Annotated in this window: 55 protein-coding genes and 2 tRNA genes (2 of these 57 only partly in view); 35 read left to right on the top strand and 22 right to left on the bottom strand. The window is 63.5% G+C overall.

Going from position 1 to position 55,661, the window contains the following annotated elements; all coding sequences use genetic code 11:
* Nucleotides 1-600: the 3' portion of a DUF1570 domain-containing protein gene (locus tag L1K66_RS07260; protein ID WP_252260263.1), read on the top strand. The gene continues 1,026 nt to the left of window position 1, outside the view; only the last 600 of its 1,626 coding nucleotides appear in the window; its start codon lies beyond the left edge, outside the window; its stop codon occupies nt 598-600.
* 26 nt (nt 601-626) lie between these two features.
* Here the strand turns inward: L1K66_RS07260 and L1K66_RS07255 are convergent, their stop codons facing one another.
* Together L1K66_RS07255 and L1K66_RS07250 are read right to left on the bottom strand one after the other, a co-directional pair.
* The gene (locus L1K66_RS07255; RefSeq protein WP_252260262.1) at nt 627-983 is read right to left on the bottom strand and encodes a hypothetical protein; all 357 of its coding nucleotides are present in this window, start codon (nt 981-983) and stop codon (nt 627-629) included.
* 110 nt (nt 984-1,093) lie between these two features.
* Nucleotides 1,094-2,701, bottom strand: a complete 1,608-nt coding sequence (locus tag L1K66_RS07250; protein WP_252260261.1) for a phosphoenolpyruvate carboxykinase — start codon at nt 2,699-2,701, stop codon at nt 1,094-1,096.
* Nucleotides 2,702-3,056: 355 nt separating this feature from the next.
* Here L1K66_RS07250 and L1K66_RS07245 point away from each other — a divergent pair, with 355 nt between their 5' ends.
* The 7 genes from L1K66_RS07245 (at nt 3,057) to L1K66_RS07215 (ending at nt 8,428) form a co-directional block, all read left to right on the top strand.
* Nucleotides 3,057-3,794 carry a response regulator transcription factor gene (locus L1K66_RS07245; RefSeq protein ID WP_252260453.1) on the top strand — a complete coding sequence of 246 codons (738 nt, stop codon included), beginning with the start codon at nt 3,057-3,059 and terminating at the stop codon, nt 3,792-3,794.
* Nucleotides 3,787-5,373 carry a sensor histidine kinase gene (locus L1K66_RS07240; protein WP_252260260.1) on the top strand — a complete coding sequence of 529 codons (1,587 nt, stop codon included), beginning with the start codon at nt 3,787-3,789 and terminating at the stop codon, nt 5,371-5,373. The genes L1K66_RS07245 and L1K66_RS07240 overlap by 8 nt, the downstream gene beginning before the upstream one ends.
* A complete protein-coding gene (locus L1K66_RS07235) occupies nt 5,370-5,807 on the top strand; it encodes an HPr kinase/phosphorylase (RefSeq protein ID WP_252260258.1) in 438 nt (145 codons plus the stop codon). Before L1K66_RS07240 ends, L1K66_RS07235 begins: the two co-directional genes overlap by 4 nt.
* 64 nt (nt 5,808-5,871) lie before the next feature.
* Nucleotides 5,872-6,792, top strand: coding sequence for an RNase adapter RapZ (gene rapZ / locus L1K66_RS07230; RefSeq protein ID WP_252260257.1), 921 nt, complete (start codon nt 5,872-5,874; stop codon nt 6,790-6,792).
* A 97-nt stretch (nt 6,793-6,889) separates the two neighbouring features.
* Nucleotides 6,890-7,321 (top strand): PTS sugar transporter subunit IIA, encoded by a 432-nt coding sequence (locus tag L1K66_RS07225; protein WP_252260256.1) that lies wholly within the window; start codon nt 6,890-6,892, stop codon nt 7,319-7,321.
* 11 nt (nt 7,322-7,332) lie between these two features.
* Nucleotides 7,333-7,617, top strand: a complete 285-nt coding sequence (locus L1K66_RS07220) for an HPr family phosphocarrier protein (protein WP_252260255.1) — start codon at nt 7,333-7,335, stop codon at nt 7,615-7,617.
* Nucleotides 7,618-7,627: 10 nt separating this feature from the next.
* Entirely contained in the window at nt 7,628-8,428 is an 801-nt protein-coding gene (locus L1K66_RS07215; RefSeq protein WP_252260452.1) for a TrmH family RNA methyltransferase, read from the top strand.
* Nucleotides 8,429-8,456: 28 nt separating this feature from the next.
* Here L1K66_RS07215 and L1K66_RS07210 read toward each other — a convergent pair whose 3' ends face one another.
* From L1K66_RS07210 to recR, 5 genes are all read right to left on the bottom strand, one after another.
* Entirely contained in the window at nt 8,457-9,107 is a 651-nt protein-coding gene (locus L1K66_RS07210; protein ID WP_252260254.1) for a hypothetical protein, read from the bottom strand.
* Between the two features lie 5 nt (nt 9,108-9,112).
* Nucleotides 9,113-10,582: a DNA recombination protein RmuC gene (gene rmuC, locus L1K66_RS07205; protein ID WP_252260253.1), complete on the bottom strand. Its 1,470-nt coding sequence runs from the start codon at nt 10,580-10,582 to the stop codon at nt 9,113-9,115.
* A gap of 83 nt (nt 10,583-10,665) precedes the next feature.
* Nucleotides 10,666-11,400, bottom strand: a complete 735-nt coding sequence (locus tag L1K66_RS07200) for a hypothetical protein (protein WP_252260252.1) — start codon at nt 11,398-11,400, stop codon at nt 10,666-10,668.
* Nucleotides 11,401-11,431: 31 nt separating this feature from the next.
* A complete protein-coding gene (gene def, locus L1K66_RS07195) occupies nt 11,432-12,016 on the bottom strand; it encodes a peptide deformylase (protein WP_252260251.1) in 585 nt (194 codons plus the stop codon).
* Between the two features lie 56 nt (nt 12,017-12,072).
* A complete protein-coding gene (recR, locus tag L1K66_RS07190; RefSeq protein ID WP_252260250.1) occupies nt 12,073-12,669 on the bottom strand; it encodes a recombination mediator RecR in 597 nt (198 codons plus the stop codon).
* A 64-nt stretch (nt 12,670-12,733) separates the two neighbouring features.
* Between recR and fmt the strand changes: the two genes are divergently transcribed.
* From fmt to L1K66_RS07170, 4 genes are all read left to right on the top strand, one after another.
* Complete coding sequence (gene fmt, locus L1K66_RS07185) at nt 12,734-13,651, top strand: methionyl-tRNA formyltransferase (RefSeq protein ID WP_252260248.1); 918 nt, start codon at nt 12,734-12,736, stop codon at nt 13,649-13,651.
* Complete coding sequence (truA, locus tag L1K66_RS07180) at nt 13,648-14,403, top strand: tRNA pseudouridine(38-40) synthase TruA (protein WP_034952591.1); 756 nt, start codon at nt 13,648-13,650, stop codon at nt 14,401-14,403. The genes fmt and truA overlap by 4 nt, the downstream gene beginning before the upstream one ends.
* 13 nt (nt 14,404-14,416) lie before the next feature.
* Nucleotides 14,417-15,529, top strand: a complete 1,113-nt coding sequence (locus L1K66_RS07175; protein ID WP_252260247.1) for a zinc-binding dehydrogenase — start codon at nt 14,417-14,419, stop codon at nt 15,527-15,529.
* A 113-nt stretch (nt 15,530-15,642) separates the two neighbouring features.
* Nucleotides 15,643-16,164 carry a YbjN domain-containing protein gene (locus L1K66_RS07170; protein WP_252260246.1) on the top strand — a complete coding sequence of 174 codons (522 nt, stop codon included), beginning with the start codon at nt 15,643-15,645 and terminating at the stop codon, nt 16,162-16,164.
* Nucleotides 16,165-16,197: 33 nt separating this feature from the next.
* On the opposite strand, the gene L1K66_RS07165 is transcribed toward L1K66_RS07170, so the two are convergent.
* A complete protein-coding gene (locus L1K66_RS07165; RefSeq protein ID WP_252260245.1) occupies nt 16,198-17,184 on the bottom strand; it encodes an asparaginase in 987 nt (328 codons plus the stop codon).
* 97 nt (nt 17,185-17,281) lie between these two features.
* Here L1K66_RS07165 and L1K66_RS07160 point away from each other — a divergent pair.
* The 5 genes from L1K66_RS07160 (at nt 17,282) to L1K66_RS07140 (ending at nt 22,569) form a co-directional block, all read left to right on the top strand.
* Nucleotides 17,282-17,357: transfer RNA gene (locus L1K66_RS07160), tRNA-Val, on the top strand.
* A 139-nt stretch (nt 17,358-17,496) separates the two neighbouring features.
* Entirely contained in the window at nt 17,497-18,570 is a 1,074-nt protein-coding gene (locus L1K66_RS07155) for a hypothetical protein (protein WP_252260244.1), read from the top strand.
* Nucleotides 18,567-19,580, top strand: a complete 1,014-nt coding sequence (locus tag L1K66_RS07150; RefSeq protein WP_252260243.1) for a tetratricopeptide repeat protein — start codon at nt 18,567-18,569, stop codon at nt 19,578-19,580. The genes L1K66_RS07155 and L1K66_RS07150 overlap by 4 nt, the downstream gene beginning before the upstream one ends.
* Before the next feature lie 348 nt (nt 19,581-19,928).
* A complete protein-coding gene (locus L1K66_RS07145) occupies nt 19,929-21,275 on the top strand; it encodes an APC family permease (protein ID WP_252260242.1) in 1,347 nt (448 codons plus the stop codon).
* Nucleotides 21,276-21,330: 55 nt separating this feature from the next.
* Nucleotides 21,331-22,569 carry an FAD-dependent oxidoreductase gene (locus L1K66_RS07140; protein WP_252260241.1) on the top strand — a complete coding sequence of 413 codons (1,239 nt, stop codon included), beginning with the start codon at nt 21,331-21,333 and terminating at the stop codon, nt 22,567-22,569.
* Here the strand turns inward: L1K66_RS07140 and L1K66_RS07135 are convergent.
* Nucleotides 22,533-23,123 carry a TlpA family protein disulfide reductase gene (locus tag L1K66_RS07135; RefSeq protein WP_252260240.1) on the bottom strand — a complete coding sequence of 197 codons (591 nt, stop codon included), beginning with the start codon at nt 23,121-23,123 and terminating at the stop codon, nt 22,533-22,535. The two genes, L1K66_RS07140 and L1K66_RS07135, sit on opposite strands and share 37 nt — an antisense overlap.
* Here L1K66_RS07135 and argH point away from each other — a divergent pair.
* From argH to L1K66_RS07115, 4 genes are read left to right on the top strand one after another with little or no spacing between them, the layout of a single operon-like run.
* Nucleotides 23,122-24,531, top strand: coding sequence for an argininosuccinate lyase (gene argH, locus L1K66_RS07130; RefSeq protein WP_252260239.1), 1,410 nt, complete (start codon nt 23,122-23,124; stop codon nt 24,529-24,531). The genes L1K66_RS07135 and argH overlap by 2 nt on opposite strands.
* A complete protein-coding gene (locus L1K66_RS07125; RefSeq protein WP_407931990.1) occupies nt 24,531-24,767 on the top strand; it encodes a hypothetical protein in 237 nt (78 codons plus the stop codon). Before argH ends, L1K66_RS07125 begins: the two co-directional genes overlap by 1 nt.
* Before the next feature lie 27 nt (nt 24,768-24,794).
* Nucleotides 24,795-26,054: a diaminopimelate decarboxylase gene (gene lysA / locus L1K66_RS07120; RefSeq protein ID WP_252260237.1), complete on the top strand. Its 1,260-nt coding sequence runs from the start codon at nt 24,795-24,797 to the stop codon at nt 26,052-26,054.
* On the top strand, nt 26,051-26,884 hold the full coding sequence (locus L1K66_RS07115) for a precorrin-2 dehydrogenase/sirohydrochlorin ferrochelatase family protein (protein ID WP_252260236.1): 834 nt from the start codon (nt 26,051-26,053) through the stop codon (nt 26,882-26,884). The genes lysA and L1K66_RS07115 overlap by 4 nt, the downstream gene beginning before the upstream one ends.
* 2 nt (nt 26,885-26,886) lie before the next feature.
* Here L1K66_RS07115 and L1K66_RS07110 read toward each other — a convergent pair whose 3' ends face one another.
* The 4 genes from L1K66_RS07110 to L1K66_RS07095 form a co-directional block, all read right to left on the bottom strand.
* A complete protein-coding gene (locus L1K66_RS07110; RefSeq protein ID WP_252260235.1) occupies nt 26,887-27,885 on the bottom strand; it encodes a MarR family transcriptional regulator in 999 nt (332 codons plus the stop codon).
* A 51-nt stretch (nt 27,886-27,936) separates the two neighbouring features.
* Nucleotides 27,937-28,497, bottom strand: coding sequence for a L,D-transpeptidase family protein (locus L1K66_RS07105; protein ID WP_252260234.1), 561 nt, complete (start codon nt 28,495-28,497; stop codon nt 27,937-27,939).
* 7 nt (nt 28,498-28,504) lie between these two features.
* Nucleotides 28,505-29,794 (bottom strand): adenylosuccinate synthase, encoded by a 1,290-nt coding sequence (locus L1K66_RS07100; protein ID WP_034952548.1) that lies wholly within the window; start codon nt 29,792-29,794, stop codon nt 28,505-28,507.
* Between the two features lie 289 nt (nt 29,795-30,083).
* Nucleotides 30,084-31,727: a hypothetical protein gene (locus tag L1K66_RS07095; RefSeq protein ID WP_252260233.1), complete on the bottom strand. Its 1,644-nt coding sequence runs from the start codon at nt 31,725-31,727 to the stop codon at nt 30,084-30,086.
* A 91-nt stretch (nt 31,728-31,818) separates the two neighbouring features.
* On the opposite strand from L1K66_RS07095, the gene L1K66_RS07090 reads away from it, so the two are divergent.
* Nucleotides 31,819-32,901, top strand: coding sequence for an alpha/beta hydrolase (locus L1K66_RS07090; protein ID WP_252260232.1), 1,083 nt, complete (start codon nt 31,819-31,821; stop codon nt 32,899-32,901).
* Here the strand turns inward: L1K66_RS07090 and L1K66_RS07085 are convergent.
* The 3 genes from L1K66_RS07085 to L1K66_RS07075 all read right to left on the bottom strand — a co-directional run bounded on the left by L1K66_RS07085 (nt 32,898) and on the right by L1K66_RS07075 (nt 36,961).
* Entirely contained in the window at nt 32,898-34,007 is a 1,110-nt protein-coding gene (locus L1K66_RS07085; protein ID WP_252260231.1) for an ATP phosphoribosyltransferase regulatory subunit, read from the bottom strand. The genes L1K66_RS07090 and L1K66_RS07085 overlap by 4 nt on opposite strands.
* Nucleotides 34,008-34,098: 91 nt before the next feature.
* Complete coding sequence (gene serA / locus L1K66_RS07080) at nt 34,099-35,682, bottom strand: phosphoglycerate dehydrogenase (RefSeq protein WP_252260230.1); 1,584 nt, start codon at nt 35,680-35,682, stop codon at nt 34,099-34,101.
* A 100-nt stretch (nt 35,683-35,782) separates the two neighbouring features.
* Complete coding sequence (locus L1K66_RS07075; protein ID WP_034952542.1) at nt 35,783-36,961, bottom strand: phosphoserine transaminase; 1,179 nt, start codon at nt 36,959-36,961, stop codon at nt 35,783-35,785.
* 181 nt (nt 36,962-37,142) lie between these two features.
* On the opposite strand from L1K66_RS07075, the gene L1K66_RS07070 reads away from it, so the two are divergent.
* On the top strand, nt 37,143-38,354 hold the full coding sequence (locus L1K66_RS07070) for a glycosyltransferase family 4 protein (protein WP_252260229.1): 1,212 nt from the start codon (nt 37,143-37,145) through the stop codon (nt 38,352-38,354).
* A gap of 4 nt (nt 38,355-38,358) precedes the next feature.
* On the opposite strand, the gene L1K66_RS07065 is transcribed toward L1K66_RS07070, so the two are convergent.
* Together L1K66_RS07065 and L1K66_RS07060 are read right to left on the bottom strand one after the other, a co-directional pair.
* Nucleotides 38,359-38,820 (bottom strand): hypothetical protein, encoded by a 462-nt coding sequence (locus L1K66_RS07065; RefSeq protein ID WP_252260228.1) that lies wholly within the window; start codon nt 38,818-38,820, stop codon nt 38,359-38,361.
* 65 nt (nt 38,821-38,885) lie between these two features.
* Entirely contained in the window at nt 38,886-39,539 is a 654-nt protein-coding gene (locus L1K66_RS07060; RefSeq protein WP_252260227.1) for a PadR family transcriptional regulator, read from the bottom strand.
* Between the two features lie 103 nt (nt 39,540-39,642).
* Here L1K66_RS07060 and L1K66_RS07055 point away from each other — a divergent pair, with 103 nt between their 5' ends.
* Nucleotides 39,643-40,983 carry a replication-associated recombination protein A gene (locus L1K66_RS07055; RefSeq protein WP_252260226.1) on the top strand — a complete coding sequence of 447 codons (1,341 nt, stop codon included), beginning with the start codon at nt 39,643-39,645 and terminating at the stop codon, nt 40,981-40,983.
* Nucleotides 40,967-41,869: a hypothetical protein gene (locus L1K66_RS07050; RefSeq protein WP_252260225.1), complete on the top strand. Its 903-nt coding sequence runs from the start codon at nt 40,967-40,969 to the stop codon at nt 41,867-41,869. The genes L1K66_RS07055 and L1K66_RS07050 overlap by 17 nt, the downstream gene beginning before the upstream one ends.
* A gap of 45 nt (nt 41,870-41,914) precedes the next feature.
* Here L1K66_RS07050 and L1K66_RS07045 read toward each other — a convergent pair whose 3' ends face one another.
* Nucleotides 41,915-42,331 (bottom strand): TM2 domain-containing protein, encoded by a 417-nt coding sequence (locus L1K66_RS07045; protein ID WP_252260224.1) that lies wholly within the window; start codon nt 42,329-42,331, stop codon nt 41,915-41,917.
* A 183-nt stretch (nt 42,332-42,514) separates the two neighbouring features.
* On the opposite strand from L1K66_RS07045, the gene L1K66_RS07040 reads away from it, so the two are divergent.
* A tRNA-Thr gene (locus tag L1K66_RS07040) sits at nt 42,515-42,590 on the top strand.
* Nucleotides 42,591-42,681: 91 nt separating this feature from the next.
* Here the strand turns inward: L1K66_RS07040 and L1K66_RS07035 are convergent.
* From L1K66_RS07035 to L1K66_RS07025, 3 genes are all read right to left on the bottom strand, one after another.
* Nucleotides 42,682-46,662: a beta strand repeat-containing protein gene (locus tag L1K66_RS07035; protein WP_252260223.1), complete on the bottom strand. Its 3,981-nt coding sequence runs from the start codon at nt 46,660-46,662 to the stop codon at nt 42,682-42,684.
* A gap of 236 nt (nt 46,663-46,898) precedes the next feature.
* A complete protein-coding gene (gene queF / locus L1K66_RS07030; protein WP_034952529.1) occupies nt 46,899-47,372 on the bottom strand; it encodes a preQ(1) synthase in 474 nt (157 codons plus the stop codon).
* Nucleotides 47,373-47,517: 145 nt separating this feature from the next.
* Complete coding sequence (locus L1K66_RS07025) at nt 47,518-47,967, bottom strand: hypothetical protein (RefSeq protein WP_252260601.1); 450 nt, start codon at nt 47,965-47,967, stop codon at nt 47,518-47,520.
* On the opposite strand from L1K66_RS07025, the gene L1K66_RS07020 reads away from it, so the two are divergent.
* The 9 genes from L1K66_RS07020 to L1K66_RS06980 form a co-directional block, all read left to right on the top strand.
* On the top strand, nt 47,954-48,991 hold the full coding sequence (locus L1K66_RS07020; protein WP_252260600.1) for a hypothetical protein: 1,038 nt from the start codon (nt 47,954-47,956) through the stop codon (nt 48,989-48,991). The genes L1K66_RS07025 and L1K66_RS07020 overlap by 14 nt on opposite strands.
* Before the next feature lie 46 nt (nt 48,992-49,037).
* Entirely contained in the window at nt 49,038-49,892 is an 855-nt protein-coding gene (locus L1K66_RS07015; protein ID WP_252260222.1) for a sulfurtransferase, read from the top strand.
* Nucleotides 49,889-51,094: a cystathionine beta-lyase gene (metC, locus tag L1K66_RS07010; RefSeq protein ID WP_252260221.1), complete on the top strand. Its 1,206-nt coding sequence runs from the start codon at nt 49,889-49,891 to the stop codon at nt 51,092-51,094. Before L1K66_RS07015 ends, metC begins: the two co-directional genes overlap by 4 nt.
* Complete coding sequence (locus L1K66_RS07005) at nt 51,094-52,161, top strand: mechanosensitive ion channel family protein (RefSeq protein WP_252260220.1); 1,068 nt, start codon at nt 51,094-51,096, stop codon at nt 52,159-52,161. Before metC ends, L1K66_RS07005 begins: the two co-directional genes overlap by 1 nt.
* 84 nt (nt 52,162-52,245) lie before the next feature.
* On the top strand, nt 52,246-53,001 hold the full coding sequence (gene cobA, locus L1K66_RS07000) for a uroporphyrinogen-III C-methyltransferase (protein WP_252260219.1): 756 nt from the start codon (nt 52,246-52,248) through the stop codon (nt 52,999-53,001).
* Nucleotides 52,998-53,297: a DUF2849 domain-containing protein gene (locus L1K66_RS06995; RefSeq protein WP_252260218.1), complete on the top strand. Its 300-nt coding sequence runs from the start codon at nt 52,998-53,000 to the stop codon at nt 53,295-53,297. Before cobA ends, L1K66_RS06995 begins: the two co-directional genes overlap by 4 nt.
* Nucleotide 53,298: 1 nt before the next feature.
* Nucleotides 53,299-54,927 carry a nitrite/sulfite reductase gene (locus L1K66_RS06990; protein WP_252260217.1) on the top strand — a complete coding sequence of 543 codons (1,629 nt, stop codon included), beginning with the start codon at nt 53,299-53,301 and terminating at the stop codon, nt 54,925-54,927.
* A complete protein-coding gene (locus L1K66_RS06985) occupies nt 54,920-55,381 on the top strand; it encodes a DUF934 domain-containing protein (RefSeq protein ID WP_252260216.1) in 462 nt (153 codons plus the stop codon). The genes L1K66_RS06990 and L1K66_RS06985 overlap by 8 nt, the downstream gene beginning before the upstream one ends.
* Nucleotides 55,378-55,661 carry the 5' portion of a phosphoadenylyl-sulfate reductase gene (locus tag L1K66_RS06980; RefSeq protein ID WP_252260215.1) on the top strand. It continues 475 nt past the right edge of the window, so the window shows 284 of its 759 coding nt (coding positions 1-284); its start codon is at nt 55,378-55,380; its stop codon lies off the right edge, out of view. Before L1K66_RS06985 ends, L1K66_RS06980 begins: the two co-directional genes overlap by 4 nt.

The following is a 55,661-nucleotide window of genomic DNA, read 5'->3' as shown; positions in this document are numbered from 1 at the left end:
TTGATTGCCGGGCGTTACCCTGAGGATGCCGAGGTGCTGGCTGCGCTGGCCGAAGCGGAATACGATGCCGGCAATGACGATGCCGCCATCGCTGCATCCACCCGCGCGATAGCCATCGATCCGACCGTCACCAACGCCTACGTGCAGCAAGGTTACGCGCTGTTCCGCAAGGCGGCAGACGCCGCCGACAAGGAAGCGGCCTATGCCGCCGCGATGGCTCCGTTCGAGGCGCTGAACGCGCTGGAGGCCGATCACACGCAACCGCTGATCTATTACTATCGCAGCTTCACCTACCGCGGGATCGCACCGCCGGAGCAGGCAAGGTTCGCGTTGGAGCGGGCGACCCAGCTCGCGCCTTTCGACAAGGCACTTGCAGTTGAAGTGGCGGCAATGAAAGCAGCTGAAGGCGACGCGGTAATCGCGCGCTATCTGCTCGCGCCGGTCGCAGCCGATCCGCACGGGGGGCGACAAAGTCGCTTTGCACAGGCGGCGATCGACTACCTTGGCAGGCTACCGGAAGGCTCCAGAGCGGATTTCGGCGCGCTGCGCGATCAGTTCGAGGCGGCTGTCGACGGCGATGGGGGCGAGGACGACTCCTGATCGGGTGCCCTGCCCCTCACTCGTGCTTACTTCCGACCGAACAGGCCAGAAGCGATATCGGTGATGTCGTCGAGCGCGTTGCCGTCGCCGTCACGGTCGAGCAGGCCCATCAGCGATGACGGGTCTTTCTGGATCGCGCTGGCAAATTCGGTGAGCGAACCTTCGCCGCCGATCTGTTCGACGATCTGGCTCAGGACGCCCGCGTCGAGCCCGGTCTTGGCCGCAGCCAGCTCCACCGTTTCGCCTTCCATCTGGTGGGTTTGACCGAGCATCGCGATCGCCTTTTCCGCCATTGCCGGATCGATCCCGACCTTTGCAGCGAGATTGACGACATCATCGGGCGCGCCGCCGATGTTCTTGAGGATCGAATCGAGAATGCTCATGGTTGGTCCCTTCCCTGAAATATCAACGACGTTAGCCGGGGTTGGTGACAAGGCAAAGGCCCCGCGCGCCTGAACGCACGGGGCCTTCGATTGTCTCGGTTGCGGACGTGTCAGGCGGCGACCGGAGCAGCCTTGCGTACGCCTTCGTCGACATGCGCCTCGAACTCGGCGAAATTGTCGATGAACAACTGCACCAGCTTCTGCGCGGTCGCGTCATATTCGGCCTTGTCCGCCCAGGTGCTGCGCGGATCGAGGATGGTCTGGTCAATGCCAGCCTCAGCCAGCACCGGCACATGCACCGGCACATCGAAACCGAAGTTGGGATCGGCGCGGAATTCGACGCCATCCAGATCACCGTCAAGCGCGGCGTTCAGCAGAGCGCGTGTCGCCTTGATCGGCATGCGGTGGCCGACGCCGTATTTCCCGCCGGTCCAGCCGGTGTTGAGCAGCCAGCACTGCACCCCGCCCTTGGCGATGCGCTCTTTCAGCAGATTGCCGTAAACGCTCGGATGGCGGGGCATGAAGGGTGCACCGAAACAGGTGCTGAAGGTCGCCTCAGGCTCGGTCACGCCGATCTCGGTCCCTGCGACCTTGGCGGTGTAGCCCGACAGGAAGTGATACATCGCCTGTTCCGGGGTCAGCCGCGCGATCGGAGGCAGCACGCCGAATGCATCGGCGGTCAGCATCACGACGTTGGACGGCACCGGGCCAAGGTTGTCCTTGCTCGTGTTCGGGATGAAATCGATCGGATAGGCCCCGCGGGTGTTTTCGGCGAGCGTGTTGTCATCCAGATCAAGCTCGCGCGTGACAGGGTCCATCACCACGTTTTCCAGCACCGTGCCGAAACGGCGGGTGGTGGCGTAGATTTCCGGCTCCGCCTCTTCGGACAGGCGGATCATCTTGGCATAGCAGCCGCCTTCAAAGTTGAAGACCGCCGTGTCCGACCAGCCGTGCTCGTCATCGCCGATGAGCGTGCGCGAGGCATCGGCCGAAAGCGTCGTCTTGCCCGTACCCGACAGGCCGAAGAACACAGCCGTCTTGCCATCGGCGCTGATGTTGGCCGAACAGTGCATCGGCATCACGCCCTTGGTCGGCAGCAGGTAATTGAGAATGCCGAAAACGCTCTTCTTCATCTCGCCCGCGTAACGCGTGCCGCCGATCAGGATCAGCTTTTCCGACAGGTTCACCGCGATCACGGTTTCGCTGTTGGTGCCGTGGCGTGCCGGATCAGCCTTGAAGCTGGGCAGGTCGATGATGGTGTATTCGGGCGCGAAGGAACCCAGTTCCTCGGCCGTCGGACGCACCAGCAGGGTGCGGATGAACAGATTGTGCCATGCCAGCTCGTTGATCACGCGCACGTTGACGCGGTGTTCGGGCTGCGACCCGCCGAACAGATCCGCGACATAAAGCGTGTCCTTTTGCGCCAGCGCGGCCATGAAATCGGCCTTGAGCGCGGCGAAGTGATCCGGCGTCATCGAAACGTTGACCTTGCCCCACCACACGGTGTTCTCGGTTTCGGCATCGCGGACAATGAACTTGTCCTTGGCGCTGCGGCCGGTCTTTGCGCCGGTTTGCACCACAAGCGCACCGTGCTTTGAAAGCGAACCTTCGTTCGAAGCGAGAGCAGCTTCGATCAGCGCCGACGTGCCGAGATTGGGGTGAACGTCAGCCCGGGTTTCGATGCCCTGGGCTGCAAGCGAATGGGCGAGGGGGATCAAGGTGTCTTCTCCTGAAAAGGGCCCGCGAGAGGAAACATGGCCGCATTGTCCTGGGGAACGGGAGCATATCGCCGTCGCCCCTTACGACACCGCCGTCCTGCGAGTCGAAAGAGAGCGAAATGACCCCAATCCGCGAAGCGGCATAGTTACGGATGTCGCCCCCGTCAAACCGGGCATTTCGGGCGTTGCGGCGCACAATTTTCACGGCAGCTTTCTTCGCATTTGCAGCACGGATTTCCGGGGTCTGATCACCTCCTTGATTGTTTCGAATGCGCGATCACGCTACCTCCTGTCTCACGCGAGACGAGGAGCACCGGCAAAGATGGAAATCGAAACCAAGCACGGATCGGACGAAATGTCCGGCGGCAGCTCGCGCAACGAAGCAATCGAGATCGCGCTGGTCGATGACGATCGCAACATCCTGACGACAGTTTCGATCGCGCTCCAGGCCGAAGGCTTTGTCACGCGCCTCTATTCCGACGGCGAAACCGCGCTCAAGGCGCTGCTCGAAAACCCGCCCGACCTTGCCGTTTTCGACATCAAGATGCCCAAGATGGACGGCATGGAATTGCTGCGGCGCGTGCGCGAACATTCGCCGCTCCCGGTGATCTTCCTTACCAGCAAGGACGACGAAGCCGACGAGGAAGCCGGGCTGGAACTGGGCGCGGACGACTACATCGCCAAGCCGTTCAGCCTGCGCCTGCTCACCGCGCGCATCCGCGCCATCCTTCGCCGGGCCGAGCCTGATCGCCGGCTCGGCAATGAAACCGCCCTGCCCGAACCGGCCAACCCCAGCATCGATCGCGGCCGCCTGTACATGGACCCGGCCCGCCATCACGTGACATGGAACGGCAAACCGGTAAGCCTGACGGTGACCGAATTCCTCATCCTCGAAGCGCTGGCCGCGCGTCCCGGCGTGATCAAGAGCCGCAACCAGCTGATGGATGCAGCCTATCCCGACGATGTCTTCGTCGATGATCGGACAGTGGACAGCCATATCAAGCGAATGCGGCGGAAATTCCGTGCGGTCGATCCCGAATTCGGCGCGATCGATACGCTGTATGGAGCGGGATACAGTTTCACCGATGGCTGAAATGCAACCCGTTGCCGCAGGCGAGGATTCCCAACCGATTGCGCGCACAAGCGAACGCGGAACGCTGACCGGGCGCTTCTCGCTCACCGCGCGCATCCTGATCGTCAACATCCTGCCGCTGGCGCTGCTTTCGGGCGGACTGTTCTATCTCGACACCTATCGCACGCAGCTCATCAACGAACGCTTCAAGCTCGCCCGGATCGAGGCGCAGATCACCGCCGAGGCCTTGGCTGGCGCAACCCGTGAGCGGCAAGAGGCGCTGCTGGTGCAGATCGGGCGCGAACAACGGATGCGGATGCGCATGTTCGATGCCGAAGGGCGGCTATGGGCAGACAGCTTCGCGCTTGCCGATCCGGCTTTTGAATTGAACGATATCACCGATGACACCTGGGATCAGCAATTCGCCCGCTGGCTCGATCGCACCGTCGACACCATAGTCAGCGCCGAGGCGGTAACCGACTATGTCGAACCGGAAGCACAAACCGCCGATGCTTGGCCGGAACTGGTGCAGGCACGCGAACAAGGGTTGAGCCAGGTCCGGCTCTACGACTGGGTCGACGGAACACCGGTGATTACCGCCGCCGCGCCTGTCGGCCTCAACGGGGCAACGCTGCTGACGGTGCGCAATGCGGTGGACATCACCGAAAGCGTGCGCTCGGCGCGTTCGGCGCTGCTGGTGGCGGTGCTGGTGGTGCTGGGTGCTTCGGCGCTGCTGTCGCTCTATCTTGCCCGCACCATCGTCACCCCGCTGCAATTGCTGGCCCGCGCCGCGCAAAAGGTGCGGCAGGGGCGCGAACGCGACGTCGAGGTGCCGCGCCTGCCCGAACGCAGCGACGAGATCGGCCAGTTGGCGCGATCGGTTTCCGACATGACGCAGGCCCTGCGGCAGCGGATCGACGCGGTTGACAGCTTCGCGGCAGATGTCGCGCATGAAATCAAGAACCCGCTCGCCTCGCTCAGAAGCGCGGTCGAATCCCTCCCCAAGGTTCAAAACGCCGATACCCGGCGCGAGCTGGAACAGATCATCACCCATGACGTGCGCCGGATTGATCGATTGGTGACGGAGATTTCCGATGCCAGCCGGATCGACGCCGAAATGTCCCGCGCAACGCTGGAGCGGATCGATATGGCCGAGCTGATCCGGGCCATCATCGGCAGCCGCGAAGACCGCTCGGAAAATCTCGACCGCAAGATCGTGCTGCAAACGCGCGGATTTGCGGCATTCGTCTTGGGCGTGGGGGCGCGGCTGGAACGGGTGATCGAAAACCTGCTCGACAACGCCGTATCCTTTTCTCCGCCCGATGCGCCGATTGAAGTGCTAGTCGATAATGACGGCGACTGCGTGACGGTGATGGTGTGCGACAGCGGCCCCGGCATCCCCGAGGGATCGCGTGAAAAGGTGTTCAAGCGGTTCCATTCGGTGCGCCCCGACGAAGAGGCCTTTGGCAACCATTCCGGGCTTGGCCTCGCTATCGCCCGCGCCATTGCCGAGGCGCATGACGGTTCACTGATCGCACAGGCGCGGCCTGACGGAGGCACCGGCGCTTGCCTGCGGTTCCGCCTGCCAGCCGCGAAATGACGACGGACGACACTGCCATCATTCAGGCCAGCGTTGTCGCGATTGACGGCCGCGCCCTTGCCATCACCGGCGCTCCGGGCCGGGGCAAAAGCTCGCTTGCGCTGGCGCTGATTGATCGCGGCGCTGCGCTGATCGGGGACGACGGCGTCAGCCTCGCTCGCCACGGCGATCTGATCATCGCCAGCCCACCGCCCAATATCGCGGGCCTGATCGAAGTGCGCGGGGTGGGAATCGTGGAATATCCCGTTTCGGCCCCCGCCCCGCTGGCGCTGATGCTGGATCTGGACAGCCCGCCCGAAAGGCTGCCGGACAATATCCCGTCACGGATGCTGATTGGCGTTGAAATCCCGTGCCTTCCCTTCGATCCGGGCGGCATCGCACCCGCCGTGCGGGCCGAACACGCGCTGGCGCTGCACGGGCTTTCCTGCGGATAGCTTCGGCAAAGCTGACGGAAACCGCTTCCCTTGAGCGCCGCAAAGCGCGAAAAGCGATGAAGTCATGACTGCATCGCCGCCAGCGCCAACCGACCCCCGCCAGCGTCTCCTGCTGGTGACCGGCCTTTCGGGCGCCGGCAAATCGACCGCGCTCGACGTTCTGGAAGACCTAGGCTGGGAAACGATCGACAATTTCCCGATCCGCTTGCTGGAACGGCTGGTGGGGGAGCCCGACGCGCAAGCTCGCGCCCTGCTCGCCATCGGATTTGATTCGCGCACGCGCGGCTTTGTGCCGGGTGAGATCATCGATCTGGTGAAGGCCCTTTCCGCGCGCGACGATCTGGCGATCAGTTTTATGTTCATCGATTGCGCCGGGGGTGAGCTTGAACGGCGGTATAACGAAACCCGCCGCCGCCATCCGCTGGCTCAGGGCCGCTCACTGCTCGACGGGATCGCGGACGAACGCGAATTGCTGGAGCCGCTGCGGCGCTGGGCCGAAATCGTGATCGATACCTCGGCCATGTCGGCCAATGATTTGCAGACCCATGTGCGCAACCTGTTCGCCGAAGATCACGGGGACAGCATGACGCTCACCGTCTCCAGCTTCGGTTTTGCGCGCGGGATGCCGCCGCTGGCCGATCTGGTTTTCGACATGCGCTTCCTCGACAATCCGCACTGGGTGGATGGCTTGCGTGAGCAGACCGGGCTTGACGCGCCCGTAGGCGAGCATATCGAGCGCGACCCCGCCTTTCACACCGCGTTCGGCCAGATCCGCGACCTGCTGCTGACACTGTTGCCGCGTTATGCCGCGCAGGGGAAATCCTATGTCCACATCGCGTTCGGCTGTACCGGAGGGAGACATCGATCGGTCTTTACCGCAGAGCGCATGGCTGAAGGCTTGCGCGAGGCCGGATTTTCGCCCACTGTCCGCCACCGAAATCTGGCATCACGCACCGCAGACGCAATCGAAGGCGAGCGGCGCTGATCGCCGCAGGGGTTGCATCGCATGGTGGTGTTTGAGTTAATAGTGCGCCTTCGCAAAACGATAACGAGCCGCAGGCAATAACGGACTGAATTCGCGCATGATCGGTTTGATCCTAGTAACTCACGGCCGCCTCGCCGACCAATTCGTCGAAGCGATGGAGCATGTCGTCGGCAAACAGACCGACATCGCCACCGTGTGCATCGGCCCCAATGACGACATGGAGCAACGCCGCGCCGAAATCGCCGACAAGATCGAGGCGGTCGAAACCGGCGGCGGCGTAATCGTCCTGACCGACCTGTTCGGCGGGACCCCGTCCAATCTCGCGATTTCGCTGCTGGAGGCGGGCCGGGTAGAGGTGATCGCGGGGATCAACCTGCCGATGCTGATCCGGCTGGCCGGTGCGCGAAAATCGATGGGCGTCGTCGCCGCTGTCGAAGCCGCGCAAACCGCCGGTCGCAACTACATCACCGTCGCCAGCGAGCTGCTGGGTGCAGAGCCCGCGCCTCGCAGCGCCAGCGCCGGGAAATAGGCTGGAGCGGAATGGGCGAAGCACGCAAGACCGTTACCATTGTCAACAAGCGCGGCCTGCACGCGCGCGCCAGTGCCAAATTTGTGGGCGCCGTTGCGGCCCTGCCCGCCGCGGCCAATGTACGGGTGGCAAAGGACGGGAACGAAGCCGCAGGCGGATCGATCCTGGGTCTGATGATGCTGGGCGCGGCAAAGGGCGATACGATTGAACTGATAGTATCGGGCGAAGGCGCAGATGCCGCGCTCGATCAACTGGTGGCGCTGGTCGAAGACGGCTTTGGCGAAGATCGCGGCTGAGGGGCGCGCTGTGCGCAAACACATCACCGGCTTTTCCAATCCCACGGTCAAATACCTGCGGTCCCTGCGCGACAAGAAGCACCGCAAACGCGCCGGGCAATTCCTGGTCGAAGGGCTGCGGCTGCTCGAAGATGCGCGGACTTGCGGCCATGTTCCGTGCCAACTGGTGATGGCAGAAGGGCGCGACGCGCATGATCTGCTCGCCCGGCTCGAATCCGAAGTCGAAGCGGCGGGCGGCGAGGTGATCACCACCACGCCCGACATCCTTTCCAAGATCACGGGCAAGTCGAACACGCAGAGCGTTGTCGGGGTCTTCGACGAATTCGACACCGGCCTTGCACGGCTTGATCGGGATGCGGGCGCGATCTGGATGGTGGCGCAGGACCTGCGCGATCCGGGCAATCTGGGTACCATGCTGCGCACCTGCGACGCGGTGGGGGCCGGCGGGTTGATCCTGATCGATGACTGCGCCGATCCCTTCAGCGCCGAGGCTGTGCGTGCCAGCATGGGCGCGGTGTTCACCGTGGCGCTGGCGCAGGCGCGGTGGGAGGAATTCCTGCCGTGGTTGCGAGGCGGCGCGGGCCAGCTGGTCGCCGCGAGCTTGCGCGATGCCGTGCCCTATCGCGGGGCCGCCTATCAGGCGCCGTGCTTCATTCTGGTCGGCAATGAATCGCAAGGCCTGCCCGAAGCCTATGAGGCGGAATGCGACTTGCGCGTCACCATGCCGATGAAAGGCCGTGCGGATTCTTTGAATGCGGCCGTTGCAGGAGCGGTGCTGGCGTATGAAGTGCTGGCGGGGCTAGAGGCATAGACCTTCGCTGGCGCGGCTTAGGGCGCGATCAGTCCCCGGCGACGAATGTCGTGATCTTCCACCCGCCATCACGCTGTTCCGCGATCAGGCGATAATCAACCAGCGCGCGCAGCCGCGTGCGATCGACAAAGCCGCGCTTGCCGTTGCGTGTCAGCACTTCCCACAGGGGGGCCTCGCGGTCGCCTTCGACCATGTCGAAGAAACCGACCGCTTCGACCGCTTCCCATCTGAGGCGCGCAATCCTGCGTTCGCCCTTGGCAGTGGCGAACATCGGCACATCCGCGCCCAGCACGATGTAGGTGCCATAGGCGTCCATGTCGCCGAAATCCTGCCCCCAGTAATAGGGCATGACGAGGCTGTCCTGATAGGCGCGATCACAGCCGAGGCGGATGACGGTGTCGAGTTCGTCCCACAGGCGGTAATCCGCCGCGTCGAGCCGCGCGCGCATTTCCTGCCAGCCGCTGCCGCCGCCGAAATCGAGCAGGATTTCGGGGTCGACCACAGTGCGAAGCAATTCCGCATCGCGGTTTGCCACCGCCGTTACCAGCGTCATTCGGAAATCATCGGCCCCGGCCATTGCGCTGCAGGCGTTGCGCGGTTCCAGATGTTCGGCAGCGGCAGGAGCCGCCATTGCCATCGCCGCAATTGCGCCTGCAATCATCCGCAAAGCCAACGTCATGTTCCCTACTCCGCTGCGTCCTTGCGGTTTTCGAGCATGAAGCCGTCTTCTTCAACCCCTGCCGCGTCCGCCGCGTTGTAGCGCGGTGCGGCTTCGACCAGCGGCACGTCCTCGATCTCGCTGGCGATTTCGATGCCCTTTTCGGCAAGGCGCTTGCCCGAGGACAGCACGTTGCGTTCAAAGCTGCCGACGAATTTGTTGTAATTGTTGACCGCCGTTTCGAGCCCCCCGCCCACGCGCTTAAGGTGATCGGCTGCGGTCTTCAGGCGGCCATAAAGCTCTGCCCCCATCCGTCCGATTTCCTGCGCTTCCTTGGCGAGGCCGTCCTGTCGCCAAACCTGCGCCACCGTGCGCGCGATGGCGACCAGATTGGTCGGCGTCGCCAGCAGCACGCGGCGTTCAAAGGCGAAGTCCCACAATTCGGGGTCGGCCTCCAGCGCGGCGGTGACGAAGTGTTCGCCGGGGACGAACATGATGACGTAATCGGGCGCTTCCTCGAACTGGCTTTGGTAGCTTTTCGCACCCAACGTCTGCACATGGCCGCGCATCGATTTCGCGTGCAGCGCCAGATGCCGATCACGTTCGGCATCGTCATCGGCTTCGAACGCCGCCTGATAGGCGTTGAGCGATACCTTTGAATCGACCACCAGTTTCTTCTGGCCGGGAACATTGATGATCGCATCGGGCCGCAGCCGTCCGTCATCGGTATCGACCGAATGTTCCATGATGAAATCGGTGTGCTGCGCCAGCCCGCATTGTTCGAGCAGGTTCTGCAAGGCCCGTTCACCCCAGCGCCCGCGCGCCTTGGGGGCGTTCGTAAGCGAATTGCCCAGCCGCTGCGCCTCGCGCCGGACCTGTTCCTGCCCTTCGCGCATCGACTGGATCAGGCCATGCAACTGGCCGAATGCGTCGGTGCGCTTGGCCTCCAGCTCATTCACCTGCTTTTCGTATGAGGCGAGCTTTTCACCCACCGGATTGAGCAGCGCCCTGATCTTGGCCTCGCCCGCTTCCTCCGACTGTTTGAAGCGTTCTTCTGCCCGTTTCAGGAAGGCTTCCTGCGCCTGTTCGAGCACCTTGCTGCCGGCGTTCTCGAATTCCTTGCGCAAGGCTTCCTGCGCCTGGAGCAGGCCCTGTTTCTGTTCGGCAAAGGCTTTCTCACGCTCCGCCGCCGCACTTTCGAGCGCGGCGAGCCGCTGCGCCAGATCCGCCCGTTCCGCCTGCACCGTGTCGAGCCGCGACAGCAGACCGTCCGCCTGACCGGCGCGTTCCTTCAAGCCGGCAACCTCGATCCGGGCTTCACCCAGTTCGGCGATGGCGCGTTTGAACTCGGCCTCCTGTTCGGCCAGCTCACGCTCCCCTTCATCCAGCCGCCTGCGCAGATCGGCCAGCGGCCGTGAGGTGACAAACCATGCGCCCGCCCCACCAATAGCAAGGCCGATGACAAGCGCGACGATGATGAGAATCGGTTGTTCCATACCTCCTTATAGCATGGAACAAATAAAGAACACTAGTCCCGTGTTGGATATCCCCGAAAAGCTCGGCGGACCGCCCGCCCGTTTCAGTCGCGTCGATAAAGCGGTGGCATGTCCATGCCCCGGCACCACAGCCGGATGGCGACATCGAAGTTCTCGATATACCCGTCATGGCGTCCCCGCCGCAGGATATCGCGACAGCCGGCGGCGATTTCGTCAATCATGTCTTGAGCGCGTTCCATCTGTTCCTTGCGCTCGAACACGATATTGAACGCGCCGGGAGCGGGTTCGTCCCATGCGGAGCCGCTGTAGACAGACGGATAGTGTTTGTTTCCCGGCAGCAGCCCATGCCAGCGCCCGAGCACCAGCTTCGTCACCAGCGATTTTACCGAGGGTTCGCTTTCTACCGCGATCTTGTGCCAGCAGGTTTCCTCCCACGACAACGGGAAGATGAAGCTTTGCGGGGAGCAGAAATCCTCGGGCAGTCCATGCCGGGCAAGGATAGAATTCGCCATGTCCCTCAGCGTGTCGGTGCGCACCCAGCCATCATCCCAATTGCCCCTGTGCGGATCGATGCCCTGTTCGGCCCTGAGGGCTGCGGTGGTGCGGAAATTCAGGTGCAGCACCGGTTCGCGCTTCTCATCCTTGCGCCCAAAGCTGGACGACTGGCGCGATTCATATGTCCAGAAGGCGAGGTCCAGCCCCTCCGCCCGCAACGCCCGACCAAGCTCCGCGCGCGCCTCGGGCCATGGATGGAGATCGCAAAGGCTTTCGTATCGGGCAAGCAATTGGGCGCAGGAGAGGTCCCTAAACTCCTCCAAGCTCACCGAAAGCCGCTTCACCTGCGGAAAACTACGCCGCCTGGCGGATCTTCTTCAGCTTTTTCAGCACCATCTGACGCTTCAGGCGCGAAAGGTGGTCGATGAAAAGGATGCCTTCGAGGTGGTCCATCTCGTGTTGCAGGCAGGTCGCCAACAGCCCTTCGAGGTGTTCCTCGTGGTGGTTTCCGTCGAGGTCCTGATAGCGCACCGTGCAGGATGCCGGGCGGTCCACATCGGCGTAGACTTCGGGAACCGACAGGCAGCCTTCGTTGAAGGTCGATTGTTCGGCCGCCGGGTCCGCGATCACCGGGTTAATGAAGACGCGCGGTTCCTTTTTGGTCGGCTGATGCGTGTGAGAGTGGCCGTGATCGCCATGGTCATGATGGCACTCGACCGGCTCGGCGTCCGGATCGTCGGGCTGCAAGTCGATCACCAGCACCCGCTTGGGCACGCCGACCTGAATCGCGGCAAGCCCGATGCCGGGCGCATCGTACATGGTTTCGAACATGTCGGAGACAAGCGTGCGCAGATCGTCGTTGAACTCATGCGGTTCAACCGGGGTCGAGATGGTCTTGAGCCGGGGGTCCGGCACTTCGAGGATTTCACGGATAGCCATGCGCGCAATTTAGTGCGCGCCGCGCGAAACCACAAGTGACGCGCGCAGCCCGCGCGCTATTCGACCGGCCGCCGCGCCCGCAGCGCCTGCGCCAGCGTGCCTTCGTCAAGATAATCGAGCTCCCCGCCCACCGGCAGGCCGTGGGCAAGCTGGGTGATGCGGACCTTGTGCTCCTCCAGCCGTTCGGCAAGGTAATGGGCGGTGGTCTGCCCTTCGAGCGTGGCGTTCATCGCCAACACCACCTCGTCCACCGCACCGTCCGATACCCGCTCCATCAACTGCACGATGTTGAGATCTTCCGGCCCGATCCCGTCGAGCGCCGAGAGCTTGCCGCCGAGCACGTGGTAGCGCCCGCGAAACAGCTTTGCCCGGTCGAGCGCCCACAGGTCGGCCACGTCCTCCACCACGCACAGCGCACGCGCATCGCGGCGCGGATCGGCGCAGATGCCGCAGGGGTTGATCGTGTCGACATTGCCGCAGGTTTCGCATTCGACCAGCGTCTGCGACACCGCATCCAGCGCCTCCAGCAAAGCGGGGAGCGCGGATTCGCGGTTCTTCACCAGCCACAGCACCGCCCGCCGCGCGCTGCGCGGCCCGAGGCCGGGAAGCCGGGCCAATGCCGATGATAGTGCTTCGATCTCTTGCGATGCCATGGGGGGAGAGATAGGGGCAGTCGCGAAGCCAAGGAAGAGCCGCGACCAAATCATGCGTCCAAAAATGAAGATAGTATTCATGGGAACGCCCGATTTCGCGGTGCCTGCACTGGTTGCGCTGCACGCGGCCGGGCATGAAATCCTCTGCGTCTATTCGCAGCCGCCCAGCCGTTCGGGCCGGGGCAAGCAGCTGCGCCCTTCGCCTGTCCACGCCAAGGCGGAAGAACTGGGGATCGAGGTGCGCACGCCCAAAAGCCTGCGTAACGAAGAGGCGCAGGCCGAATTCGCCGCGCTCAACGCCGATGTCGCGGTGGTTGCCGCCTACGGCCTGATCCTGCCGCAAGCCGTGCTGGATGCGCCGGTGCACGGTTGTCTCAACATCCATGCCTCGATCCTGCCGCGCTGGCGCGGGGCGGCGCCGATCCACCGCGCGGTGATGGCGGGGGACGAGGAAACCGGCGTCACGATCATGCAGATGGAAGCGGGGCTGGATACCGGCCCGATGCTGAACATAGTCACCACGCCGATAGGGTCAAAGACCACGGGCGAACTCACTGTCGAACTGGCCCAACTGGGCGCGGCGACGATGGTGCGTGTGCTGGCCGATCTGCCCGCCTTCCCGCCCATCCGGCAGGAGGACGAAGCCGCGACGTATGCCGCCAAGATCGACAAGGCAGAGGCGCGGATCGACTGGGCCCGGCCTGCGGCGGAAATCGTACGCCACATCCACGGCCTAGCCCCCTTCCCCGGTGCCTGGTTCGAGATCGCCAACGGGGCGGAGAGCGAGCGGGTGAAGCTGCTGCTGGCTGAAGAGGCGGAAGGGTCAGGCGAGGCAGGGACGGTGCTGGACGACGGCTTCACCATCGCCTGCGGCGAGCAAGCCTTGCGCCCTTTGCGCCTGCAACGCGCGGGCAAACCGGCGATGGACCTTGCGGATTTCCTCCGCGGGCGACCGGTGGCGGCAGGGACGAAGCTTTCTTGACCCGTTTCGCGCTCACCTTCGAATTTGACGGCACGCCGTTTCAGGGCCTCCAGCGGCAAAAGCATGGGCCGAGCGTGCAGCAGGCCATCGAAGAGGCGCTGGAGCGGATTACGGGGGAGAAAGCCATCCTCCACAGCGCGGGCCGCACCGATACCGGGGTTCACGCGCTGGCGATGCGCAGCCATGTCGATCTGGAAAAGGATATTGATCCGTTCCGCCTGATGGAAGCGCTGAACGCGCATCTGCGCCCCGATCCGATCGCGATCAACGCCTGCGAAATCGTGGCCGACGATTGGCACGCGCGCTTTTCCTGCACAGGCAGGCGCTATCTCTATCGCATCGTCAACCGCCGCGCCCCGCTTGCGCTGATGCGGGACCGCGCGTGGCAGGTGGCGCATGAACTCGACACTCAGGCGATGCACCACGCCGCGCAGGCGCTGGTCGGCTGCCACGATTTCACGACCTTCCGATCCGTCCATTGTCAGGCCGCCGATCCGGTCAAGACGCTCGACCGGCTTGATGTCGAACAGGTGGAGACCGATTTCGGCCCTGAAATCCACATTCATGCCGCCGCGCGCAGTTTCCTGCACCATCAGGTGCGCAGCATGGTAGGGTGCCTCAAACTGGTTGGCGCTGGCAGCTGGCCGGTCGAACGCATGGCACAGGCACTCGCCGCAAAGGATCGCGCCGAATTGGGGCTTAACGCACCGCCCCATGGGCTCTACTTCGTCGAAGCAATCTACCCCGAATAAGAGAGGAATCCGCATGACAACCACCGGCAAACAGCTGTTCACCACGCTCACCGCAGACGGAAAGCTGACGCTTGAAGTAAGCGAGGAAAGCTTCCCCGCCCCCACCGGCAATCAGGTGCTGGTGAAGATGGAAGCCGCGCCGATCAACCCGTCAGACCTCGCCATCCTGACAAGCGCGGCCGATTTCGAGAATGCCGAATATTCGCATGGCAAGGTGGTGGCGAATATGCCCGAACCGTTCCTGACCGGGCAGAAGAACCGCCACGGCCAGCGCCTGCCCGCCGGCAACGAAGGCGCAGGCACGGTGATCGCGACCGGCGATTCCGACATGGCCAAGGCGCTGATGGGCCAGCGTGTCGCCTGCGTCCCCGGCAACGCCTTCAGCCAGTACGCGATTGCCGATGCGATGATGTGTCTGCCGCTGGGCGAACATTCTTCCGAAGTCGGCGCGTCAAGCTTCGTCAACCCGATGACGGCGCTGGGCTTCGTCGAAACCGCGAAGATGGAAGGCCACGATGCCATCGTCCACCTCGCCGCTGCTTCGAACCTTGGCCAGATGCTCAACCGCATCTGCATCGAAGACGGGATGAAGCTGGTGAACATCGTGCGCAAGCAGGAGCACGTCGACATGCTGAAGGCGGCGGGCGCGCAGTATGTCGTGAATTCTTCTGCCGACAGTTACATGGCCGATCTGCGCGCTGCGATCGCGGAAACCGGCGCCTTCCTCGGCTTCGATCCGATCGGCGGCGGGCAGAACACCGATCACGTGCTCAAGGCGATGGAACAGGTCGCCGCGTCGCAGATGAGCGAATATTCGCGCTATGGCTCCAATCAGGACAAGTCGATGTACATGTACGGGCGGCTTGATCTGGGGCCGACGATCCTGACCCCGTCATACGGCCTGCAATGGCGCGTGCAGGGCTGGCTGCTTACCCCGTTCCTGCAGAAAGCGGGGATGGAAACCGTGATCCGCATGCGCACCCGCGTGCAGCAGAACCTCACCACCACATTCGCCAGCCATTATAAGGCCAAGGTCAATCTTGAGGAAATGCTGACCAAGGAAGCGATCAGCGATTATCGCCAGATGAAAACCGGCGAGAAATATCTCGTCACGCCCTGGGGCTGACGAAATCGGGAGGGGTCCTCGTATCGCGCGGGGACCCGTTGCCCGCATGAGACCACCTCCCTTGTTTCCCGGACAAAATTGCCGCTAACATGGCGAATAGGGAGGTGCAGTTCATGAAATACCCAAGACAAGCGGCGTTGCATCTGATGGTTGCAGCCTGTTTTGCAGTATTGCCTGTTCAGGCAGCAGCTCAATCGGCAAACGATCCCTTGAGTGTTGTGTCAGAGCAGGATTTTCTCAACGCCATCAGCCTGCTCCGTCCCCCGCTTGACGTAAAGAAAACCGATGACGGCTTCACTTTGACCTTGCCGAATGGTCTGGAAGCCAATGCGCAACTGCAAAACTGCGAAGACAGGGCGACTTCAAGCAATTGCCGCACGCTGTCGATCATCGTGAACCTGCTCAAGCCCGAAGGAAAGAGCCGCGAGGAGCTGCTGGAATTGGTCAACCAATTGAACAGGCGCGATATCCACGGCCGTTCGTTTCTGAATAACGGTGACCAGATCATCACCCGTTGGACCTTTTTTGCGACCGGGCACGAGTCATCACGAGGCCTCGCGACGAAGCTGGTCAATTGGGACGCCTTTGTGCGCGGCGCCGCTGCCTTGATTTATGCGGAACAGCGACGGGACTGAGGATCTGATGGCGAGCCAAGACCGCCTCTCGCATCAGTCGCCGTCAAACGCCGCCTGCACCGCTTTCGCATCAGCGATCCCACTGGCGATCAGCAGCATCAGCAATATGCGCGATTTTGCCGGGCCAAGCGCGCGGGCAGCGACGAAGCCGTAGGCATCGTCATCAACCTCGACATTGCGATCCACCATGCCTTCATCGACACGCGATGATCGCACCACCGGCACTCCGTCGCGCACCGCCTCTGCGAGCGCGTCCAGCACCACGCGCGGGGCGTTGCCCTGCCCCATCCCGGCAATGACGATACCCCTGCACCCGATCCCCAGCAGCGCCTTGACCGGCATCGCATCCATCCCCGCTCCAGCTGTCAGGATCGCGACGCGGGGCAGAGCCTCGGGCCATTGAAAGCGCGCCGTGCTGCCGACCCGGTGAGCGGGTGCGAACCAGTCGAGGCTGGACGGCGTCACCCGCGCAATCGGCCCGCGCGGATAGCCCTTGAACGCGTCGATATTGGAAGTCGCCGCCTTGCGCACATCGCTCGCGGCAAAGACGGTGTCGCCCATCACCACCATCACGCCGCGATCCTGCGCCTTCGGATCGCTCGCGACGCGGATTGCATTGGCGAGATTGCGCATCCCGTCGCTGCCAACGGCATCGGCCGGACGCATCGCCCCCACCATCACCACCGGCTTTCCTGCATCCAGCGTCAGATCGAGCAGAAAGGCGGTTTCCTCGGCCGTATCGGTGCCGTGGGTGATGATCACTCCGGCAATTGCGGGATCGGCCTGAGCGGCGATGATCTCCTTATGCAGCGCGTCCCATTGTTCCCACCCGATGTCCTGCGACCCTATCCGGGCGATGGGTTTGGGCACCAGTTCGACCGTCAGGCCAAGCCCGCGAATATCCGCGATCATCGCGTCGAGCGAGATTTCGCCCGCGGCATAGGATTGCCCCGTCGCCGACGCAGCCGAACCGGCGATCGTTCCGCCAGTGCCAAGGACAAGGAGTTTTTGCGCGCTCATCGCCCGCGCCTTTAGCGAGCGAATGCATTTCACACCACATGCGCAATTGATTTTGAACTTTTTGGCGCTAGATAGCGCTTCTCCGCAAGACGGAAGCGGGCGATTAGCTCAGTTGGTAGAGCATCTCGTTTACACCGAGAGGGTCGGCAGTTCGAGCCTGTCATCGCCCACCATTCCGCACTCCATCCGAAAAAAGATGCAGACCAGATTCGAGCCGCAAGCCCGGCGGGCACTGCCGCGCGCCAGCGTTTACCATGCTCGATTGCATTGCGGCGTTTTGGATGTAGTCTGCGCCCCGGGGAGTAGTGCATCTTGGGATATGCGAATGCTGCTGTGGCAGCGCAGGGATCGTTGAAGGCAAGTCTATTCGGCGAATTCCGGCTTGAAGCAGCCGATGGCGAACCGATCCTCTTGAGCAACCGGCGCGCAAGCCTGTTGCTGGCGATCCTTTTCCTTGAACCCGATCAAGCGATCGATCGCGAATCGCTGGCACGGCTGCTGTGGCCCGATCGCTTCCTTCCGCAAGCCAAGGCCAGCCTGCGCCAATGCCTGCTCGATCTGAAGCGCAAGCTGGCGGAGCACCGGATCGATAATCTCATGGTGTCACGCGCCGAAGTGGCGCTCGCGCCGGGAAGCCTTGCCTGCGACCTGTTCGATCTCGAAGCCGCGCTTTCCTCTGGCGATCCGCAGGCTGCGATCGAATTCCTGCTCGAAATCGGCAATCGACCGCTGCTTCAGGGGCCGCCGCTCAACGCCGAGTTTGACGAATGGATCACCACAAGGCGGGATCACGTCGATGCCCGGTTGCGGGCCGCTCTGTCCCAAGCCATCCAGAACACATCGAAGACCGGTCGCGAGCGCCTGCTTGAGGCGGCAAGGGCGCGTTTCCCGTCCTATCGGACATTCAATCGCGTCGCCGACCAGACCACGATCACGGTCTTGCCATTCGGACAATTCGACAGCGTCGGCGGCCAGCTCTTTTTGGCTGACGGCATTGTCGATGAACTGACAGACCGGCTGGCCGGGATCCAGGGCATCGCCGTGGCCGGGCGCACTTCGGTGGCGGCCATGACCGAAAAGGGCCGGACCCTGCCAGAGATCGCTTCCGACCTTGGGGTGTCCCACCTGATCGAGGGCGAAGTTCGGCGGGACGAACACGGGGTCGAAGTCCGCATTGCGCTCATCAGCGGGCAAACAGGCACACAGGTCTGGTCGGACCGGCTGACCGGTTCGGTCGAGGACTTCTTCGAATCGCGCAAGGTGATCAGCGCCAATATCATTGCGGCGATCTGCCGCGCCTTGGGCCTTGCCGCATCACCCGCCCCGTCGCGCCGGATGACCAGCGCCGCGAAGCCTACGCCCTGTTCCTTCAGGCGCGCGCGATGAGCCAGCGCATCGGGGTTGAAGGGGCGTTCGAAAAGGCGATCGAATTCCTGAAGCAAGCATTGGAGATCGACCCGGAATTCGCCGAATGCTGGACCGCTCTCGCCAATGCGCACATCATGACGGCGGCGATCACCCCCAGCCTCGAACGGGTTGAGGAATCAGCCGAAGCCGCTCGCTGCGCACAGCGCGCCATCGCGCTCGATCCCGGCCAGGGGCACGCATTCTCGATCCTCGGCATCGACGAATGGACCCGGTTCAATCCCGCCCGCGCGCTGGAAATGGCGTTCGAGGCCTATGCCCGCGATCCCAACGATGCCGATGTCTGCTCCCGGCTCGGATCGTGCCTGCTCTATCTCGGAAAGGCTCGCGAAGCGCTGCCATATGTTGAGGAAGCGGTGGATCGCGATCCAGCCTATCCCCGCAACTACGCCATGCTGACGTCCGCCTACCTGAGCCTTGGCGAGGTTGAAAAGGCTCTGAAAGCGGGACAGCGCATGGCCGATATGGGTGCCCCGACAGTCTGGCTCGCGCTCGCGCATCTTGTTGCCGGCGATCACGAAGCGGCGATGAAGAGCCATTTCGATACGCGCGTCTATCTCGGCTCAACCCTGATGCGGCCGCCCGGCATGCCTCCGATGGATGATGCCGCGCGCGATGCCTATTTCGCCTTCGCGGCGCGTGGTATCTACAGCGGGAACGAGGCTGACCGAGTGGCCCATTGCCAGATGCTCGACGGACTGCATGCAACGATGCCCGATCCCTATGATTCCACCATCGTCTTCCCAGCGATTTTCATGGGCCACAGCGATCTTGTCATGAAGATCTATTCCGAGCGCATCCATCCGGCCAACATGTTTGGCCTCATGAACCTCTGGATCGATATCGACCCGATCAACCGCACCATCCGCCACCCCGATTTCATGGCCTTCGCCGAAAGGATCGGCCTGGTCGAGGCGTGGGATCGTTTCGGCTGGCCCGATCTCATTCCTGCCGACCCGCACACGGCCTGAAACGCCCGGAAATCTGGCATTTTGACGCTTTTTTGACGCTCTTGCCGCTTGACCGAAGGGTGGATTAGGCCGCATCTATTCGGCAACGTTCTGGACAAGCTGACACCGAACCCGCTCCGGCAATATGCGCTGGCGGCGACAGGCGAATCTTGTCCTTCGTGCTCTGCGCCCTTGGGGGAGGGCTCAGACCGATTGAACCCCGGTGGACGGTAATGCGACCCGGCCGCTCACCGGGGTTCTACCATTCAAGGGGGTGGGGAAAATGGTGCAACCGGAACCCGCCCGCTGCGCATCCCGAGACCGTTTGAAAACTGCCCACCAATCGGAGGCCGGCGAGCCGGCGTCTGCATGAGCGAAGAAGCGACTTCGGGCCAGCTTCAGAAGCGGCTGGGCCTGCCATTTGCCATCGCCATCATGGCCGGATCGGTGATCGGCGCAGGCATTCTGCGCACGCCCGGCGTTGTCGCCAACGAAGTGCCGGTGTTCTGGATCGCCATGCTGCTATGGGCCTTGGGAGGGATTTACGTCCTGCTGTCGGTCAATGTCGCCTCGGAGCTGACGACCGCACTGCCCCGCGCTGGCGGGATCTATGTGCCGGTGCACGAGGCATTCGGTGACGGGATGGGCCTGTTGGCAGGATGGGCTATCTGGGCCGGATATGTCGCGGGGGCTGCCGCGCTAGCCCTCGCCTTCGTGGAATTCCTCGCCATCGCTATCCCCTCGTTGCAGGGCTATACAGTCCCGCTGGCCCTTGCCGCGATCGGCGCGGTCACCGTGCTGAACCTGTTCGGCGTCGAAGAAGGGCGCATCTCGAACATTGTCGGCCTGTCGATCAAGCTTGCCCTTCTGGGCGGGGTGATCGTCGCGGCGCTGATCATGGACCCGGCTTCCGCCCCACCCAGCCAGCCCCTGCCCGCTGCTTCCCCGGCAGAGGCGGCAATCGGCTGGGTCGCGCTGATCACCGCGCTGCAGATCGTGCTTGGCGCCTATGACGGCTGGCAAGGGCCGACATTCTTCGCCGAGGAGGACAAGGACCCGGCCCGGAACATCCCGCGCGCTTTCTTCCGATCGGCGGTGATCATTCTGGTGGTGTATCTCGGCATCAACCTCTGCGTGTTCACCGTGCTCGATATCGAGACCTTGCGTTCTTCCGATCTTCCGGTCGCGATCATGATCGAAAGCCTGCTCGGTCCGGCCGGGGTGAAGGTGGCAGGGGTTGCCGCCGCAGTCATGGCGCTGCTGACGCTCAACGCGGTATCCATGACCCATCCGCGCATCCTGTTCGGCATGGCCCGCGACCGCCTGTTCCTGAAGAGCGCGCTCAAGGTCAACAAGGGCGGAACGCCGTGGGTGGCCATGCTGATAGGATCGGGCCTTGCAGTGCCGATGATCCTCAGCGGAGCCTATGTGTTCGTATTCAAGATACAGGTGGCGACGGGCATTTTCGCGGGCGTGCTGTACAATGCCGCCTATTTCGCGCTGCGGCGGCAGCGGCCCGATATGCACCGCCCGTTTCGGGCAATCGGGCATCCGGTTCTGCCCGCGCTGATCCTTGCCATCACGGTGGGCTTGTTCGTCGCAGTGATCGTCGCAGACCCATCAGGCGGGTTGTGGATGCTGGCCCTGATAGCGATCTGCCTGCCCGTCGGCATCCATCTCAAGCGGCAGCGAAGCCTGACCGAAAAAACCGCATAGGCGGAACGCCAAATCCGTCTTGGCGCGAGCTCCGCAATCCGCCATGGCGCTATCCATGACGCGTCTATCCATCGCCATCGCAGGTTGCGGCCCGGCCGGGCTCGCCGCGGCAATCCTGCTGGATGCGCAAGGGCACGAAATCACCATATTCGACCAGTTCGACGAACCCGGCCCGGTGGGATCGGGCCTGATGATCCAGCCAAGCGGCATGGCTGTGCTGGACCGTCTGGGACTGGCCGAAGAAACGCTGGCGCGCGGGGCACGGGTGGATGCGCTGCTGGGGCTGGAGGAGCACGGCAAGGCGGTGCTCGACGCGCCCTATTCCAAGCTGGGCGTGCCGGGCGCGTTCGGCATCGGCATCCACCGTGCGAGCCTTTTCGGCGTCTTGCTTGAGGCGGCGCAGGCGCGCGGGATCGCGATTGCAACGGGGCACGCCGTCACCGGCAGCACTCTGGATGCGGCAGGGCGCCGGCTGACTTTCGACACTCGCGAACCGACTGCGGCCTTCGATCTGGTGATTGATGCGACGGGCTGGCGCACCGTGTTCGACAGCGAGCCCAAGGGCGTGCTGGAATTCGGCGCGCTGTGGGCGAGCCTGCCTACCCTGCCCGGCGATCCGTTTGCGGGCAATCTGCTCGAACAAAGGTATCGCCGCGCCGCGCAGATGGTAGGCGTGCTGCCGATCGGGACGCGCAAGGGCGAAACCGGCCCCGAAGTCGCGTTCTTCTGGTCGCTGAAGCGCGCCGATTATGCCGCATGGGCTGACACCCCGCTGGACGAATGGAAGGATCAGGTCCGCGCGCTGTGGCCCGACACCGGCGTGCTGCTTGACCGGATCGAACGGCGCGAACAATTGACCTTCGCGATCTACGCCCACCGCACACAGAACCCTCCGACAAGGGAGCGCATGATCGCCATTGGCGATGCCTGGCATTCGGCCAGTCCGCAGCTGGGTCAGGGCGCCAACATGGCGCTGCTCGACGCCTGGGGCCTTGCGCGCGGGATCGAGGAAGGGCGTACCCTGGATGAAAAGCTGCGCCTCGCGGTCAGCTGGCGGCGCGATCATGTCTGGCTGTATCAATGGGTCACGCGGCTGTTCACCCCGCTGTACCAGTCGGACACCGATTGGCACCCCGCGATACGCGACCGGCTGCTTGCACCGCTGTCGCAGATCTGGCCAACGTCGCGGATACAGGCGCAATTGATGAGCGGGCTGTTCGGTTTCCCGCTCGGCCCGCTGGGCCTGACCGTGCCTGATTACGAAGCGCTTTCGGCCAGCGCCTCGCGCAGTTGAGCGATCGCTTCCTCGCTATCCCATTCGTAATCGCCCGCGACCCGCAGGATTTCCTTGCCATCGGCGTCGAACAGGATCGACATCGGAAGCAGGCCACCTTCGGAGAATTCTACCGCCATGTCGTTGTCCGGGTCGAGCCAGGGTTCAAGCCGCTCGAACCCCTGCTGGGCAAAGAACGGCGCAACCACCTCTGCCCCGCGCACGTCCTGGCTGATGGTGAGCACCCGCAATTCGCCCTCCATCTGCCCCGCCAGCGCATCCAGCGCAGGCATTTCCACCCGGCACGGCACGCACCACGTCGCCCACAGATTGACCAGCACCGGCTGATCGAGCGATGCCAGTTCCAGCTGATTGCCCTCCGGATCGCTAAGGGTCAGTTCGGGCAGCGGCGTCCCGGCAAAGGCGCGTACCATCTGGCCCGGCAATTGTGGCGGGACCGCAGCCGAGCTTGACGCATCAACAGCAGCGCTTTCTTGCGCCGCGTCCCCCGCGCCACTATCGCAGCCCGCAAGGGCGAAAGCCGCAAGTGCAGCAAGAGCAATCGAACGAGACATGAGCGACTCCAGAAATTCAATGTGGGGCGGGCGGTTCGCCGAAGGGCCTAGCGCCATAATGCGCGAGATCAATGCTTCGATCCCGTTCGACAAGGCGCTGTGGCGCGAAGACATCCGCGCGTCCAAGGCGCATGTCGCGATGCTGGGCGCGCAAGGGATCGTTTCGGCGGCGGACGCGGCCACGATCAGCGACGGGCTGGACCGGATCGCCGAGGAATACGAGCGCGACGGCGTGCCCGAAGACTGGGACCTCGAAGACATCCACATGACCGTTGAAGCGCGCCTGACCGAGCTGATCGGCCCGGTCGCCGGGCGGCTGCACACCGCGCGCAGCCGCAACGATCAGGTGGCGACCGATTTCAAGCTGTGGGTGTGCGCCGCGAATGCCCGTGCGCTCGCCGGAATTGCCGCGCTTCAGGCCGCGCTGGTCGAACGTGCGGATGAACACGCCGCCACGATCATGCCCGGCTTCACCCATTTGCAGACCGCTCAGCCGGTGACGCTGGGTCATCACCTGATGGCCTATTTCGAGATGCTGACCCGCGACGCTTCGCGCTTTTCCGCGGCGCAGGATCGGTTGAACGAATGCCCGCTCGGCTCCGCCGCGCTTGCGGGGACAGGCTTCCCGCTGGACCGTCAGGCGACCGCAAGCGCGCTCGATTTCCGGGAGCCTACGCGCAATTCACTCGACGCCGTGTCAGACCGCGATTTCGCGCTCGACTACCTGATGGCGGCAAGCCAATGCGCGATCCACCTGTCACGTCTGGCGGAGGAACTGATCCTGTGGGCCAGCCAGCCCTTCGGCTTTGCATCCTTGCCTGACAGCCTTTCCACCGGCTCCTCGATCATGCCGCAAAAGCGCAATCCCGACGCGGCGGAGCTGGTGCGCGGGCATTCAGGCCGGATCATCGGAGCAGCGACTTCGCTGATGATCACGATGAAGGGCCTGCCGCTCGCCTATTCAAAGGACATGCAGGACGACAAGCCTCCGGTGTTCGAAGCCGCCGGCCTGTTCGACCTGTCGCTCGCCGCGATGACGGGGATGATCGCCGAGACCACATTCAAGGCTGAGCGGATGCGCGCTGCTGCGCAGGCCGGCCACGCAACCGCGACCGACCTTGCCGACTGGCTGGTGCGCGCCGCCGACATTCCTTTCCGCGAAGCGCACCACATCACTGGCGAAGCGGTGAAGCTGGCCGATGCCAAGGGCTGCTCGCTTGAGGAGCTGGCGCTGGCCGATTTGCAGGCGATTGACCCGCGCATCAATGAAAGCGTGTTCGGCGCGCTCTCGATCGACGCGTCGGTGGCCGCGCGCGCTTCCTATGGCGGCACCGCGCCCGATCAGGTAAGGCAGCGCGTGGCCCAGGCGCGCGAACGCCTCGCACGCGAAACCGGGACGGAGAAATGATGCGCCTTGCAGTGATCCTGATCGCCGGAGCCACGCTTTCCGCCTGCGGCGCGCGCACCGCGCTTGAGCCGGTGGAGGGAACCAATCTTCCCCCGGCGCCTTATGGCGAGGGAGCGCGTCCCGATGCCGAGCAATTGCTCGAACTCGAAGCGCTCGCCGCGCCGGAGCGCAGCGTGGAATTGCGTCGCCGGTCAGAAGAACGGGCGGACGACCCCTTCGACCTGCCGCCGGAATGATATCGACGACACCAAGACCAGTTTCTGATGGACCATTTTGAGATCAAGAATGGCGTCATGCACGCCGAAAACGTGCCGCTGCCGGATATTGCCGATGCAGTCGGCACACCCGTCTATGTCTATTCGCGCGCCACGCTGGAACGGCACGCGCGCGTCTTCCGCGAAGCTCTGGACGGTGTGCCGGACAAGCTGATCGCCTTCGCGGTGAAGTCCAATCCCAACCTCGCCGTGCTCAAGGTCCTGCAAAAACAAGGCTATGGCGCAGACGTGGTTTCCGTCGGTGAAATGCGCCGTGCGCTGGCCGCCGGGATTGCCCCGGAGAAGATCGTCTTTTCGGGGGTCGGCAAGACTGCGGCGGAGTTGCGCGCCGCGCTGCAAGCCGGGATCGGGCAATTCAACATCGAGAGCGAGGAAGAGGGCCTTGAGCTTGCCGAAATCGCGGCGGAGATGGGCCTGACGGCGCAATGCGCGCTGCGGATCAATCCCGATGTCGATGCCGGGACGCATGACAAGATCTCGACCGGGAAGGCTGACAACAAGTTCGGCGTACCGATCAACGAAGCCGGGCAGATTTTCGGCAAGCTGGCCGGGCAACCGGGCGTCAACCTGCGCGGCGTGGCGGTGCATATCGGCAGCCAGCTGGGTGATCTGGCTCCGCTGGAAACGGCCTTTGCCAAGCTGGGTGAACTGGTTTCGAGCCTGCGCGGCGCGGGCCATGTTATCACCCATGTCGATCTGGGCGGCGGCCTGGGCGTTCCCTATCGCAAGGGCGAAGTGCTGCCCCCGCCGTCCGAATACGGTGCGATGGTTGCCCGCGTGACTAAAGACTGGGGCGTTACCCTGATCTTCGAACCGGGCCGGGTGATCGCGGGCAATGCCGGGGTGCTGCTGACACGGGTGGTGCGGGTCAAGCGCGGGATCAATGATCCATTCGTGATCGTCGATGCGGCGATGAACGATCTGGCGCGCCCTGCCCTTTACGGCGCCTATCACGGTTTTGAAGCGGTACAGCCCGACGGCGCGCAGATGACCGCCAATATCGTCGGCCCCATCTGCGAGACGGGCGATACCTTTGCCATGGGCCGCGAGTGTGACCGCTTGCAAAGCGGCGATCTCGCCGTGTTCCGCACGGCCGGGGCCTATGGCGCGACCATGGCATCAAGCTACAACTCGCGCGGGTTCGTGGCTGAGGTTCTGGTGGACGAAGACCGCTTTGCCGTGGTGGCAGACCGGATCGATGCCGGTTCGATCATGGATGCCGAACGGGTGCCCGACTGGCTCGCATGAGCGAACTGCACAGCCTCCCGCTCTTTCACCGGATCGCCGGACAGACGGTTCTGGTGCTCGGCGATGGCGATGCGGCAGAGCCCAAGCGGCGGCTGGTCGAGCGCGCTGGCGGGATCGTGATCGATGATCAGCAGCGCGCGATTGACGAAGGCGTGCGGCTGGCCTTCGTCGCCTTTGACGATGCGAAGGCCTGCGAAGTGGCGGCGATCAACCTGCGCTGTGCGGGGTTGCTGGTGAACGTCGTGGACCGGCCTGACCTTTGCGACTTCACCACGCCGAGCATTCTCGATCGCGATCCGGTGCTGATCGCGGTTGCAACGGGCGGCGCATCGGCGGGGCTGGCCAAACATCTGCGATTGCGGCTGGAGCGGTTGTTGCCGCAATCGCTGGGCGAACTGGCCGCGCGGCTATTTGCTTCGCGCGATGCGCTGCGCAGCGCCTATCCCGAAGCGGGGCAGCGGCGTCGGGCTCTGGATGCGGCTTTGAGCGAAGGCGGGGCGCTTGATCCCTTTGATCCCAATTCGGCCGGGCGCGTGGACCAATGGCTTGCCGGCGCGGATTCGGTCGAAGCGGATCGGACGGTGGTTTTGAGCCTCGCAAGCACCGATCCGGACGATCTCACGCTCAAGCAGGCGCGCCTTCTGGGAGAAGCGGACACGGTCTGCACCGACGCAAATATCCCGGCGACGATCCTTGCGCGGGCGCGAGCGGATGCGAGACGGGTCGTTTGCACCAACACTGACTGCCCGTTTGCGACGGGAGCATCAAACCGATGCCCCAAGGCTGGCGGCGGTCTAACCGTCGTCCTGCGCCAGCCACCACAGCGGTAGGGTCACGCCGCCTGCTGCAACAGCGGAGCTTCGACCTCAGCGAAATAGCGCGCCATCGCGCTCGCTGACTGATCGCTCAGGCCGATGAATGCGCGGCGGCGGTCGCTGGGATCGTCGACCCGCACGAACACGCCGCTATCGACCAGCTGCTTGATCCAGCGCAGCGCCGTCGTCGCCGGCACTCCGGCGGCGATACACAGCGAAGTCACCGAGACACGCTGATGCTCCGCCTGTGCCGCCGTCAGATCGAGCAGCATGTCCCATGCGGGATCAGCGAACAATTCGGCATCGAAGAACTTCGCCCGCGCTTGCCGTGCCGAGATGATCCGGCGCACATGGCGCGGATCGGGCAGCGGCGGGCGAGCGGCGTTGAACCGATTGCCCTCTCCCCGCTCGATCAGCAGGCCATCATCGCGCGCCGGTGCCGAGAACATCGCACCCTGCGACGGCTCGCTTGTCTCGACCCGCCCCGAAAGACCTTCAAGCTTGTGCGCGATCGCTTCCACCTGGCGCGAAAGGTGCAGCAGGTTGAGGCGATCGACCTCCGTCATCTCCCGCACGCGCGGGTTGGCGATATCAGCCAGCACCCGGCCCACCGCGATGACGCGTTCCGCCCGGCTTGGTTGCACGAGTATCTGCGGATCAGACTGGTCGAGCGCAGCGAAGACATCTTCGAGCGCGTCGAGTGAGGTCGATATGATGAGATGCGCCCCGCTGCGTGCCGCGCGCATATCCAGCCGCGCCAGTGCCGCCAGCGACTTGCCATCGACGACCGGACAATCGAGCATCACCACATCGCCCAGCATGGCAATCGGCCCGTCCAGCAGCGAAGCGACCGCCCCGCCGTCAATCGTGCGAAAACCAGCCCCGGCCAGGTCCGCCGCGATCTCGCCACGCACCGAAGCGCGATCGGCGAAGATTGCCACTCGCGCCGGAACTCCCGCCGCGTCCTGCGCCCCATCATAGTCAAAATCGGCGGCTTGATAGTCCAGCTGTGTCATCGATTCGCCTCCTGTAACAGGAGAACGAGAGTAGAACAGAACGGGATCAAGTCAAGGTCGTATCTCGATCGGTGTCCCGTCAGGCACCAGCTGCCACAGCTCCTCGACCTCGGCATTGCTGAGCGCGATGCAGCCATCGGTCCAGTCGCCGGGCATCCGGCCCATCGGCAGGCCGTTGGGCTGGCCGTGGATAAAGATGTCGCCGCCCGGCGATCTTCCCATGCTTTCGGCATAGGCCCGGTCGGCAGCGTTGGGATAGGATATGCGCAAGCTCAGGTGATAGCTGCTGCGCGGGTTGCGCGTGTCGATGGTGTAGCGCCCTTCGGGCGTGCGTTCGTCGCCTTCGAAGCGTTTGTGCCCCTGCGGCGCGTCGCCGAACTGCAAGCCGCGATAGGCCTTGATCGGCTTGCCTTTCGCATAAGCGATCAGCAGGCGATCCGACTTGTCGACCAGCAGGAAGTCGGCGACCAGCGGCGTCCCGGCGGCGACATCGGGCAGCACCGGCGCCTGCGGCAGAATGACGCCCTGCCCCGATCGTTCCACCACCTGCGCCGGAGGCCCTGCACAGGCCGCGAGCAGCATCAGGAACGCCAGGGCGAAGAACCGCTTCATCCCCGCATCAGTCCACAAACGGATCCCGCATCAGGATCGTGTCGTCACGTTCGGGCGAAGTCGAAACCAGCGCCACCGGGCATTCGATCAATTCCTGGATGCGCTGGATATACTTGATCGCATTGGCGGGCAGATCGGCATAGCTGCGAGCACCCACGGTGCTTTCGCTCCAGCCTTCCATTTCCTCGTAAATCGGCTCCACCGCGGCCTGATCCCCGGCGTGGCTGGGCAGATAGTCGAGCACATTGCCGCGCAGCCGGTATCCGGTGCAGATCTTCACCGTCTCCAGCCCGTCGAGCACGTCGATCTTGGTCAGCGCGATGCCCGTCACCCCGCTGATCGCGCAGGTCTGGCGCACGATCACCGCATCGAACCAGCCGACGCGGCGCTGGCGACCGGTGACAGTGCCGAATTCATGGCCACGCTCGCCAATGCCCTTGCCGACCTCGTCCTCAAGCTCGGTCGGGAACGGGCCGCTGCCGACGCGGGTGGTGTAAGCTTTCACAATGCCCAGCACGAAGCCGGTCGAATTGGGTCCCAGCCCGCTGCCGCTGGCGGCCGTGCCGCTGACGGTGTTGGAGCTGGTGACGAACGGATAGGTGCCGTGATCGACATCCAGCAGCACGCCCTGCGCGCCTTCGAACAGGATCTTGGCCCCGGCCTTGCGCACCTTCTTCAGCCGTTTCCACACCGGCTGCGCAAACCGCAGCACGAACGGTGCGACATCCCGCAGTTCGGCAAGCAGCGCCTCGCGATCCACCGGCGGCTGATCGAACCCGGCGCGCAGCGCATCATGGTGCGCGCACAGCCGGTCAAGCTGCGGCTCCAGATCATCCAAGTGGGCAAGGTCGCACACGCGGATAGCGCGGCGGCCCACCTTGTCTTCGTATGCCGGGCCGATCCCGCGCCCGGTGGTGCCGATCTTGCCCTTGCCCGCAGCGGTTTCGCGCAAACCGTCGAGATCGCGGTGCAGCGGCAGGATCAGCGGGCAGTTGTCCGCAATCGCGAGGTTATCGTCATTGATCACGACCCCCTGCCCTTCGAGCTTCGTCACCTCGTCGCGCAGCGCCCACGGATCGAGCACCACGCCATTGCCGATCATGCTCATCGTGCCCGACACGATGCCCGATGGCAGCAGCGACAGCTTGAACACATTGCCGTCGATCACCAGCGTGTGCCCGGCGTTGTGCCCGCCCTGGAAACGCACGACGACATCGGCCCGGCTCGCCAGCCAGTCGACGATCTTGCCCTTGCCCTCATCGCCCCACTGGGCGCCGATTACGGTGACGTTGGCCATTCAAACACTTTCACTGAAGTTTCGACAAACGGGCGGGGGTTAGGGGCTTGGACGGTGGAGGGCAAGTGCGCTGCGAGGTGGAACAGTGAAATGGGTGTTTTAAAAATATTCAGAACCCGGCAAGCAACTGATTTAAATAACTTAATTGCCAAAGGGGTGTGACTTTTCATCACCATTGCGTTTCCTTGCCGTTTCCACGCCGATGCTGGCGGGATTTTCGACCGCCAACAGATCATGCCCCGGCCATGCCGCTGTAGGAAAGCGCGAAGCGCGCCGCCCCGGCCAATCGCTATCCGCCGAATTCCACCATCGCGGTTTCGCACGCGTTCACCCGCGCCATTTCGATCTCGCGCCCGCTCTGCGTCACCACCTTGAAATCGAACAGGCAGGCCTGCGATCCGTCGCTGACATTGACGTTCCACTGCTGCCCCCCGGCCAGCACGCCGCTGCCCGCCAGCTTGTCATCGCCCCAGTCGAGCGTTGCGGAATTCGACCAAAAGATCGAACTGATCGTCTCCCCGGTCTGGTTGAGGATCGAGATATTGCGATCGCTTGTCGCCGCCCCCGGCTTGGCCTTGCCCCCTGTGCCCTGTCCGGCGAACACCGCATCTTCGCCGCCAAAAGCGATCGTCAGCGTGTTGAAAACGTCGCCCAGATTATCGACCGACATCGCGTAATCGGCACAGGCACCCTTGGGATCGAGGGTGAAGCTGGTGCGATCGGTCATGTCGTAATCCGAATGGACCGATGATCCGGTGGCATCGGTGACATCGAAATCGAGATCGGTGTCGCCATCGCCGCTCGCCAGCACCTTAGTCACGTCGCAAACCCGCAGCGCCACTTTGGTCGCGGAATTGGCGTTGACCCGGTATTCGCCCGGCCCCAGCGGCCCGCGCAAGGCGTCCGCCGCGGTCAGCGCGACGTTGAAGACATTGTAGACATCGCCGAGGTTGGACACTTCGACCGCGAAAGTCTCGCACTCGCTGCTCGGCTTGAGCGTGGCGAAGGTGACATCGGACATGTCGACATCGGAATGCACCACGGTGCCTTCGGCATCGGTGACGGTGAAATCGAGATCGGTATCGCCATCGCCGCGCACTTCCATGCGGGTCATGCCGCAGACGGGCAGATTGACCTTCAGCGTCGAATTCGCCTCTGCCCGGTATTCGCCCGCGCCTTCGGTTTCGGCAAGGGTGACTGTGCCGCCAGCCCCGCCGCCATCGGCCAGCCGGACCCCTTCGAGCGTGGTGCTCGGTGCGGTTCCGGCGAAGGGGGCAGGGTCAGCGCCCTTGGGCTCCACCACCACCATCAGCGCGTTGTAGACATCGCCAAGGTTGGCGACCTCCATCTGGAACGTCTCGCAATCGGAAAGCAGGCCCGCCAGCGTGACGGAGGTTTCATCGGTTTCGCCCGCGTCTTCGTGGACGACGCCTTCGTCCGAATTGCGGATGATGAAATCGAGATCGGTATCCCCGTCGCCGCGCGCCGTCACCGCGGCAGAAGTTCCGCAAGCCTTGAAATCGAGCGTGCGCGTCTCGTTCGCCTGGATGATGTATTTCTGGATCCGGACAGAGCTTTCGACAATCGGTTCGAGCGCGACAGTGAAGGCGTTGGCCTCTTCACCCAGGTTCGACACGGCGAGCGAATAGGCGGCGCAATCATCGCCCTCTTTCTCGATCACGATGCTGAGGTAATCGTCCACCCCTTCGTCCGAATGCACCATTGTGCCTGCGGAATCGGTAAGGACGAAATCGAGATCGGTCCCGGTGTCGCCGCGCACGGCAAGCTGGCTTTCGGCGGAGCAGACCTGCAGCGATATTGTCGCAACCGATCCCCCGTCCACGCTGTATTCATCGACGCTGGCCGATGCGGGCGCGGCAATGATCGCAAGGCTTGCGACACAGGTGAGAAGGGTTGCTTTGGTATCAATCATGCGCGTCACCCGGAAATCTGGAAACCTCGATTGCCTGTCAGGCTATAATCTTTTGAGTGTGAATAACAGCTTAATTGTGGGAGCCCGCCGAATGTCTTCACCCCTGAAATTTCCCGCAGCCGTTCTGGCGCTTGGCGCTGCTGCCAGTGCGATGATCGCCCTGCCGCTGTTGGCGCAATCGCAGGGCCAGAACCGCCTGCCGCGTGAATGTGTAGCGGAAATCCGCGATCTGTGCGCGCAGGACGGGGCGCGGGATCGCGGCGCGATCAGGGAATGCCTGCGCGAGAAGCGCTCCGAATTGTCGAGCGATTGCGCCGCGCAATTGCGCAGTCGCATGGAGCAACGCCGGTCCGGTGCAGGCGGAGCGCGCGGCGCGGCGGCTTTGGTCAATCCCTATCAGGCGCTGGCGAAGCCCGATCGCACGGTGATCTATGGCGAACATCAGCGCCAGCAGGTCGATGTCTACGAACCGGCGGACGCGGTCGAGCCGCTGCCGCTAGTGGTCTTCATCCACGGCGGCGGGTGGACGATGGGCAGCCATCAGGCGGTGCAGACCAAGCCCGCCTTCTTCAACGATGCCGGATATTACTTCGCCTCCGCCGGATACCGGCTGGTGCCCGATGTGACTGTGGAACAGCAGGCCGCCGATCTTGGCGAAGGCTTGCGCGCACTGCTGGGGCAGGCGTCAGCAATCGGCTTCGATCCGGGCAATATCGTGCTGATGGGCCACAGCGCGGGCGCGCATCTGGCGGCGCTGCTGGCTACCGATCCGGCATATGCGGGCGATGCCTTTGGCGCGATCCGGGGCGTGGTGCTGCTTGACGGGGCGGGCTACGATGTCGCCGCCAATATGGCCGAAGGCGGGCCGCAGGTCTGGCAGATCTACAACCGCGCCTTCGGGCGGGATCCCGCGCGGCAGGCGGCGCTTTCGCCCATCACCCATGTCGGCGGGCCGGATGCGCCGCACTGGCTGGGCCTCTATGTTGCCGAACGCGCAATGGCCAAAAGCCAGACCGAGGCGCTGATCGCAGCACTGGCGCAGGCAGGGGCGGATGCGAGCGCGGTGCCAATCTCCGACATCGACCACAGCCGCATGAACCGTGAACTGGGCACCGAAGCAGGCGCCGCGCAAAGCGAGGCGGTAATCGCGTTTCTGGACGCGGTCACGGGTTAGAGCGGCGCAGTCTCCGTGCCGCGCAGCACGTGGGTGCAGCCCAATGCGGCCGGGTCTTCGTTTTCGCCGATCTGGGCGATAGTCCGCGCGCCTTCGCTGCGCAGCTTGGCAGCGGCGGCGGGATCGTGACCGAGCGCGAGATAGACCTTGCGCGCCGCGTCGGGCTCAGCCGCTCCTTCGGCAAGGCGATCGAGATAGAGCGTGAACCCGGTCGCCGCTTCGTCGCTGCCGCCGATGCGATAGGTTCCGCCCCGGCCCACGGCGCCGCGTACGCCCTCGGCATAGAGGGTGAAGCCCAGCCATGACTGGTATTCGAACCCGTGCCGCTCGGTCGGGTCGAGCGTGATGCGCGCGCTGTCTCCGATGCGTCCGGCAATCGCCGCCAGCCCTTCGATCCGCGAGGTGAGTGCCCCGGCCTTGTCGAATTCACGCAGCGCATCAAGCGCCTCGGCAAAGGGGCCGGTGGCATAAAGCAGCGGCAGGTAATCCGCCCCGCCCACCGCCTTCAATCCGCCAGCGTCCTTGGTATCCAGTTCGCGCCGGATCGCTTCGACCGTCTCCGCATCCAGCGCCGCATCCTGCGCTGCGAGCGTGTCTACGAGGTCGGGCAGAGTGAAATCGACCGAAATCCCCGAAAGGCCCGCAGCCTGACAGGTCTCGATCGCGGTGGTGACAATCTCGCTCGCCGCGGCGACGGTATCGGCCCCGATCAGTTCCCCGCCAAGCTGCAAACGTTCGCGCGCCGGATCGAGCTGGCTGGCCTTGATCACGGCAGTGTCACCGCAATAGGCCAGCCGCAGCGGGCGCGGCGCATTGGCCATGCTGGTGGCGGCGATGCGGCCGATCTGCGGGGTGATATCGCTGCGCAGCGCAAGCGTGCGCAGGCTGACCGGATCGACGAAGCGAAAACACCGCTGCGTCGCCACCCCGGCAGGCATACGGCTTGCAAGCGTGCGTTCGAATTCGAGCAGCGGCGGACGCACCCGGTCGTATCCGTGCGCGTCCAGCACATCCAGACACGCGCGCATTGCGCGGGTGATCCTCGCGGCGGAAGCCGGCAGGCGGTCTTCAAGCCCTTCGGGCAGGAGATCAGAGCTTTTGTTCATCGCATGCGCGCTTAGCGATCATTCACAAAGGCGTGAAGGGGTTTGCCACCCGGCGACGGAGGCGACCGCATCCGGGTGGCGAATTGCATGATCAGAAGCTCAGTGCCTTGACTGTCTTGACCCCTTCGACCCCGGCGGCTTCGGCGATCACGTCAGGGCCGACTTCTTCGTCGAGGCTCAGCAGCAGCACCGCTTCGCAGCCTGCATCCCGGCGACCGAGGTTGAAGGTGCCGATGTTGATGCCCTTCGATCCCAGCAGCGTGCCGATGCGGCCGATGAAGCCCGGCTTGTCGTCGTTGACGACGTACAGCATGTGGCCATCCAGATCGGCTTCGATGCCGATGCCGAAAATCTCGACCAGACGCGGTGCGTCCTTGCCGAACAGCGTCCCCGCGACGGAACGCGTGCCCTGCTCGGTTTCGACCGAAACGCGGATCAGCGTGTTGAACGCGCCATCGCGGGTCTGGCGGATTTCCGACACTTCCAGCCCGCGCTCCTTGGCGAGGAACGGCGCATTGACCATGTTCACAGTGTCCGAATAGCGGCGCATGAAGCCCGCCAGCACCGCGCCGGTGATCGGCTTGCCCGAAAGCTCAGCCGCCGCGCCTTCGCGTTCGATGCTGATCTTGGTCAGATTGCCGTGCGCCAGCTGCCCGACAAGGCTGCCGAGCTTTTCGGCGAGCGCCATGTAAGGCTTCAGCTTGGGCGCTTCTTCCGCCGATAGCGAAGGCATGTTGAGCGCGTTGGTGACGCCGCCGTTGACGAGGTAATCGGCCATCTGTTCGGCCACCTGCAAGGCGACATTGACCTGCGCTTCGGTTGTCGATGCGCCAAGGTGCGGGGTGCAGATGAAGTTGGGTGCGCCGAACAGCGGGTTTTCCTTCGCCGGTTCAACCGCGAACACATCCAATGCCGCCCCTGCGACCTGGCCGCTTTCGAGGCAATCCTTCAGCGCCGCCTCGTCAATCAGCCCGCCGCGCGCGCAGTTGATGATGCGGATGCCCTTCTTCGCCCCTTCGAGCCGTTCGCGGCTGAGGATGTTGCGGGTTTCATCTGTCAGCGGGGTGTGCAGCGTGACGAAATCGGCGCGCGACAGCAGCGTGTCGAGGTCGACCTTCTCCACGCCCATTTCCACCGCGCGATCCTCCGTCAGGAAGGGATCATAGGCGATCACCTTCATCTTGAGGCCAAGCGCGCGGCTGGCGACGATCGAGCCGATGTTGCCCGCCCCGATCAGGCCCAGCGTCTTGTTGGTCAGTTCCACGCCCATAAAGCCGCTCTTGGGCCATTCGCCCGCCTGCGTCTGGACATTGGCGTCGGGAATTTGCCGCGCCAGCGCGAACATCAGCGCGATTGCGTGTTCTGCGGTGGTGATCGAGTTGCCGAACGGGGTGTTCATCACCACCACGCCTTTGGAACTGGCGCAGGGGATATCGACGTTGTCCACCCCGATCCCGGCGCGGCCGATGACCTTCAGATTGGTCGCCGCGTCAAGGATCGCCTTGGTCACCTTGGTCGAGGAACGGATGGCGAGGCCATCGTATTCGCCGATGCGGGCGGTCAGTTCTTCGGGAGTTTCGCCGGTGATCACATCGACATCGCAACCGCGCTCTTCGAAAATGCGTGCGGCGTTCGGGTCCATCTTGTCAGAGATGAGTACTTTGGGTTTGGTCATGGTAAATTCCTGTGTGCGCTCCTGCGATTACAGGAGCCCAGTCTGCTGGGGTTGATGCACGGGAGAGCGCCCCGCCGCTGGCGGGGGCGCAAGGATGAGGTCAGCCGTTCTTGACGGTTTCGTAGGCCCATTCGATCCACGGCAGGAGGCGTTCGATATCCTCCGCCTCGACCGTGCCGCCGCACCAGATGCGCAGGGACGGCGGTGCGTCGCGATAGCCGTTGAAGTCATAGCCGACGTGGCGTTCTTCCAGCAGCTTGACGATCTTCTTGGGCACCGCGGCCTGATCTTCAGGCGACAGGCTGTCGTACCATTCGCCGGTGAACTTCATGCAGACGCCGGTGTTGGTGCGCTTGGCCGGGTCGGAAACCATGTTCTTCAGCCACGGCTTCGCCTCGATCCAGTCCTTGACGATCTTGGCGTTACGGTCAGCGCGTTCGAACAGGGCCTTGCGCCCGCCGATCGACTTCGCCCATTCGAGCGCGGCGATGTAATCTTCGGTTGCCAGCATCGACGGCGTGTTGATCGTTTCGCCGACGAAAATGCCCTGGTTGATCTTGTCGCCCTTCTTCAGGCGGAACAGCTTGGGCAGCGGCCATGCCGGATCATAGCTTTCGATCCGCGCCACGGCCTTGGGGCTGAGGATCAGCATGCCGTGCTGGGCTTCCGATCCCATGATCTTCTGCCAGCTGAAGGTGGTCGCATCGAGCTTTGCCCAGTCCATCTCCATCGCGAAGATGGCGCTGGTGGCGTCGTTGATGGTGATCCCTTCGCGGCCCGGCTCCAACCAGTCGGTGTTCGGGATTTTTGCGCCCGAGGTCGTGCCGTTCCAGGTGAAGACGACATCGTTGCGCTGCGGGATCGTGGTGAGATCGGGAATTTCGCCGTAATCGGCGGTCATGGTTTGCAGGTTGGGCAGCTTGAGCTGCTTCACCGCATCCTGAATCCACACATTGCCAAAGCTTTCCCACGCGGCGACCGTCACCGGGCGCGCAGGATCGAGCATGGTCCACATCGCGCATTCGAGCGCGCCGGTGTCCGATGCGGGCATGATCCCGATCAGGTAATCATCGGGCACGCCCAGCAGTTCGCGGGTGAGGTCGATCGCGTATTTGAGACGCGCCTTGCCCAGCGCGGAGCGGTGCGAACGCCCGAGCGAATCGGTTTTCAATTTGTCGAGGGACCATCCGGGGAACTTGACCGTCGGGCCGGATGAAAATTGCGGACGCTCAGGCTTGAGCGGGGGCTCGTGCAAGAGCCCGCGTGCGTAGTCAGTCATGTATTCTCTCCTTGCAGAGAGCTCGCGCGGCGTTGGGACCGCGTGGCCCGGAGCCGCCTTTAGTGAGATGCGGGAACGAGTCAATCATTCTGTGACGCGGGCATCGTCATGGCTGCGGATAACAAACCCTCCTCCCCCCTCTCGCATTCTGCAGCGCGCTCGCCTAAAAGGCGCTCCGATCATGGACACCTCCGACCTCCGCATTGCCCTGTTCAGCGGCAACTACAACTACACTCGCGATGGCGCGAACCAGGCGCTCAATCGCCTTGTCGGCTCGCTTCTGGGCAAGGGCGCGGCGGTGCGCGTCTATTCGCCCACAGTGGCAGAGCCCGCGTTCGAGCCGACCGGCGATCTTGTCGGCACGCCATCGGTCGGAATGCCGTTCGGGCGCGGAGAATATCGCTTCCCCACCGGCCTCGGCGCGAAAGTGCGGCGCGATCTCGAAAAATTCCGGCCCAATATCGTGCACGTATCCTCGCCCGATCCGGCAGGGCATGCGGCGCTGCGTTGGGCGCAGGATTGGGACATTCCCGTTCTGGCCAGCGTCCACACACGGTTCGAAACCTATCCGCGCTATTACAACATGGCGTTTCTTGAGCCGCTGCTGATCCGCATCCTGCGGCGTTTCTACAATCGCTGCGATGCGCTGGTCGCTCCGTCGCAGAGCATGATCGACGAATTGCTGGCGATGGACATGCACGACGACATCAGCCTGTGGTCGCGCGGGGTCGACCGGACGATCTTTTCCAGCGAACGGCGCGACCTCGAGTGGCGCCGCAGCCTCGGCCTTGAAGATGATGACGTGGCCATCGTGTTCCTTGGCCGGCTGGTGATGGAAAAGGGGCTGGACGTCTTTGCCGAAACCATCGTGCAGCTGCGCAAGCGGCAGATCCCGCACAAGGTGCTGGTGATCGGCGACGGCCCGGCGCGCGGCTGGTTTCAGGATGCGCTGCCCGGCGGCATCTTCGCCGGGTTCAAGACCGGGGCCGAACTGGGTCAGGCGCTGGCAAGCGGGGACATCTTCTTCAACCCGTCGATCACCGAAACCTTTGGCAACGTCACTTTGGAAGCGATGGCGAGCGGCCTGCCGGTCGTCGCCGCAGGGGCCACTGGGGCGTCGAGCCTCGTCACCGACGGTGTGACCGGGCGGCTTGTCCCGCTGGTTGGAAAGAAGGGGGCGGAGGCTCCCGACAGCGAAGGTCTGGCAGAGGCAATCGCGCCCTATTGCACCGATCCCGCGCTGCGCAAGGCACACGGCGCGGCGGGTGAGGAACGCAGCATGGAATACAGCTGGGAAGCGATCAATCAGGTCGTCGCGGACACCTATATCCGCCTGATCGAAGACCGGCGCGCCCTGCAGGAAGCAGAGGCGGCAGCCGAAGCCGCCGCCTGATCGCTTACTTCAGCACACCCGAACGCTGCACCCAGACCGAATAGGCCAGCAGCAGCACGGCAATCGACAGCACGATGTACATCATGGGCGAGTTGCCCATTTCGGCCAGTTCGGGCGGATAATCGGCGCCTGCCTGATAGACCATCGATCCGATCACACCCACGATCGAAGCGGCGAAAGCGAAGATGGCAAAGCGGCTGCGTGCCAGCAGCAGGAAGGCTCCCGCCAGACCGCCCCATACGCCCAGCGCCCATGCGGCATCGGCCCATGCCGGGGCAGCGCCCAGAAAATCGAGCATGGTCTTCGCGGTCGCCTCGTCGAAACCCATCGAGGTGATCCATTCGATATTGCCCAGCTGCGTCATGGTGTAATCGGTCGCGCCGAACGCGTTCCAGAACACAGCAATCGCGCCAACCACCCACAGGTGCCACGGCGTCTTTGGCGGTCCGCCCAGCCTGCTGTTCATGATCATCCCCTCCCCGTATCGGTGCGACCCGACCCGGTGAAGAGGATGTCACAGTGCGGGCTTGCTCACAAGCGTTCGATACGCTTGGCGACCTCGTCGATAATGTCGACGATCTGGTCGATCGTCTGCTGGTCGAGCTTTCCGGCCTTGGCCCGGTTCTTGAGCACATTGGCGAGATTGCCCATTGCCCGGAACAGATCAGGCGATTTCTCGCGCACGCGCTCGGCCCTTTCGCCATGTTCGCCAAGGCGGCCCATCAGTTCTTCGACCTCGTCTGCGCGGTCCTCCAGCTCGGCCTTGCCCGATTTGGTGACCTTGAACGGCTTCTTGCCGCCGGCATCCTCGTCGTCTTCGCTCGACTTGGTCTTGGCCGGTTTGATCTGGCCTTCTTCTTCGAGCATCTGCAGCTTCGGATAGACCGCGCCGGGCGAAGGCGCGTAGCTGCCGCCAGTCATGTCTTCGATCGCGCGGATCAGTTCATAGCCGTGGCGCGGTTCGCGCTCGATCAGGGCCAGCAGCGCGAGGCGCAATTCGCCCTGCGCGAACATCCGTCCGCGCCGCTTGCGCCGGGGGCGTTCGTCACCGTCGCTCCAATCGCGCCCGCGCCGACGCGATCCGCGAGTTTCGCTTTCCCATTCGCTGGCCGCTGAAGCCGCCATCATCGCAATCATCGGGCCAAGGTTGTTCCACCCGCCACGACCGCCTCTATTCCAATTCATACCATCCTCCAGATAGGTCTTTCTGGTTTAAAGATATATCTTCGACCTATCGAAACAAGTCCCGTATGGCTTTTTCCGACGAAGGGCTTACCTCACCTGACAAATGGCAGACTTGTTCGGAAATGATGCCCCGCCCGCTCCGGCCAGAGAAGACGCGCCGCGCGATGACGCGCCGCTGGCCAACCGGCTTCGCCCGCGCACCCTCGATGAGGTGATCGGCCAGGAACATCTCACCGGCCCCGAAGGCGCGATCGGGCGGATGGTGAATGCCGGCAAGCTGTCGAGCATGATCCTGTGGGGCCCGCCCGGCACCGGCAAGACGAGCATCGCCCGGCTGCTCGCAGATGCGGTGGGAATACGCTTCGTCTCGATCAGCGCAGTGTTTTCAGGGGTTGCAGACCTCAAGAAAGCCTTTGCCGAGGCAGACCGCATGGCGCAGGCGGGTCAGAAGACGCTGTTGTTCGTGGACGAGATCCACCGGTTCAACCGCGCACAGCAGGACGGCTTCCTCCCCTTTGTCGAACGCGGCACGGTGACGCTGGTGGGCGCGACCACCGAAAACCCCAGCTTCGCGCTCAACGCGGCATTGCTCAGCCGGGCGCAGGTCCTGATCCTTGAACGGCTGGGGCATGACGCGCTCGAAGCGCTGCTGGCGCGGGCCGAGGCGCTGGAAAGCCCCCTGCCCCTTACTCCCGAAGCCCGCACCGCTCTGATCGCCAGCGCCGATGGCGACGGGCGGTTCCTGCTGGGCCAAGCCGAAACGCTCTACAATGCCGGGCTGACCGAACCGCTCGACCCGCAAGCGCTTGCCAAGTTCCTGCAACGCCGCGTCGCCGTCTATGACAAGGATCGCGACGGGCATTACAATCTGATCAGCGCGCTGCACAAATCGCTGAGGGGCAGCGACCCGCAGGCTGCGCTCTATTATCTCGCAAGGATGCTGACCGCGGGCGAGGAACCGCTCTATGTCCTGCGCCGCCTCGTGCGGTTCGCCAGCGAGGATATCGGCCTTGCCGATCCGCAGGCGCTGACTCAGTGCCTTGCGGCGAAGGAGGCCTATCAGTTCCTTGGCAGCCCCGAAGGCGAACTCGCCATCGTGCAGGCCTGCCTTTACTGCGCCACCGCACCCAAATCGAACGCCGCCTATGCCGCGCAGAAATCCGCGTTCAAGGCCGCGCGCGAAACCGGATCGCTGATGCCGCCCGCCAATATCCTCAACGCGCCGACCAAACTGATGAAGGACATCGGCTATGGCGCTGGCTATTCCTACGATCATGAGGCCGAAGAAGCCTTTTCGGGCGACAATTACTGGCCCGAAGAGATGGAGCCGCAGACCTTCTACGAGCCGGTCGAACGCGGGTTCGAGCGCAAGGTGCACGAGAGGATTGCGTATTGGGACCGGCTGAGGGCGGAGCGGGAGAACACACATGACCCGCGAATTTGACCATTTCCTCGCCGTCGACTGGTCGGGGGCCAAGGGAGAGCATCATTCCGGCATCGCGCTTGCCATCGCCGAACCCGACGGGCCGCCGGTATTGGTCGAACCGCCCAGCGGCGGATGGTCGCGCACCGAAGTGCTCTCGATCCTGCGCGACGATCTGCCCGCCAACACGCTCGTCGGCGTGGACCTCGGCATATCGCTGCCGTTCAACGATGCGGGTGCTTTCTTTCCCGGCTGGGATCGTTCACCGACCCATGCCAAGAAGCTTTGGGCGCTCATCGACGAGATTTGCGCCGACGATCCGCATCTGGGCGCGCACAGCTTTCTCGATCACCCGCAGGCGCGCGAATACTTCCGCCACGGCAAAGATGACGAAGGCGAACATTTCCACCTGCCCGATGCGATCACCCGCGAAGGGCGTTTTCGCGAGGCCGAAATCGCCCAGCGCCGGATGAAGTGCCGCCCGGTTAGCAATTTCAACCTCGTCGGCGCGGCGCAGGTCGGCAAGAGCTCGCTTACGGGGATGCGCATGCTCCACCAGTTGCGCGGACATCTGCCGGTGTGGCCGATGGACCCGGTGCCTGATCGCATGATCAAAAAGGGCGGATCGCTGCTGGTAGAAATCTACACCGGCCTCGCTTCGAAAGAGGCCGCCACGCTCAGCGGGGCGCGCACCAAATTGCTGACCTATGGCGATCTCAACGTCGCGCTGGAGGCCTTGGGGAGCCCACCGGTGCGACAATATGGCGAGGTGGACGATCATTCGTCCGACGCGCTGCTGACGGCGGCATGGCTGCGCAAGGCGGCCAAGGACAAACGGCGGTGGGAACCGCGTTTCCTGACCGCCGAGATCGCTTGGACCGAAGGCTGGACGTTCGGAGCGCTGTAGTTGGCGTTCGCCCATCCGGGCGAACTCCTCGGTGTGGTCAAATTTCTAGCGATAGAGTTCGGAGAAGCTGTCGCGGCGCTCTTTCTTGTAGCCGGTGGCGCGCAGGTCTTCGAGCATGGCCTGGCGCTTGGCATCCAGTTCGGTCGGGATTTGACCAGGTTCGCCAGGCGCCGCACCGCCCTTTTTCTCAGGGCCATAGATCATGTCGATCGTCTTGAGATTGCGCTCATTGATCATGCCGGGGATGAGGAACGCGTCGATGATCCACCACCACAGCGTCACCAGCACGAAACCCACCACGGTGAAGCTGAGCAGCATCTGCGCAATCCCTGACTTTGTCTTGCCCGCATACATCCGGTGCACGCCCAGCCAGCCAAGGAACAGCCACAGGAGGTAAGCCACCCCCTTGGACTTCTCATTCTGCTCGAACAGCATCTGTTTCTTGAGGTCTTCGTCCACCATCAGCCCCTTTGTTCTGTCGCTAAGATGTATCTTAACGTCAGCGATGGCAAGCCTGTGAGGCGGATCATCGACCAAGCGCCAAGTGCGTTCGGCAAGCGGCGGATTTTGCGCTCTGGACTTTTGTCCCCGCTTTCGGCTAGCGGGCTGCGACTTGATCTCGCGGCGATCATTCGCGCGTATCGGGCCGGTTTAGCTCAGTTGGTAGAGCAGTTGATTTGTAATCATCAGGCCAGGGGTTCGAATCCTCTAACCGGCACCATTTCCCCCACCCATTCCGGCACGCCCTGCCCTTGACGACAAAAGGCCCGGCCGCTTGCGCAGCCGGGCCTTCTTGCCGGACGGGATTCGCCTCAGAACGCGATGCGCGCCGTCACATGCGCCGAATGGGCATCGTAGCCATCGGCAAAGTCGCCAAGATAGCCCAGTTCGAACGACACGTTCTGTGTGACGTCGACGCTGGCCCCGGCGGCAAGCTCGAACCGGTCCTGTTCGCGCAGCGGCAGCACCGTGGTGAACGGCGTGAGCTGGGCCGAACTGAGCGTGACCAGCCGCTGATCGTCGGACAGGTCGTGGATGATCGTGCCGCGCACGAAACCGTCGACCTTGTCCGAAACCCGCGCCCCGAATTCGATTCCGCCGCGCAGCTCGAAGAACTCCGCATCGTCGCGGGCCACGGTAAGGCCGAAACCGCCCGCTTCGACCGCATCGTCAAAGCTGATCGTCGCGCCGTTGATCCCCACGGACGGGGTCAGCGAAACATTTTCGTCGGGCAGCAGGTCGAACCCGGCGACCGCGCTATAGGCAAAGCCGTCGAAATCCTGCGCCGAGTTGATCGTCCCCAGCGCGCCTGCGCGGGTGCTTTCGATCTCACCGGTGAGATAGGCGACCTCGCCATTCAGGAAGCCGCGTTCGGCAAAGCTGGTGGCGACGTAAACGCCCAGCTTGATGCTTTCGATATCGGTCTGGCCGCGCAGCGCGCCATTCGCGCCGAGATCGTCATTCTCGATATCGGCATAGCTGGCGAGCACGCCGATCTGCCCCATTTCGCCGAACACGAAATCACCCCCGACGGTGAAGATCGTCTGGCTGCTTTCGTATCCGCCCTGCGATGCCGAGAAGCCGTCCTGATCGGCGCCACGCAGGATGAATTCACCCCACACGCCCGACTCGTCGCTCAACAGATGGCGGTTGAGCGCATCGCTCGCCGCGCTGGAGCTTTCGAAGATTTCGCGGCCCGCTCCTTCGTTGAGGTTGGGCAGCGCATCCAGCGCCAGCGCCTGATAGGCGTCGAAATCGGGCAGGTTGTTGACCAGGTCGAAGTTGGCCTGGCTCAGCGTGCCCGCGTTCAAGCCGCCCGTCAGGCCGAGGCCGAAGGCCGCGACATTGGGATCGGTCGCATTGGCCAGCGGGTTCACCGCGTTGACCTGCACCGCCAGCGAACCGAGGACGGGGACGTAATCGACTAGCAGATCGTCATCGATGATGTTGATGACCGCGCCATTGTCGGTGAAGCCGGTGCCGTCCTGCAGCACGGTGACGGTCTGGCCGATCAGCGCCACGTCCAGCGGCGTCTCGATCGTGATGACTGCTGTGTTTTCCAGCGTCATCGCGCCGGTGGAAGTGAGCGAATCCACGCCCAGCCCCAGCACGACCTCGCCCACGATCACGACATCGCCATCAACCGTGCGATCCCCGACGATCCGCGCGTCATTGAGCGTGCCGCCGAGGTCGGAGCCGAACTGGTAGGTTTCGAAGCCGAAGAAATTGTCGGCATCAAGGGTGCCTGCGATGATCGCGGTATCGTTGCCCAGTCCGCCGAAGATCGAACCCGCGACGCTCGATGCACTGCCTTCGAGGATGAAGCTATCGTCGCCTGCTTCGAGATCGATGTTGCCGGTGACGCTGGCGCCGGTCCATTGCTGGAATTCATCGTTGCCATTGCCGAGCAGCGCCGCATCGCCCATCCGGCCGATGATCGTGCCGAAGTTGACGACCTGCTGGCTGCCATCGTTGGTGTCGGGGCTGTCCTGATTGCCCGACGACGCGACGATGCCGATGTCACCCCGGATGATGCCGCCGGCAAGGTTCGTCACCACGCCGTCTTCATTGCCGTCGGTTCCCGCATCAAAATCGATCGCCGCATCAAGCTCCGGAGTGGTGCCGCCGATCACCAGCGAACCGTTGGGATCGCTCGAGAGGCTTTCGATCGTGCCCGAGTTGGTGATCGTGCCCGAATTCAGCTCAAGCCCGTCGTTCTGACCGCCCTGGATCAGGCCGGTGTTGGTGATCGTGACATTGTCGCCGCCGTCGATCGCGTCGTCATTGGGGGCGATGATTTCGCCGTCGTTGATGACGACAAGCCCCGGACCGTCAGCCTCCACCGCTTCGTCGAGATTGCTGACGATGCGGCCGGTGGCAGAGTTGGTGAGAGTGAAGTTCGCCTCGCCCTCGATCCCTTTCCAGTCGGAAGTGATCAGGCCGTTATTGGTCACGGAAAGCCCGTCGCCAGCGTCGATCACCTTGGTATCGACACCGATGTTCGTAATCGTGCCATTGTTCACCAGCGTAAGGTTTGCGCCCGTCTGGATCGTGTCGGATGTGCCGGCGGCAGAGATCGTGCCGCCCGCTTCGTTGGTGATCGTCGCCCCGTCGCGGGCGTCGATGGCGCGGGAATTGCCGGTCGTCTCGATCGAGCCGGAGTTCACCAGCGTCAGCCCGTCCGTGGCGCCAAGCGCGAAGGACCCGTCGCCCGATGTGGAAAGCGTTCCGCTGTTGTTGACCGTCGCGCCCGAAGTCACCGAAAGCGCGCGCGAACCTGCGCCCGCTGTCGCCACATCGCCGCTGTTCGTGATCTGGGCATCGGCAAGCGCGCGAATGCCGAATGCGGTGTCGCCGGTGGTGTCGACCGAACCCGAATTGACGATAGTCGCGGTGTTAAGCGCGACGATACCATGCGCCTCGGTGCCGGCGGTGTTGATCGAACCCGTGTTGGTGACGCTGCTGTCGCTGCGAACGCCGATGCCGACACCTTCATCGCCTGCGGTGGTGATCGATCCGTTGTTGGTGACGTCCGCCGCTTCCTGTGTATCGATGGCGATGCCGAATTCGCCCGTGGTGGCGATTGCACCGTCATTCACTACCGTCGCGCCGTCGAGCACCACGATGCCGAAGCCGGCAAGGCCATCGGTGGTGATGTTGCCTGCTGCGGTGTTGGTGATGCTGACATTGTTGCCAAAGCCGAAAACGGCGATCGCTTCGTCGCCCGAAGTCGAGATCGTGCCGCTGTTCGAAACGACGCTGCCGCCGCGCACCGATACCGCGTCAGCCAGCACGCCGCTGGTGGCGATGGTGCCGCTGTTCGACAGATCGGTGTTGGCGAGCCCGCTGACACCCGATGCGAAATCGCCGCTGGTGGTGATGGAGCCGGTGTTGACGATGGTGGTGTTGGTGATCGCGCTGATCCCGTGCGCAATCTCGCCCGAAGTGGTGATCGACCCGCTGTTGGTGACACTGCTGCCGTCGCGCACGCCGATCCCGAAGCTTTCCTCGCCCGCGGTCGCGATATTGCCGCTGTTGGTGACGCTGCCCGATTCCTGCGTGTCGATCCCGACCGAGAAATCGCCGAAGGTCTGAACCAGACCGGCGTTGTTCACCACCGCATTGTCGAGCAGGCCGACGGCAGCCGAACCGGTGCCGCTGGTAATGATCGAACCGGTGACCGAATTGGTGACGTTGATCCCGCTGGCCGGGCCGAACACGCCAAAGCTTTCCGCCCCGTCAGTCTGCACCAGGCCGTTGTTGGTGAAGCTGCTGTCCGCGCCAAGCGAGACCGCGTCCGAGAAGTTGTCCCCTGTGGTGTAGATCGTGCCGTCGTTGATCACGCTCGATCCGTCACCCGCTTCAACCGCTACCGAGAACTGGCCATCGGTCTGGATAAAGCCGCCGATGGTGACATCTGAGCCTGCTCCTGTGGCAAGGCCGCCATCCCCGTCCGCGCCGGTCTGGATCGATCCATCGACAGCTCCGGTCACCGCGCCGGTGATGATCACCGGCCCCTGCACCACGGCGCCGTCCTGGATATCAAGGCCAAGCGGATTGTCGCTCAGGTCAAAGAAGCCGTCGGGATCGGTTCCCGGAGGGCAGACAACCGTGCCGCTGATCACGACGCACTCGGCCGCGTTGGCTGGCGGCGTGGGAGCCGTCGGCGTCGGAGCAGCCACCAGCGGCGCGGGAGCCATCTGCGCCAGCGCTGTGCCGGTCAGGCTCGCTGACAGGCCGAGCATTGAAGCGCCGCCGATGGTACGAACCTTGGTTGAAACTGAAGTTGTCATTTTCTGCCTCTTGAATGGCCTTGGGGGTAGTTCGGTCGATCAAAAGGGTTTTCCCGCGCACAACGCGCGCGAAGGATCGCGACCCTTTCGATAAGGGCCCATGCAGCTTTACTTACTGGAATATTAAGAAGGTACGGTGGGCGCTATATAGTAAATTTACAAATAAACTCACCGCTTTGGTAAGCATGTTCGCCCGGTCGCAGGGCGCGCATGAAATGCCTTGCGGAGGTTCGGATTCAGCCGCGCCCTCTGTAGGACGCGACGCCCTGATCCGGCACCCACAGCCCTTCGGGCGGAGCGCCCGTCTGCCAAAACACGTCGATCGGGATACCTCCGCGAGGGTACCAATACCCGCCAATCCTTAACCAGCGAGGCGACATTTCTTTTGCCAAACGTTGCCCGATTCCCACTGTCACATCCTCGTGGAAGCCGTTGTGATTGCGGAAACTGCCCAGGAACAGCTTGAGGCTCTTGGATTCGACGATGGTATCGCCGGGTGCGTAGTCGATCACGAGATGTGCGAAATCCGGCTGATTCGTGACCGGGCAAAGCGAGGTGAATTCGGGCGCGGCGAACCGCACCAGATACAACGCCCCCTTGCGCGGGTTGGGGACATAATCCAGCATCGCTTCTTCGGGAGAAGCGGGCAGCGGAGTGTCCTTTCCGAGAAAGGCGGGCTTGGGAGCGGTGTTTTCGGGTGTGCTTTCCATGCCGCGCTGTTGCCGCGAAAGGATACCGGTTGCAAGCGAGTAACTGGACGCGGCGCGCCAACCTCCTATGTGATAACCCGCAGCCCCCGCTACCGAACCGCATTCGACGCGCCATGAACCGTTTGAAACCGCCCCCGTTTCCCCGTCACCGCTTTGCGCGGCTTGCAATTGCATCGAGCGCGATCGCGCTGACAATCGCGCTTGTTCCCGCGGTAGGTTCGGCGCAGGGAACGCCCGGCTTTTCACTGCCGGAACCCACGCCGACGCCGACACCGCGCCCACAAGGGCCAGCCGATGAACGCGCTGGTGTGCGCATTGGCCCGCGCATCATCCCGCAGGCACAGCCGACGCCGCAACCCCAGCCCCAACCGCAGGCGACCCAAGCGCCCGTGAGGGCGGCAACGCCGGCTCCCACCCCGACGCCCACGCCCGCGCCAAGCGCAACGCGTGCGCCCGCAAGGACGGCGGCCACGCCTGCGCCGCGCCCTACTCCAACGCCCACGCCAACCGCATCGGCGTCGCGCCCGCGACCAGTCGCGGCTCCTGCCTCCACACCAAGCGCGGCACCCACGGCTTCACCAGTGCCTCGCGACATCCCGGATACCGGGGCCGGGGCCGGCCCGCTGGTTACGCCCGGCTTTGACACCGAACTGCTTCCGAACCCCGACGAGGCACCGATCGGGCCGAACGACTGGTATGATGTCAGCCCTGACGGGGAGGCCGGAGACGCAATCGGTCAGACCCCGCGGAACGATGTCACGCCTGCGGACGGGTTGACGGCAAGCCTAGAAACCGTGGGGGCGATGGCGCTGCGAAACCAGACCTATGTCGGTCTGGGGATCATGGCATTGCTCACGCTGATGCTCGCCGGCCTTTACTGGCGACGGCGGCGGATCGAAGCGGCCGAGAGCGCGACGGACGGCCCGTCGCTTGCCTACGGCGTGCACCGGATCATCCGGGAACGCGACAGTGCACCCGATGACAGCAGCGAGGTGCCGACCGAGCATGTGGCAGAACAAGCGGGCGATGAAGCACAGGCCGAAGCCAGTGATCCGGCACCTGACCCCGCTCCGGTGACCGCAGACACTGCGAAATCACGCCGAGACCGGGAAACGATTGCTGTCCCGACGGAACCTCCGCGCATTGATCTCGCGCTGGAAATCACAGGGGCAACCCGCAGCGTGATGATGTTCACGATCAATTTCCGGCTCGAAATCTCCAACCGCTCCGACGGGGCGGTGCGCGATCTCTCGGTCGCAGCCCAATTGGCATCGGCGCAGCGCGGCGCTTCCAATGCACCGCCGATTGCCGGCGGGCAACCGATTGGCGAAATCGACCGGCTCGGGCCACAGCAAAGCCGCCGCGTTCCCGGCACGCTGCAAGTCCCGATCGCGGATATCAACCTGATCCAGCAAGGGGTGAAGCCGCTGTTCATCCCGCTGCTTCACTTCACCCTCGAAGGCGCAGGACTTCCGGCGATGAACCGCACTTTCGTAGTCGGCACGCCAAGCGAAACAAGCCAGACTCGCGTCCATCCGTTGACACTCGACGGGCCGCCGGGAGGCTTGCCGATGCTCCGCGCACAAATGATCAAGCAGCCCGAAGTCGAAGAGGCCTGAAGCAGGATCGCTTGGCCTTGTCCCGCTGGCGCGCTAGCAAAGGGAAATGAGCAATCCTTTCTCAAGCCTTGTTTCGACCGCATGGCTGGCCGAGCATCTGGGCGAGCCCGATCTCTTGGTGCTTGATGCATCGCGGCACTTGCCAGCCGCGGGTCGTGATCCGCTTTCGGAATACACTGCCGCGCACATTCCGGGTGCGCTGTTCCTGGACCTGGCGAGCCTGACCGACCCGACTTCGCCCGTCCCCGCAGCCCTGCCCAATGCCGCGCAACTTGCTCATCGCCTCGCGACCCTTGGTATCGGCCCCACAACCCTCATCATCATCTATGACGACAGCGATGTGAAAACCTCCGCGCGGGCATGGTTCGCGTTGAGGGCGCATCGCGTGGATAATGTGGCGATACTGGATGGCGGCCTCGCCAAATGGCGCGCCGAAGGCTTGCCGCTGGAAAGCGGCATGGCAGAGGCTGTTCCGACGACTCCTGTGCAGCTTGCTCCGGCCAAAGGTGTGCGGTCGAAGGCAGAAATGCTCGCCAATATCGAAAGCAAGGCCGAACAGGTGCTCGACGCACGCGGCGCGGACCGGGTGTTTGGCAGCGGGATCGATCCGGTCCACGGCGGCCAGAACGGTCGGATTCCCGGTGCGCTCAACCTGCCCTTCGGACAGGTTTTCAATCCTGACAGCACCTTCAAATCGCCGGCTGATCTGCGCGCTGCATTCGAGGGTGCGGGCATTGATCTGTCCCGCCCGATTGTCACCTCTTGCGGCAGCGGAGTTACCGCCAGCGTGCTGCTGTTCGCGCTTCACCTGATCGGGGTTGATGACGCGGCGCTTTACGATGGCAGCTGGCAGGAATGGGAAGCCGATCCCTCCACTCCCAAGGCGCAGGGCCCGGCATGAGCGGCAAGGGCAAGGATACGCGGCCCGCAACCCGGCTTGCCGCAGCAGGGCGGCGCAAGGAATGGACCGGACCGGTCGTCAACCCGCCCGTATGGCGCGCCTCGACCCACCTTTACGAGACCGAGGCGGATCGCAAGGCCGCGGGCAAGAACGACACCGACGGCCAGTTCTTCTACGGCAGGCGCGGCGCGCCGACGCAATGGGCGCTGGCCGAGGCGCTGACCGAGATCGAACCGGGAGCGCATGGAACAGTGCTTTACCCCAGCGGTGTCGCAGCAATTGCCGGGGCGATGCTGGCGGTGCTGAAACCGGGCGATCACCTGCTGATGGCGGACAATTGCTATGACCCTTCGCGCAGCATGGCGACCGGCCTGCTGGCGCGGATGGGTATCACGCATGATTTCTTCGATCCGTTGGATATCTCTGGCTTCAAGGCACTGGCCGGGCGGACCAACCCACGGGCAGTCTGGCTGGAAAGTCCCGGCAGCCTGACGATGGAAGTTTGCGACACCCCCGCACTCGCCGCGATCGCGCGCGATGCCGGGGCCGTCACTATGATCGACAACACCTGGGCCAGCGCGCTCGGCTTTGCCGCGCTCGAACACAGCTGCGACATCGTGATGCAAAGCCTGTCGAAGCATGTCGGCGGACATTCGGACCTGATGATGGGTTCGTGCAGCGCGGGGGAACGCTGGTATCGGGCCTTGCGCCGCACATCGCACCAGCTGGGACAGGTGGTGTCGCCTGACGATGCCGCGCTGGCCGCGCGCGGATTGCGCACCATGGGCATCAGGCTCGAAAAATCGACTGCCAACGCGCTGCATATCGCTCGCTGGCTGTCGGATCAGCCGCAGGTTGCCAAGGTGCTGTGCCCGATGCTTCAGGGCGCTCCGGGGCATGATTTGTGGGCGCGCGATTTCACCGGCGGCTGCGGCTTGTTCAGCTTCGTTCTGGCAACCGACGCTCCGGATGCGTCCGGGCAGCTTGTCGATGCGCTGGAGCACTTTGGCATCGGCTACAGCTGGGGCGGGTTCGAAAGCCTCGCCTTGCCGATCTTCCCGCATGAATACAGGACCGTGATGGGCAGCCCCACCCGGCACGAGGGTGGTATCCGCGCCGCCGTTCGCCTATCGATTGGGCTCGAAGACCCCGAAGACCTGATCGCGGACCTCGCACAGGCCCTCGCCAAGCTGGAGATCTGATGACCGCCCCGACACCGCCTGCTGCCGAAGCCACTCCTGCAACCGAGGCTGCACCTGCGATCGTCCCGCCCGGTCAGGTCTGGAGCCTTGCGGAAGAAGCCCCCGCGCCCGAAGCGGTTGTGAGCATCGGCGAAGGTTCCAAACAGGCAATCGCTTCGCAAAGCGAGACGCTGGCCGAAGTCGTCGACGCTCTCGACAAATGGGCGCTGACCTTTGGCGATATTCGCGTTTCGTTGTTCGACGTGCTGCTGGTCGTCGCCACGATCGCGCTGGTTATCACCGTCGCCTGGACGCTGACGCGGGTCGCCCGAAAGCTGCTGCGCAATGTCAGCCATTTCGACGAAGCGCAAAAGGTGCTGGCGGAAAAGCTGGTCACCGTGCTGATCTGGACGCTCGCCTTTTTCATCGCGGTCGACATGGTGGGGATCGACCTTACCGCGCTTGCCTTCTTCGGCGGCGCATTCGGTCTTGCCATCGGTTTCGGCCTGCAAAAGACCTTCGGCAACCTGATTTCGGGAATCCTGCTGCTGCTCGACAAGTCGATCAAACCGGGGGACGTCATCTCCGTCACCGACGCAGCCGGAAACGAAGCGGTCGGGCAGATCCGCAAGATCGGCATTCGTGCGATTTCCGTCATCACCCGCGATCAGACCGAACACCTGATCCCCAACGAGAACCTGATGGTCAATCAGGTCGTCAACTGGTCCTACAGTTCCAAGGATGTGAGGGTGAAGGCGCCTGTGGGCGTGTCCTATGACAGCGATCTCGATCTGGTAACGGAGCTTTTGTACAAGGCGGTAGAGGACACACCGCGCGTCCTTCCCTTCCCCAAACCGCGTGTGAATCTGATGGGTTTCGGGGACAATTCGGTCGATTTCGAAATCCGGTTCTGGATCCAGGACCCGGAGGAAGGCCTCGCCAATATCCGCAGCGACGTCTACATGCGCATGTGGCAGCTGTTCAAGGAAAACGGGATCGAAATCCCCTATCCGCAGCGCGATCTGCACCTGCGATCCTCCAAGCAGCTTGACCAGATTGTCGAGATGATGGGCGGCAAGAAAGCCTAAGGCTCATTCCCGCAAAGCTTACCTTGCAGCCCCACAATCCATTCTCGCTGGCGACGAGACGCGGGTTCGACCATTTCGGTCGGCATGAAAACCGGTACAATCTTTCTTGTGGGCGCTGGCCCGGGTGATCCCGACCTGCTGACCCTGCGCGCGGCGCGGCTGCTCTCCACCGCCGAAGTGGTGGTGCACGATGGCCTTGTCAGCCGCGAAATCCTGTCACTGTGTTCCCCTCGCGCGCGGCTCGTTTCAGTAGCGAAGAGCCGCGCGCACCACACTTTGCCGCAGGAAGAAATCAACCTACTGCTGGTGCGCGAGGCACAGGCGGGCCTTGACGTCGTGCGGCTGAAGGGCGGCGATCCGCTGATCTTCGGTCGCGGCGGCGAAGAAGCCGAGCTTGCCCGCGCGTACGGCGTGCCGGTGGAGATCGTGCCGGGCATCAGCGCCGCGAACGGAGCCGCCGCTGCTGCCCAGATCGCGCTGACGCACCGCGATGCCTCCAGCATCGTCAGCTTTGTCGCCGGCCAGTGCAAGGGGCTGTCCGAACAGGACTGGTCGGGCCTTGCAGGCAAGGGTCGCACGCTGGTGATCTACATGGGCATCAAGACCGCGCCGCAGATTGCTGAGAAGCTGATGGCGGACGGGTTGGCCCCCGATGTCCCGCTTGCCGTGATCGAAAATGCCGCTCGCCCCGAAATGCGCGTGATGCGCGGGCTTCTGGCGGAACTTCCCGATCTGGTCGCGCGCGAACAGGTGAAATCACCCGCGCTCATCGTCATCGGCGACGTCACCGCGCGCGAGGATGCAACTCTCGCCCAACTGGCGGTGGAGGCGCGCGCATGAAGATACTCACCGGAAATGATCTCAAGTCCGGCGCGGTCGTCTGGTGGGACGGCGAAAACTGGTCGCTCTATGTCGATGATGCCGTCGATGTGGGCGAGCACGCAGCGGAAATCATCGCCCGCGAGGAGGCGCTGCGCCGCGTCAACGTGCCCTACGCGATTGATGCCGCGCATGACGAAGACGGCAAGGTGCGCCCGGCCCATATCAAGGACCGCATCCGCGCGCTTGGCCCGACAGTCCGGCCCGACCTCACGCTGAAGCCGCAATCCCCCGAAGCGATCGACTGGGTGATCTGAAATGTACCGTTATGACCAATACGATCAGGCGATGGTCGATGCCCGCGTGGCGGAATTCCGCGATCAGGCGCGTCGCCGGCTCGAAGGCAAGCTGACCGAAGACCAGTTCAAGCCCTTGCGGTTGATGAACGGGCTTTATCTGCAGCTCCACGCCTACATGCTGCGCGTCGCAATCCCCTATGGCACGCTGAATTCGGCGCAAATGACGGCGCTGGGCGATATCGCGGACAAGTATGATCGCGGATACGGCCACTTCACCACGCGCCAGAATCTGCAATACAACTGGATCAGGCTTGAAGACGCCGCCGACATCCTGGCCGATTTGGCCAAGGTCGAAATGCACGCGATCCAGACCAGCGGGAACTGCATCCGCAACATCTCGTCCGATCATTTCGCAGGCGCCGCGCACGACGAACTGGTAGACCCGCGCCCCTATGCCGAATTGCTGCGGCAATGGTCGAGCTTCCACCCGGAATTCACCTATCTGCCGCGTAAGTTCAAGATCGCGGTAATCGCGAGCGAGAAAGACCGTGCCGCCATGCGGCTGCACGACATCGGCATCCAGATCGTTGAACAGCAGGGCGAGATCGGCGCGCGCTTCTTCGTCGGCGGCGGCATGGGCCGCACCCCTATGATCGCGCCGATGATCCGCGATTTCGTGCCGCTCGATCAGCTGATCACCTATGCCGAGGCGTGCCTTCGCGTCTACAACCGCTATGGCCGCCGCGACAACAAGTACAAGGCGCGGATCAAGATCCTCGTCCATGAACTGGGGGCGGAGGAATACACCCGCCAGGTCGAGGAAGAATTCGCGCATATGCTCCTGCAAGGCGTGGAGCCCCCGCGCGAGGAACTGGAACGGATCAAGCCGTTCTTTGCCGATCCTCCGTTCGAAGAAGGCCCAAAGCAGGTGGACCGTTCCGACCCGGATTTCGCCCTGTGGGTCGATCGCAACACCCATCGGCACAAGCACGACAGCTATGTCAGCGCGGTGATTTCGCTGAAGCCGGTTGGCGGTATTCCTGGCGACGCGACCGGCGAACAGATGCGCCTCATCGCCAGCCTCGCCAAGCGATACAGCTTTGACGAATTGCGGGTGATGCACACGCAAAACATCGTCCTGCCGCATGTCCGCATCGCCGATCTCCACGCGCTGTGGGCCGCGCTGGACGAGGCAGGCCTTGGCGCACCCAATATGGACACGGTGGAGGATATCATCGCCTGCCCCGGCCTTGATTATTGCAGCCTTGCAAATGCCCGTTCGATCCCGCTGGCACAGCGTATCAGTGAACGGTTCGATGCCAGCGGTAAGACTGGGCAACTGGGCGAGCTGAAGGTGAAGATTTCGGGCTGCATCAACGCCTGCGGGCACCATCACGCGGGCCATATCGGCATCCTTGGCGTCGACAAGAAGGGCGTCGAAAACTACCAGCTTTCGCTCGGCGGATCGGAGGCAGAGGACGTCAGCCTAGCCAAGATCACCGGCCCCGGCTTCACCGAAGACGGCGTGATCGAAGCGGTCGAGAAAGTGACCGACCTCTATCTCGCGCAACGTCAGGATGGGGAGCGTTTCCTCGACACCTATCGCCGCATCGGCATGGAGCCGTTCAAGGAGGCGCTGTATGGCTGAAGACCTCGGCAAAAGCCCCGATGAGGTGCAATTCCGTTTCCGCAATGACGAGCCGGTGGATCACGGCACCGTCACCGTCGATGCCTGCTGCGATCAGACCAACGCCACCGCCGTGCGGATCGAGCCGGGCGACGATGCACGTGCGCTGCTGCCCTATCTTGATCGGCTGGCGCTGGTGGAAATCAACTTTCCAAGCTTTGCCGACGGGCGCGGCTATTCTGCTGCCCGCATCCTGCGCGAAGCGGGCTACGCCGGCGAATTGCGCGCGGTCGGCGATGTTCTGATCGATCAGCTTTCGCACATGCGCCGTTGCGGGTTCGATGCCTTCGCGCCGGACAAGCCGCTTGATCCCGAAGACGCACGCCGCGCCTTTGCCACATGGGAAAACGTCTATCAGCGCACCACCGATGGCCGCCGGACAATAGTGCAATTGCGCCATGGAGCAGGCGAATGAACGAAGTGCGCAAGATCGACCGGCTCGACGCCTCGCCCCGCTTTACCGAGCATGACGCCGTGCGGCTCAACCGGATGTTTCGCGGTTCCTCGACGCAGGAATGGCTCGAAGCGGTGATCAAGGACAATCTGGCGGGCGACATCGCCATCGTTTCCAGCTTTGGCGCGGAAAGCGCGGTGCTGCTGCATCTGGTGGCGCAGGTCGACCCGAACATCCCGGTGCTGTTCCTCGACACGGGCAAGCATTTTGCCGAGACGCTGGAATATCGCGATCTGCTGGT

The organism is Erythrobacter aurantius (assembly GCF_023823125.1).
GTDB lineage: Bacteria > Pseudomonadota > Alphaproteobacteria > Sphingomonadales > Sphingomonadaceae > Erythrobacter > Erythrobacter aurantius.
Note: the sequence above shows the minus strand (reverse complement) of the source record. Positions and strands in the feature narration are given on the sequence as shown.

What these genes read in the sequence shown, in the direction of transcription:
- rapZ (WP_252260257.1), top strand. Translation starts at nt 5,872, where the DNA reads ATGACTGCATCGCCGCCAGCGCCAACCGACCCCCGCCAGCGTCTCCTG.
- L1K66_RS07135 (WP_252260240.1), bottom strand. Translation starts at nt 23,123, where the DNA reads ATGTCTCGTTCGATTGCTCTTGCTGCACTTGCGGCTTTCGCCCTTGCG.
- L1K66_RS07110 (WP_252260235.1), bottom strand. Translation starts at nt 27,885, where the DNA reads ATGACACAGCTGGACTATCAAGCCGCCGATTTTGACTATGATGGGGCG.
- argH (WP_252260239.1), top strand. Translation starts at nt 23,122, where the DNA reads ATGAGCGACTCCAGAAATTCAATGTGGGGCGGGCGGTTCGCCGAAGGG.
- L1K66_RS07015 (WP_252260222.1), top strand. Translation starts at nt 49,038, where the DNA reads ATGAGCAATCCTTTCTCAAGCCTTGTTTCGACCGCATGGCTGGCCGAG.
- L1K66_RS07100 (WP_034952548.1), bottom strand. Translation starts at nt 29,794, where the DNA reads ATGGCCAACGTCACCGTAATCGGCGCCCAGTGGGGCGATGAGGGCAAG.
- recR (WP_252260250.1), bottom strand. Translation starts at nt 12,669, where the DNA reads ATGGCATCGCAAGAGATCGAAGCACTATCATCGGCATTGGCCCGGCTT.
- L1K66_RS07060 (WP_252260227.1), bottom strand. Translation starts at nt 39,539, where the DNA reads ATGAATTGGAATAGAGGCGGTCGTGGCGGGTGGAACAACCTTGGCCCG.
- L1K66_RS07075 (WP_034952542.1), bottom strand. Translation starts at nt 36,961, where the DNA reads ATGACTGACTACGCACGCGGGCTCTTGCACGAGCCCCCGCTCAAGCCT.
- serA (WP_252260230.1), bottom strand. Translation starts at nt 35,682, where the DNA reads ATGACCAAACCCAAAGTACTCATCTCTGACAAGATGGACCCGAACGCC.
- L1K66_RS07035 (WP_252260223.1), bottom strand. Translation starts at nt 46,662, where the DNA reads ATGACAACTTCAGTTTCAACCAAGGTTCGTACCATCGGCGGCGCTTCA.
- L1K66_RS07105 (WP_252260234.1), bottom strand. Translation starts at nt 28,497, where the DNA reads ATGAAGCGGTTCTTCGCCCTGGCGTTCCTGATGCTGCTCGCGGCCTGT.
- L1K66_RS07255 (WP_252260262.1), bottom strand. Translation starts at nt 983, where the DNA reads ATGAGCATTCTCGATTCGATCCTCAAGAACATCGGCGGCGCGCCCGAT.
- lysA (WP_252260237.1), top strand. Translation starts at nt 24,795, where the DNA reads ATGGACCATTTTGAGATCAAGAATGGCGTCATGCACGCCGAAAACGTG.
- L1K66_RS07090 (WP_252260232.1), top strand. Translation starts at nt 31,819, where the DNA reads ATGTCTTCACCCCTGAAATTTCCCGCAGCCGTTCTGGCGCTTGGCGCT.
- L1K66_RS07145 (WP_252260242.1), top strand. Translation starts at nt 19,929, where the DNA reads ATGAGCGAAGAAGCGACTTCGGGCCAGCTTCAGAAGCGGCTGGGCCTG.
- L1K66_RS06985 (WP_252260216.1), top strand. Translation starts at nt 54,920, where the DNA reads ATGGCTGAAGACCTCGGCAAAAGCCCCGATGAGGTGCAATTCCGTTTC.
- L1K66_RS07085 (WP_252260231.1), bottom strand. Translation starts at nt 34,007, where the DNA reads ATGAACAAAAGCTCTGATCTCCTGCCCGAAGGGCTTGAAGACCGCCTG.
- fmt (WP_252260248.1), top strand. Translation starts at nt 12,734, where the DNA reads ATGAAGATAGTATTCATGGGAACGCCCGATTTCGCGGTGCCTGCACTG.
- L1K66_RS07140 (WP_252260241.1), top strand. Translation starts at nt 21,331, where the DNA reads ATGACGCGTCTATCCATCGCCATCGCAGGTTGCGGCCCGGCCGGGCTC.
- def (WP_252260251.1), bottom strand. Translation starts at nt 12,016, where the DNA reads ATGGCTATCCGTGAAATCCTCGAAGTGCCGGACCCCCGGCTCAAGACC.
- L1K66_RS07245 (WP_252260453.1), top strand. Translation starts at nt 3,057, where the DNA reads ATGTCCGGCGGCAGCTCGCGCAACGAAGCAATCGAGATCGCGCTGGTC.
- L1K66_RS07170 (WP_252260246.1), top strand. Translation starts at nt 15,643, where the DNA reads ATGAAATACCCAAGACAAGCGGCGTTGCATCTGATGGTTGCAGCCTGT.
- L1K66_RS06990 (WP_252260217.1), top strand. Translation starts at nt 53,299, where the DNA reads ATGTACCGTTATGACCAATACGATCAGGCGATGGTCGATGCCCGCGTG.
- L1K66_RS07115 (WP_252260236.1), top strand. Translation starts at nt 26,051, where the DNA reads ATGAGCGAACTGCACAGCCTCCCGCTCTTTCACCGGATCGCCGGACAG.
- queF (WP_034952529.1), bottom strand. Translation starts at nt 47,372, where the DNA reads ATGGAAAGCACACCCGAAAACACCGCTCCCAAGCCCGCCTTTCTCGGA.
- L1K66_RS07150 (WP_252260243.1), top strand. Translation starts at nt 18,567, where the DNA reads ATGAGCCAGCGCATCGGGGTTGAAGGGGCGTTCGAAAAGGCGATCGAA.
- L1K66_RS06995 (WP_252260218.1), top strand. Translation starts at nt 52,998, where the DNA reads ATGAAGATACTCACCGGAAATGATCTCAAGTCCGGCGCGGTCGTCTGG.
- L1K66_RS07220 (WP_252260255.1), top strand. Translation starts at nt 7,333, where the DNA reads ATGGGCGAAGCACGCAAGACCGTTACCATTGTCAACAAGCGCGGCCTG.
- L1K66_RS07225 (WP_252260256.1), top strand. Translation starts at nt 6,890, where the DNA reads ATGATCGGTTTGATCCTAGTAACTCACGGCCGCCTCGCCGACCAATTC.
- L1K66_RS07235 (WP_252260258.1), top strand. Translation starts at nt 5,370, where the DNA reads ATGACGACGGACGACACTGCCATCATTCAGGCCAGCGTTGTCGCGATT.
- L1K66_RS07070 (WP_252260229.1), top strand. Translation starts at nt 37,143, where the DNA reads ATGGACACCTCCGACCTCCGCATTGCCCTGTTCAGCGGCAACTACAAC.
- L1K66_RS07095 (WP_252260233.1), bottom strand. Translation starts at nt 31,727, where the DNA reads ATGATTGATACCAAAGCAACCCTTCTCACCTGTGTCGCAAGCCTTGCG.
- L1K66_RS07045 (WP_252260224.1), bottom strand. Translation starts at nt 42,331, where the DNA reads ATGGTGGACGAAGACCTCAAGAAACAGATGCTGTTCGAGCAGAATGAG.
- L1K66_RS07240 (WP_252260260.1), top strand. Translation starts at nt 3,787, where the DNA reads ATGGCTGAAATGCAACCCGTTGCCGCAGGCGAGGATTCCCAACCGATT.
- L1K66_RS07165 (WP_252260245.1), bottom strand. Translation starts at nt 17,184, where the DNA reads ATGAGCGCGCAAAAACTCCTTGTCCTTGGCACTGGCGGAACGATCGCC.
- rmuC (WP_252260253.1), bottom strand. Translation starts at nt 10,582, where the DNA reads ATGGAACAACCGATTCTCATCATCGTCGCGCTTGTCATCGGCCTTGCT.
- L1K66_RS07175 (WP_252260247.1), top strand. Translation starts at nt 14,417, where the DNA reads ATGACAACCACCGGCAAACAGCTGTTCACCACGCTCACCGCAGACGGA.
- L1K66_RS07125 (WP_407931990.1), top strand. Translation starts at nt 24,531, where the DNA reads ATGCGCCTTGCAGTGATCCTGATCGCCGGAGCCACGCTTTCCGCCTGC.
- L1K66_RS07050 (WP_252260225.1), top strand. Translation starts at nt 40,967, where the DNA reads ATGACCCGCGAATTTGACCATTTCCTCGCCGTCGACTGGTCGGGGGCC.
- cobA (WP_252260219.1), top strand. Translation starts at nt 52,246, where the DNA reads ATGAAAACCGGTACAATCTTTCTTGTGGGCGCTGGCCCGGGTGATCCC.
- L1K66_RS07055 (WP_252260226.1), top strand. Translation starts at nt 39,643, where the DNA reads ATGGCAGACTTGTTCGGAAATGATGCCCCGCCCGCTCCGGCCAGAGAA.
- L1K66_RS07005 (WP_252260220.1), top strand. Translation starts at nt 51,094, where the DNA reads ATGACCGCCCCGACACCGCCTGCTGCCGAAGCCACTCCTGCAACCGAG.
- L1K66_RS07025 (WP_252260601.1), bottom strand. Translation starts at nt 47,967, where the DNA reads ATGTCGCGAGGCACTGGTGAAGCCGTGGGTGCCGCGCTTGGTGTGGAG.
- L1K66_RS07210 (WP_252260254.1), bottom strand. Translation starts at nt 9,107, where the DNA reads ATGACGTTGGCTTTGCGGATGATTGCAGGCGCAATTGCGGCGATGGCA.
- metC (WP_252260221.1), top strand. Translation starts at nt 49,889, where the DNA reads ATGAGCGGCAAGGGCAAGGATACGCGGCCCGCAACCCGGCTTGCCGCA.
- L1K66_RS07065 (WP_252260228.1), bottom strand. Translation starts at nt 38,820, where the DNA reads ATGAACAGCAGGCTGGGCGGACCGCCAAAGACGCCGTGGCACCTGTGG.